This is a genomic window from Mesorhizobium sp. WSM4844 (genome assembly GCF_055811775.1).
In genome coordinates this window covers 1-56,138 of sequence record NZ_JBVVQB010000017.1, presented here as the reverse complement: position 1 = coordinate 56,138, position 56,138 = coordinate 1, and the positions used below count along the sequence as shown (strand labels likewise).

53 protein-coding genes and 5 pseudogenes (1 of these 58 running past the window's edge) are annotated in these 56,138 nt (G+C 59.9%); 35 read left to right on the top strand and 23 right to left on the bottom strand.

Annotated elements, in window-relative coordinates:
• The 3 genes from AC0L2A_RS15965 to AC0L2A_RS15955 all read right to left on the bottom strand — a co-directional run.
• On the bottom strand, window positions 1-619 hold the 5' portion of the coding sequence (locus tag AC0L2A_RS15965; RefSeq protein WP_128168946.1) for an MBL fold metallo-hydrolase. It extends 236 nt beyond the left edge of the window; only the first 619 of its 855 coding nucleotides appear in the window; its start codon is at window positions 617-619; its stop codon lies beyond the left edge, outside the window.
• Window positions 620-754: 135 nt separating this feature from the next.
• On the bottom strand, window positions 755-1,204 hold the full coding sequence (locus AC0L2A_RS15960; protein ID WP_091594718.1) for a cyclic nucleotide-binding domain-containing protein: 450 nt from the start codon (window positions 1,202-1,204) through the stop codon (window positions 755-757).
• A gap of 302 nt (window positions 1,205-1,506) precedes the next feature.
• The gene (locus tag AC0L2A_RS15955) at window positions 1,507-4,221 is read right to left on the bottom strand and encodes an ABC transporter transmembrane domain-containing protein (RefSeq protein WP_473609563.1); all 2,715 of its coding nucleotides are present in this window, start codon (window positions 4,219-4,221) and stop codon (window positions 1,507-1,509) included.
• Between the two features lie 29 nt (window positions 4,222-4,250).
• Here AC0L2A_RS15955 and AC0L2A_RS15950 point away from each other — a divergent pair, with 29 nt between their 5' ends.
• Both AC0L2A_RS15950 and AC0L2A_RS15945 read left to right on the top strand, forming a co-directional pair.
• Window positions 4,251-4,730, top strand: coding sequence for a hypothetical protein (locus AC0L2A_RS15950; protein WP_236389281.1), 480 nt, complete (start codon window positions 4,251-4,253; stop codon window positions 4,728-4,730).
• Window positions 4,687-5,358: a class I SAM-dependent methyltransferase gene (locus tag AC0L2A_RS15945; RefSeq protein ID WP_236389516.1), complete on the top strand. Its 672-nt coding sequence runs from the start codon at window positions 4,687-4,689 to the stop codon at window positions 5,356-5,358. The genes AC0L2A_RS15950 and AC0L2A_RS15945 overlap by 44 nt, the downstream gene beginning before the upstream one ends.
• Window positions 5,359-5,449: 91 nt before the next feature.
• On the opposite strand, the gene AC0L2A_RS15940 is transcribed toward AC0L2A_RS15945, so the two are convergent.
• From AC0L2A_RS15940 to AC0L2A_RS15925, 4 genes are all read right to left on the bottom strand, one after another.
• Window positions 5,450-6,640, bottom strand: a complete 1,191-nt coding sequence (locus AC0L2A_RS15940; RefSeq protein ID WP_236389273.1) for a glycosyltransferase family protein — start codon at window positions 6,638-6,640, stop codon at window positions 5,450-5,452.
• Window positions 6,637-7,881 carry a glycosyltransferase gene (locus AC0L2A_RS15935; protein ID WP_236389271.1) on the bottom strand — a complete coding sequence of 415 codons (1,245 nt, stop codon included), beginning with the start codon at window positions 7,879-7,881 and terminating at the stop codon, window positions 6,637-6,639. The genes AC0L2A_RS15940 and AC0L2A_RS15935 overlap by 4 nt, the downstream gene beginning before the upstream one ends.
• Window position 7,882: 1 nt before the next feature.
• The gene (locus tag AC0L2A_RS15930; protein ID WP_236389270.1) at window positions 7,883-9,097 is read right to left on the bottom strand and encodes a glycosyltransferase family protein; all 1,215 of its coding nucleotides are present in this window, start codon (window positions 9,095-9,097) and stop codon (window positions 7,883-7,885) included.
• A 466-nt stretch (window positions 9,098-9,563) separates the two neighbouring features.
• Complete coding sequence (locus AC0L2A_RS15925) at window positions 9,564-10,430, bottom strand: AraC family transcriptional regulator (protein ID WP_236389514.1); 867 nt, start codon at window positions 10,428-10,430, stop codon at window positions 9,564-9,566.
• Window positions 10,431-10,660: 230 nt separating this feature from the next.
• On the opposite strand from AC0L2A_RS15925, the gene melA (AC0L2A_RS15920) reads away from it, so the two are divergent.
• The 6 genes from melA (AC0L2A_RS15920) to melA (AC0L2A_RS15895) all read left to right on the top strand — a co-directional run bounded on the left by melA (AC0L2A_RS15920) (window position 10,661) and on the right by melA (AC0L2A_RS15895) (window position 19,762).
• Window positions 10,661-12,133: an alpha-galactosidase gene (gene melA / locus AC0L2A_RS15920; protein ID WP_473609561.1), complete on the top strand. Its 1,473-nt coding sequence runs from the start codon at window positions 10,661-10,663 to the stop codon at window positions 12,131-12,133.
• A gap of 203 nt (window positions 12,134-12,336) precedes the next feature.
• Window positions 12,337-14,421, top strand: a complete 2,085-nt coding sequence (locus AC0L2A_RS15915; RefSeq protein WP_473609560.1) for an ABC transporter substrate-binding protein — start codon at window positions 12,337-12,339, stop codon at window positions 14,419-14,421.
• 122 nt (window positions 14,422-14,543) lie between these two features.
• Window positions 14,544-15,557 carry an ABC transporter permease gene (locus AC0L2A_RS15910; protein ID WP_091594700.1) on the top strand — a complete coding sequence of 338 codons (1,014 nt, stop codon included), beginning with the start codon at window positions 14,544-14,546 and terminating at the stop codon, window positions 15,555-15,557.
• Entirely contained in the window at window positions 15,554-16,681 is a 1,128-nt protein-coding gene (locus AC0L2A_RS15905; RefSeq protein ID WP_051505699.1) for an ABC transporter permease, read from the top strand. The genes AC0L2A_RS15910 and AC0L2A_RS15905 overlap by 4 nt, the downstream gene beginning before the upstream one ends.
• Window positions 16,682-16,694: 13 nt before the next feature.
• Entirely contained in the window at window positions 16,695-18,365 is a 1,671-nt protein-coding gene (locus AC0L2A_RS15900; RefSeq protein ID WP_473609558.1) for an ABC transporter ATP-binding protein, read from the top strand.
• 23 nt (window positions 18,366-18,388) lie between these two features.
• Complete coding sequence (melA, locus tag AC0L2A_RS15895; protein WP_473609557.1) at window positions 18,389-19,762, top strand: alpha-galactosidase; 1,374 nt, start codon at window positions 18,389-18,391, stop codon at window positions 19,760-19,762.
• A gap of 100 nt (window positions 19,763-19,862) precedes the next feature.
• Here melA (AC0L2A_RS15895) and AC0L2A_RS15890 read toward each other — a convergent pair whose 3' ends face one another.
• From AC0L2A_RS15890 to AC0L2A_RS15850, 9 genes are all read right to left on the bottom strand, one after another.
• Window positions 19,863-20,201, bottom strand: coding sequence for a slr1659 superfamily regulator (locus AC0L2A_RS15890; protein ID WP_023797948.1), 339 nt, complete (start codon window positions 20,199-20,201; stop codon window positions 19,863-19,865).
• Between the two features lie 20 nt (window positions 20,202-20,221).
• Window positions 20,222-20,785 (bottom strand): slr1658 superfamily regulator, encoded by a 564-nt coding sequence (locus AC0L2A_RS15885; RefSeq protein WP_167366451.1) that lies wholly within the window; start codon window positions 20,783-20,785, stop codon window positions 20,222-20,224.
• Between the two features lie 2 nt (window positions 20,786-20,787).
• A complete protein-coding gene (locus AC0L2A_RS15880) occupies window positions 20,788-23,157 on the bottom strand; it encodes a SpoIIE family protein phosphatase (RefSeq protein ID WP_473609617.1) in 2,370 nt (789 codons plus the stop codon).
• A 14-nt stretch (window positions 23,158-23,171) separates the two neighbouring features.
• A complete protein-coding gene (locus AC0L2A_RS15875; RefSeq protein ID WP_473609556.1) occupies window positions 23,172-24,350 on the bottom strand; it encodes a methyltransferase domain-containing protein in 1,179 nt (392 codons plus the stop codon).
• Complete coding sequence (locus AC0L2A_RS15870) at window positions 24,347-24,868, bottom strand: ubiquinone biosynthesis methyltransferase UbiE (protein WP_236389247.1); 522 nt, start codon at window positions 24,866-24,868, stop codon at window positions 24,347-24,349. The genes AC0L2A_RS15875 and AC0L2A_RS15870 overlap by 4 nt, the downstream gene beginning before the upstream one ends.
• 129 nt (window positions 24,869-24,997) lie before the next feature.
• Complete coding sequence (locus tag AC0L2A_RS15865) at window positions 24,998-26,692, bottom strand: putative bifunctional diguanylate cyclase/phosphodiesterase (RefSeq protein WP_473609615.1); 1,695 nt, start codon at window positions 26,690-26,692, stop codon at window positions 24,998-25,000.
• Between the two features lie 501 nt (window positions 26,693-27,193).
• On the bottom strand, window positions 27,194-28,249 hold the full coding sequence (locus AC0L2A_RS15860) for a lipocalin-like domain-containing protein (RefSeq protein WP_473609614.1): 1,056 nt from the start codon (window positions 28,247-28,249) through the stop codon (window positions 27,194-27,196).
• On the bottom strand, window positions 28,239-30,647 hold the full coding sequence (locus AC0L2A_RS15855) for an ABC transporter permease (RefSeq protein ID WP_473609613.1): 2,409 nt from the start codon (window positions 30,645-30,647) through the stop codon (window positions 28,239-28,241). The genes AC0L2A_RS15860 and AC0L2A_RS15855 overlap by 11 nt, the downstream gene beginning before the upstream one ends.
• Entirely contained in the window at window positions 30,647-31,303 is a 657-nt protein-coding gene (locus tag AC0L2A_RS15850) for an ABC transporter ATP-binding protein (RefSeq protein ID WP_473609554.1), read from the bottom strand. Before AC0L2A_RS15850 ends, AC0L2A_RS15855 begins: the two co-directional genes overlap by 1 nt.
• Window positions 31,304-31,454: 151 nt before the next feature.
• Between AC0L2A_RS15850 and AC0L2A_RS15845 the strand changes: the two are divergent.
• Window positions 31,455-31,655: pseudogene (locus AC0L2A_RS15845) on the top strand (protein-L-isoaspartate(D-aspartate) O-methyltransferase); the annotation flags it as partial.
• A gap of 224 nt (window positions 31,656-31,879) precedes the next feature.
• Window positions 31,880-32,776, top strand: a complete 897-nt coding sequence (locus tag AC0L2A_RS15840) for a hypothetical protein (protein ID WP_473609553.1) — start codon at window positions 31,880-31,882, stop codon at window positions 32,774-32,776.
• A 155-nt stretch (window positions 32,777-32,931) separates the two neighbouring features.
• Here the strand turns inward: AC0L2A_RS15840 and AC0L2A_RS15835 are convergent, their stop codons facing one another.
• Window positions 32,932-33,300 (bottom strand): DUF2934 domain-containing protein, encoded by a 369-nt coding sequence (locus AC0L2A_RS15835; RefSeq protein ID WP_236369215.1) that lies wholly within the window; start codon window positions 33,298-33,300, stop codon window positions 32,932-32,934.
• On the opposite strand from AC0L2A_RS15835, the gene AC0L2A_RS15830 reads away from it, so the two are divergent.
• Both AC0L2A_RS15830 and AC0L2A_RS15825 read left to right on the top strand, forming a co-directional pair.
• Entirely contained in the window at window positions 33,275-33,757 is a 483-nt protein-coding gene (locus AC0L2A_RS15830) for a KTSC domain-containing protein (RefSeq protein ID WP_473609552.1), read from the top strand. The genes AC0L2A_RS15835 and AC0L2A_RS15830 overlap by 26 nt on opposite strands.
• A 766-nt stretch (window positions 33,758-34,523) precedes the next feature.
• Entirely contained in the window at window positions 34,524-34,805 is a 282-nt protein-coding gene (locus tag AC0L2A_RS15825) for a hypothetical protein (protein WP_473609625.1), read from the top strand.
• 181 nt (window positions 34,806-34,986) lie between these two features.
• Here the strand turns inward: AC0L2A_RS15825 and AC0L2A_RS15820 are convergent.
• Together AC0L2A_RS15820 and AC0L2A_RS15815 are read right to left on the bottom strand one after the other, a co-directional pair.
• A pseudogene (locus AC0L2A_RS15820) lies at window positions 34,987-35,112 on the bottom strand (DUF4336 domain-containing protein); the annotation flags it as partial.
• Window positions 35,113-35,484: 372 nt separating this feature from the next.
• Complete coding sequence (locus tag AC0L2A_RS15815; protein WP_236369231.1) at window positions 35,485-35,805, bottom strand: hypothetical protein; 321 nt, start codon at window positions 35,803-35,805, stop codon at window positions 35,485-35,487.
• On the opposite strand from AC0L2A_RS15815, the gene AC0L2A_RS15810 reads away from it, so the two are divergent.
• Window positions 35,699-39,349 carry a tetratricopeptide repeat protein gene (locus AC0L2A_RS15810; protein ID WP_473609550.1) on the top strand — a complete coding sequence of 1,217 codons (3,651 nt, stop codon included), beginning with the start codon at window positions 35,699-35,701 and terminating at the stop codon, window positions 39,347-39,349. The genes AC0L2A_RS15815 and AC0L2A_RS15810 overlap by 107 nt on opposite strands.
• Complete coding sequence (locus AC0L2A_RS15805) at window positions 39,349-41,193, top strand: CHASE2 domain-containing protein (RefSeq protein WP_473609549.1); 1,845 nt, start codon at window positions 39,349-39,351, stop codon at window positions 41,191-41,193. Before AC0L2A_RS15810 ends, AC0L2A_RS15805 begins: the two co-directional genes overlap by 1 nt.
• On the opposite strand, the pseudogene AC0L2A_RS15800 reads toward AC0L2A_RS15805, so the two are convergent.
• Window positions 41,190-41,746: pseudogene (locus tag AC0L2A_RS15800) on the bottom strand (GNAT family N-acetyltransferase). The gene AC0L2A_RS15805 and the pseudogene AC0L2A_RS15800 sit on opposite strands and share 4 nt — an antisense overlap.
• 745 nt (window positions 41,747-42,491) lie before the next feature.
• Window positions 42,492-42,644, bottom strand: a complete 153-nt coding sequence (locus AC0L2A_RS15795; RefSeq protein ID WP_473609548.1) for a hypothetical protein — start codon at window positions 42,642-42,644, stop codon at window positions 42,492-42,494.
• A gap of 115 nt (window positions 42,645-42,759) precedes the next feature.
• Between AC0L2A_RS15795 and AC0L2A_RS15790 the strand changes: the two genes are divergently transcribed.
• The 12 genes and pseudogenes from AC0L2A_RS15790 to AC0L2A_RS15735 all read left to right on the top strand — a co-directional run bounded on the left by AC0L2A_RS15790 (window position 42,760) and on the right by AC0L2A_RS15735 (window position 48,149).
• On the top strand, window positions 42,760-42,939 hold the full coding sequence (locus AC0L2A_RS15790) for a DUF3606 domain-containing protein (RefSeq protein ID WP_473609546.1): 180 nt from the start codon (window positions 42,760-42,762) through the stop codon (window positions 42,937-42,939).
• 44 nt (window positions 42,940-42,983) lie between these two features.
• Complete coding sequence (locus tag AC0L2A_RS15785) at window positions 42,984-43,193, top strand: hypothetical protein (RefSeq protein WP_473609545.1); 210 nt, start codon at window positions 42,984-42,986, stop codon at window positions 43,191-43,193.
• A 338-nt stretch (window positions 43,194-43,531) separates the two neighbouring features.
• Complete coding sequence (locus tag AC0L2A_RS15780; protein WP_473609544.1) at window positions 43,532-43,816, top strand: DUF982 domain-containing protein; 285 nt, start codon at window positions 43,532-43,534, stop codon at window positions 43,814-43,816.
• A gap of 471 nt (window positions 43,817-44,287) precedes the next feature.
• Window positions 44,288-44,587, top strand: coding sequence for a DUF1236 domain-containing protein (locus AC0L2A_RS15775; protein WP_287076924.1), 300 nt, complete (start codon window positions 44,288-44,290; stop codon window positions 44,585-44,587).
• Window positions 44,588-44,811: 224 nt separating this feature from the next.
• On the top strand, window positions 44,812-45,045 hold the full coding sequence (locus AC0L2A_RS15770) for a hypothetical protein (protein WP_128248517.1): 234 nt from the start codon (window positions 44,812-44,814) through the stop codon (window positions 45,043-45,045).
• Between the two features lie 134 nt (window positions 45,046-45,179).
• Window positions 45,180-45,260: pseudogene (locus AC0L2A_RS15765) on the top strand (hypothetical protein); the annotation flags it as partial.
• A gap of 95 nt (window positions 45,261-45,355) precedes the next feature.
• Window positions 45,356-45,961, top strand: coding sequence for an SDR family oxidoreductase (locus tag AC0L2A_RS15760; protein WP_473609542.1), 606 nt, complete (start codon window positions 45,356-45,358; stop codon window positions 45,959-45,961).
• A gap of 199 nt (window positions 45,962-46,160) precedes the next feature.
• Window positions 46,161-46,346: a hypothetical protein gene (locus AC0L2A_RS15755; protein WP_473609541.1), complete on the top strand. Its 186-nt coding sequence runs from the start codon at window positions 46,161-46,163 to the stop codon at window positions 46,344-46,346.
• A 9-nt stretch (window positions 46,347-46,355) separates the two neighbouring features.
• Window positions 46,356-46,583, top strand: coding sequence for a DUF982 domain-containing protein (locus tag AC0L2A_RS15750; RefSeq protein ID WP_473609540.1), 228 nt, complete (start codon window positions 46,356-46,358; stop codon window positions 46,581-46,583).
• 8 nt (window positions 46,584-46,591) lie between these two features.
• Window positions 46,592-46,840 carry a DUF982 domain-containing protein gene (locus AC0L2A_RS15745; protein WP_353682288.1) on the top strand — a complete coding sequence of 83 codons (249 nt, stop codon included), beginning with the start codon at window positions 46,592-46,594 and terminating at the stop codon, window positions 46,838-46,840.
• A gap of 273 nt (window positions 46,841-47,113) precedes the next feature.
• On the top strand, window positions 47,114-47,716 hold the full coding sequence (locus AC0L2A_RS15740; protein WP_473609539.1) for a sulfotransferase family protein: 603 nt from the start codon (window positions 47,114-47,116) through the stop codon (window positions 47,714-47,716).
• Between the two features lie 214 nt (window positions 47,717-47,930).
• On the top strand, window positions 47,931-48,149 hold the full coding sequence (locus AC0L2A_RS15735; protein ID WP_473609537.1) for a KTSC domain-containing protein: 219 nt from the start codon (window positions 47,931-47,933) through the stop codon (window positions 48,147-48,149).
• 607 nt (window positions 48,150-48,756) lie between these two features.
• On the opposite strand, the gene AC0L2A_RS15730 is transcribed toward AC0L2A_RS15735, so the two are convergent.
• A complete protein-coding gene (locus tag AC0L2A_RS15730; RefSeq protein WP_473609535.1) occupies window positions 48,757-49,032 on the bottom strand; it encodes a hypothetical protein in 276 nt (91 codons plus the stop codon).
• A gap of 548 nt (window positions 49,033-49,580) precedes the next feature.
• Here AC0L2A_RS15730 and AC0L2A_RS15725 point away from each other — a divergent pair.
• The 5 genes from AC0L2A_RS15725 (at window position 49,581) to AC0L2A_RS15705 (ending at window position 51,796) form a co-directional block, all read left to right on the top strand.
• Window positions 49,581-50,261, top strand: a complete 681-nt coding sequence (locus AC0L2A_RS15725) for an HNH endonuclease (protein ID WP_473609534.1) — start codon at window positions 49,581-49,583, stop codon at window positions 50,259-50,261.
• Window positions 50,262-50,341: 80 nt separating this feature from the next.
• The gene (locus AC0L2A_RS15720; protein ID WP_473609532.1) at window positions 50,342-50,617 is read left to right on the top strand and encodes a hypothetical protein; all 276 of its coding nucleotides are present in this window, start codon (window positions 50,342-50,344) and stop codon (window positions 50,615-50,617) included.
• A complete protein-coding gene (locus tag AC0L2A_RS15715) occupies window positions 50,553-51,002 on the top strand; it encodes a recombinase family protein (protein WP_473609531.1) in 450 nt (149 codons plus the stop codon). Before AC0L2A_RS15720 ends, AC0L2A_RS15715 begins: the two co-directional genes overlap by 65 nt.
• A 12-nt stretch (window positions 51,003-51,014) precedes the next feature.
• Window positions 51,015-51,374: a hypothetical protein gene (locus AC0L2A_RS15710; RefSeq protein ID WP_473609530.1), complete on the top strand. Its 360-nt coding sequence runs from the start codon at window positions 51,015-51,017 to the stop codon at window positions 51,372-51,374.
• Window positions 51,371-51,796, top strand: coding sequence for a hypothetical protein (locus AC0L2A_RS15705; RefSeq protein WP_236389195.1), 426 nt, complete (start codon window positions 51,371-51,373; stop codon window positions 51,794-51,796). Before AC0L2A_RS15710 ends, AC0L2A_RS15705 begins: the two co-directional genes overlap by 4 nt.
• Before the next feature lie 21 nt (window positions 51,797-51,817).
• Here AC0L2A_RS15705 and AC0L2A_RS15700 read toward each other — a convergent pair whose 3' ends face one another.
• Complete coding sequence (locus AC0L2A_RS15700) at window positions 51,818-52,555, bottom strand: DUF4336 domain-containing protein (RefSeq protein WP_473609528.1); 738 nt, start codon at window positions 52,553-52,555, stop codon at window positions 51,818-51,820.
• A 349-nt stretch (window positions 52,556-52,904) separates the two neighbouring features.
• On the opposite strand from AC0L2A_RS15700, the pseudogene AC0L2A_RS15695 reads away from it, so the two are divergent.
• The 4 genes and pseudogenes from AC0L2A_RS15695 to AC0L2A_RS15680 form a co-directional block, all read left to right on the top strand.
• Window positions 52,905-53,497, top strand: a pseudogene (locus AC0L2A_RS15695) (divalent metal cation transporter); the annotation flags it as partial.
• Window positions 53,498-54,055: 558 nt separating this feature from the next.
• On the top strand, window positions 54,056-54,232 hold the full coding sequence (locus tag AC0L2A_RS15690) for a hypothetical protein (protein ID WP_023799002.1): 177 nt from the start codon (window positions 54,056-54,058) through the stop codon (window positions 54,230-54,232).
• 520 nt (window positions 54,233-54,752) lie between these two features.
• A complete protein-coding gene (locus AC0L2A_RS15685) occupies window positions 54,753-55,109 on the top strand; it encodes a hypothetical protein (RefSeq protein WP_473609527.1) in 357 nt (118 codons plus the stop codon).
• A gap of 160 nt (window positions 55,110-55,269) precedes the next feature.
• The gene (locus AC0L2A_RS15680; RefSeq protein ID WP_023799003.1) at window positions 55,270-55,644 is read left to right on the top strand and encodes a PRC-barrel domain-containing protein; all 375 of its coding nucleotides are present in this window, start codon (window positions 55,270-55,272) and stop codon (window positions 55,642-55,644) included.
• The last annotated feature ends 494 nt before the right edge of the window (window positions 55,645-56,138 follow it).

Sequence of the window (56,138 nt, the reverse complement as noted above, 5' to 3'; positions counted from 1 at the left end):
TGTAGGTGCAATCGTAAATGACGAGGTCGGCATCTTCGATCAGGGCGAGCACCGCCTGATCGAGTTTGTCCGGCTCGTGCTCAGTGTCTGTGATCACCGCCACGACCCGGCCGCCCCATTCGACCCGGTAGCCTATGCAGCCGCCCGGATGGATAAGACTGCCGGTTCGGACCACCACCCCTTCGCGCGGGCGAAGCACGTCTCCGGATACGAAATCGCGGCAGTCGAGGCTTGCCTTGCAGATCTCCAGTTTCACCGGAAACCACGGCGGCCGCATGAACTCATCGACCATCTGCCGGGTCGTCATACGTCCTGCAAGATGCCCGGACCAAAGCGTAAGCTTGACGCTCCGGTCATAGATCGGCGCAAAAAACGGCAGCCCGATGATGTGATCGTAATGGCAATGGGTGAAAAACAGGTCGAAATCGGTCACGCCTGACGCCCGAAGTGCGGCGCCGGCAGGCCGTAGGCCAGAGCCCGCGTCGAATAGAAGCGTATGTTTACCGCATCGCATCTCAATGCAGCTCGTGTTGCCGCCATAGCGAGAGAATTCTGGCCCTGATACCGGAGTGCTGCCGCGCACGCCCCAAAACCTGACCAGGAAAACTTCGTAGTCCATGCTACCCCTTCCCAGTCCCCGTCGCCCATCGTAGCCAAACAACTGCTGCTAGGCGAGACAGGTTTTCTCCGGGGTGACCTTCTCAGCAAGAGGCCAGTGCCATCGCGACGGCGAGGATCGAGCGCACGTCATCCGTTATTTGGTGCTTCGTGCGTCGATCAGATCCGCGGTCGTATGGCTTAGGCGATCGGCAAGAACCCGCAATATCTCGATGGTCATTTCCGGGAACTCCCTCATAAGCCTCAGGAAATGATCCTTGCGGATCCTCAAGACTTCCAGCGGACTTGCCGCTCTGACGGTGGCGGTGCGAGAGCTGTTGCACAATATGGCGATCTCGCCAACAATCGAATTTGGCTCCAGTTCGGCAACTTTTATCGGTCCGCTGTCGGAATCGACCAGAATATCCGCCCTGCCTGAAAGGATGACGTAGGCGGCGTCTCCCTCGTCGCCCTGCCGGAAAAGGATCTGGCCGGCGCTGTAGCTCACACGATCGGATGTGAACGCAAGCAGCTTGAGCTTTGTCGGGTCGATGGCAGAGAACAAGGGAACGCGTTGCAGCATTGCAACTTCATCCTTGAGCAGCATTGTCGCAAACCTTCCCAAAATTCGCGTTTGCCAGACTAGAGCAATGGACGCCCAGATGGAATGAATTCTGTTTCCGGGATGGCGAGACGAACCGCGCGAAAGGTGGCGAGCCCGATGTCGTGCGATCGGGCGATGCCACCTGGCAATGGCGTCCGCCAACCGGAAACTCGAAGAGCCGGATGAATCTGCGGCAAACCGTTCGGGTTTCGGCGGGAAGTGGCCTCGCTACGCCCGTCGGCGAATCCCTTGACCTTGCAGTAAATTCCCACCGGCAGAATGATCCCATCTGAATGTCCGCTGCTCTATGACAACAGTCCCTTGAATGTACCGTTCCCTGCCAAAAGTGTCTCGGGTGTTCCGTCTTCCACCAATTTACCCGAATCGAAGACGATAACGCGATCGAACATCATCGCCATCGCCGGGTTCGTCACGACCCACACAATTGCCGGCGAATGGCCGTCGCGCCTGGCTTCCTCGAGCACGTTCCGCAGCACCTTGTCCTGCATGCGCTGGTCGAGCGCCGACAGCGGCCGGTTGAGAATGAGAAAATCAGGACGCTTGAGCAGGGCCCGGGCAACATCGAGTTTCTGTCGCTGCCCGCTGGTCAGCCGCCTGCCGCTGGAGCCGACGTTGAAGTCCAGGCCGACATCCAGAAGTTCGGCATAAAGCCCAAGTTCGTCAAGAATGTCATAGACGATGGAGCGTATGCGATCCGGCGCGTCGGGATGGTTGTTGCCCACACGCCCGAACAGGACATTATCCATGACGGTGGCCGCGGCAATGTATTTGGCGGGATCATACCGTTCGATGGCATTCTGCAGCTCGGGCGGCAGGTTCTCATGGAACAGGTTGCGTGCAGCGACGATCTTGCTCATCAGTTCGTCGCTCAGCAGGCCGAAGCGGTGCCGGGGCTCGATATAGGCAAAGCTCAAGGTGACGATCATGGCGCGGTCGCTCTCCGAAACCGCCTCGTGGGGACGGTTCTTGAGCCGTTGCAGCAAGGTTTCGTAGGTGGGTATCTCCTCGGCGCTCATGAAGGCAAGTTGCTGGAAGAACGGGTGATCGGGCGGCAGGTCGGCAAACAGCTCGATCGCCTGTTCGGCGATCTCCATGCCCATTTCGTAGAGCGTGCGGTCGAGGCCGGCTTGCCTCAGGACAGAAGCAAAATAGGGATTGGCCGCCAGAGCCCTGTCGGCCAGTTCGGGGCCGGCGGCAGCGCCGAAGAGCAGGTTTTGGCCGATCGTTGCTTCCTTGTTGTAGGCGCCCGGTTCGAAAGGAACCACCAGTCCGCTCAGCCCTTCGTGTTCCAGCCGGGTTCGCAGCGCCGCACGCAGTTCGACGATCCGCCGGGCAAGCTCGCTGTGACGCGTGAGATCGGCCGAAGAGCGCAAGCCAAGATCCAGGATATCGCGCGATAGAACAACCGCGTCGAGTACCCGGCGCACGGCTTCAAAGAGGTCGTGCGGGCCGGTAGCGCCGGCGGAAACATAGTTGATCCAGTCGCTGTGGATATCAAGATCCGGATTGCCCGACAGGCGCGCCTCATGCATGTTCCAGCGGTGCTGGTCTGCCGCAGCATCGTCATAAGGCACCGATGTCAGCGGCGCATGCTTCAGCCCGTAGAGCAGGTTATCGCGCAGGCTTGCCTGGAACAGGAAAACATCCGACGAGGCATAGGACATGCGCCGGCCGGTCACTGCTTCGGGGAGTTCAAGCAAGTCGTCGGCGCCCGAAGCGACCCTTCCGCTGTCGGGCCAGTTCAGCCTTGCGAAGGCTTCTGCAAGCGCCTCGGCTCCACCCGTTGCGGTACTGAGCAGCGCCACCGTCTCACCCGGCTTGATCTTGAGGGAGACACGGTCGAGGAGCATTGCACCGCCATCATCTGCTATCGACAGACCGATCGCCGACAGGGGCTTGGTCATCGGATCGGGATCGTCGATCGTCAATGCCCCGATCCTCGGCGCAATGAGCCGATCGACGGTGAATTGTTCAACGACCTGCTGATATTTGACCTGGACATCCTGCCGCGCCTGATCCCAGTCGATCAGTTCCTTCATCGGTCCGGGCAGGTCCTTGTAGGCGCCGATCACGGCCACGAGCTGACCGACGTCCAGCCGCCCCTGGATGACCAGATACCCGCCGATCATGTAAAACAGAAAGGGCGTGAGCTGCGCGAGAAAATTGTTCAGAAACTTCACCATGAATTTCCATTGGTAAAGATCGAAGCGGATCTTGAAGATGAGCCCGAGCCGGGCAGCTATGTCGGCGCGCTCGTAGTTTGATGTGTCGTGGACGTGAACCGCGCCGATGCCGTCGACGATTTCGCCAACCCGGCCCGAAAGCGCGCGCGCCGTCAACTGCCGTTCGCGCCCGAGCACGATCAGCCGCCGCCGCATTCGCGGGATGAGCACGATCTGGACCGCCACGATCCCGGCCGCGATCATTCCGAGCCAGAAATTCTGGACCACGATGAACAGCATGGCCGTCAGCGCCTGGCCGCCGAGCAGCACCGGCTGCACGAAGGCATCGCCGATGAAGCCGCCCAGCGGCTCCACCTCGTCCTTCACCATGGTCGCCACTTCGGCGGATTTCACCCGCTTGAAGTAAAACGGCGGAAACCGCAGCACACGATCGACCAGATCGAAGCGGATACGCCGCAGCATGCGTTCGCCGAGGCGGCCCTTGTAGGTGTTGATATAGAATTTGAACAGGCCGTTGATGACGACCAGCAAGAGGAACACAAGGCTCAGCGCAAACAGCGTCGCCACGCGGTCGAGCTGAAAACCGGAGAAGAACTGGACCTCTCCGATGAACGGCAGGTTATAGTGCAGCCTCATGAATGGCTGGGTCGCGCCCGGTTGCTCGAACCCGCTACCTTGGATCGGGCCGTTGATGATCAGCTTCGGCAGGTCGAAGGACATGAAATACGGGATCATCGAAAGCACGACGATCATCAATATCCAGAGCTGCTGCTTCTTGGTGTGCGTCCAGATATAGCGGGCTAGGCTGGGTTCCATATGCGGCTGTGGACCCTTCAGTTGGAACGATGCAGGATGTAAAAGCACCTGCTGGCGAATGGCTTATCGGCAATTTCTTCGTCGCCAAAGACAAGCTCGAAGCTGCAGCGCACGGAGATTGTCCTGCGCTCAACGATGGAAGGAACATGCGAGGCGGCGCGATCCAGTTCCGGCGCATGATCGATTACAACGACATCGGCATTGCTGATCATCGAAGAATGCGGCTGGCCAAACGGTTCGCGGCTTCGGTAGGGTTTCGGCGAATAGCCGAGCAGCACGAGGCAGCAGCTGCGCGGCTGGTGCTGGCGAATGGACGCCGCTGGTCCGGACAGATGCAACAGGCTCTCTCCGGCACCGGGCAATGGCGAAGCGGCTTGCAGCATAGTCACGTCCGCGAATCAACAGCCTTCCGGGAGGCAAGATTGCGTTGTGTCGCCCGAAATCCCAACTTACAAGACGAATATGATGGATGTCACGCAACCACGCAATGCCGGCATGGACTGGCATGAGCAAGCCTTTGACCTGACGCGGGGAATTGCTGCCTATGTCAACTGCCCCCTGGTGGCAGGGCTGGCGCGCGTCATCACCAGGCATCCGAACGCCGATATCGCCAACGCCTTCAACCACAAGCAGGTCGCCTGCAAGATGTGGGCGCTCGACAGGCTGTTCGAAAGCTGCGGCGGCCGGTTCGGGCGCATATGGGTTCTGGGTGGATGGTACGGCGTATTGCCGGCTATGCTTTTCAACGACGCCCGCTTCGACATCGCGGCGGTCGATAGCATCGACATCGATCCCGAAGTTGCGCCGGTCGCCCGGACCCTCAACCGGGAAGCCGGCGACCGTTTCCGGGCGCTGACGGCAGATATGTACGCACTCGACTATGCGGCCGGGCGGCCCGACCTGATGGTCAATACGAGCTGCGAACACATAGCCGATCTGCGCGCCTGGCTTGCTCTGCTTCCGCGGGGCACGACTGTACTGCTGCAATCGAACGATTATTTCAGCGAGCCGACGCACATCAACTGCGTGGCTTCGCTTGCAGCCTTCGAAGCAATGGCGGCGCTACGGGAGGTGCGGTTCTCCGGCGAACTGCCGACAAAAAATTATACGCGCTTCATGCTGATTGGAACTGTTTGACGCATTTCGCCCGGTTTGGGACAACGACATGCATAAACGAGGAGTTGAAGCGCGTCGCACGAACCTCGCCAGACGCGACGCGCGTTAGCATCTATCGTCTGTTTTGATCATGAACTTCTCCGAAACCGGGCCCCACTTTTGGGGACCATGTTCGATACCGCTGGCGCAGAATTTGCGCCGAGCGATGCGCGCCTTCCAGATCGAGACGATGCGCGGCTGGCGTCGGTCCCGCAAGCGCCTGTTCGATCGCTTGCGCCAAACCTTCAGGCGTTAGGTCCTTCTCCCTCAGCACCGTTGCAAGGCCGAGTTCTTCGAGCCTCAGGGTGCGAACCGTCTGTTCGGTTTCCCCGCCGGCTGCAAACGGAACGAGCAGAGAGCGACAACCCGCGCGCAGGACATCGCAGACCGTGTTGTAACCCGCCTGCGAGACCGACAGGCGGGCGCCGGTCAGCAGGCTGGCGAAATCCTCGCGGAACCGGAAGATGGACAGGACCGGCGAGGCATCGCGTGTGATCGCGTCAAACTCGTCTTTCGGCAGGTTGGGGCCGGTGATCAAACACCATTTCCAAGTGTTGTTGGCATGCCGCGCCGCTGCGATCGTGGAGCTGACAAGGCTCTTTCCGGCAGCCCCGCCGCCAACCGACACCAGAACGTCGAAGTGCGCGGAGGCCGCGGGCGATGGCGGCGCGGCAACGAGCCCGGTGTAGGTGACCTCGGCCTTGATCGCCCCAGCCAGTGGAAATGTCTTGTCGATGGTTGCGAAAGCCGGATCGCCGTGGACCATGACAAGGTCGAAATGCCTGTTGATCAGATCGACCGTTTCCTCGTTTCGGCCCGGCTTGACGCGCTCCTGAAGGATATCACGGACGGACGTCGCCAGCAGCGGTCTGGGCCACGTCGCGTCGATGGCCTCGATCAGCGGCAGGAGTTCGAAACGCATCTGCCGGCGTCCAAATGGAAACGCCTCGACAATGACGATATCAGGCCTGCAATCCCGGAACGCCTGCAGCAGCATCTCTGAACGCCATCTCTTGAAATCATCGTCGATGGGTTTGCCCTGCAGGTCGACAAGTCCGGAAAATCCTTCATCACCGGAGGTGACAGGTGGCAGGGTTACAGATTTCACACCCACTCCCGGAAACCCCGCGATCGGCGCTCCGCCGGTCACGACGGTTACGTCAAACCCGTCATCGACCAGAGCCGCCGCAATGCGGCTGGCGCGCGCGAGATGGCCGATGCCGAGCAGGTGCTGGACATAGAAGAAAGCCCGCAGCCGCTTCATTCGGCGGCCCGCCACTCCCGCTCGAACAGTTCCTTGAGCTGTCCAATGCTTGCCAAATGATCGAAATTACCGCGCACGCGCCGCTCTGCGGCGTCGCCGAGGCGGGCGCGCAGCACGGGATCACGGATCAGGCGCTCCAGCGCCTGCGCCAGGGCAATCGGGTTTTCCGTCGGGACCAGCAGCCCGGTTTCATCCGGCGATAGAAGCTCCGGCACGCCGGAAATATCGGTCGACACGCAGGCAAGCCGCTGGCTAGCCGCCTCCACCAGAACATTCGGCAGACCGTCCCGGTCGCCATTTGCGGTGATCCTGCAGGCCAGGGCGAAGATGTCGGCGCAGCGGTAGTGATCAAGCACCTCCTCCTGCGCCAGCGCGCCTTTCCAAAAGACGCGGCCATCCAGGCCGAGCTTTTGCGCCAGCGCCTTGAACCGTTCCAGTTCCTCGCCGCCGCCGATATGCTCGAAACGCCACGCCAAATCACCAGGCAAGAGGGCAAGGGCCTCCAGCAATGTATCGTAACCTTTCTTTTCAACGGCGCGCCCGACACTCAGAATGATAACCGGTTGGTCCGGCGCCGAGCCGTTATGCTGTTTTCGCGCCTCACTGATACTGCCGAAGCGATCAAGGTCGAGCCCATGATAGCTCAGATGCACAGACGCGTTGCCGTTAGCGAGTTTTTTCAGACGGTCGAAGCCGGTTTTCGTGCAAGTGACTGTCCAGCGGGCCGAGGAAAGCTTGCCAGCCAGATCCCAGTCCGCCGAAGTCCAGATGTCCTTGGCATGGGCCGAGCAGCTCCAGGGCAGGCCACGAAGCTGGCTGGCATAGCGCGTCACCGATGCCGGTGTGTGCGCGAAATGTGCGTGCAGCCAGCCCGCGTCTTCCGGCCATTCGGCCGCCAGCACGAGCGCTTGTCCGAAGCGGCGCGCGCGATTGCGCGTAAAGTCGCGGCCGAGGTCGATAGCCAGCGATCCGAGCGCCCGCCAGAAGCCCGGCCGAAGCAGATAAGCAAACAGCGAGCGAACCACGCGCAGCGGCTCTTCATGCAGATATTCCGGCAGATAATGGACGGGCGCTTTGATCTCGTCATGCACGGGGTGGCGTTTTGCGTCGGTCGGCCGCCTGAGCGCGAAGAGTATCAGGTCGAACCCCGCACGCTCCAGACCGAGCAGTTCCTGCGCGATGAAGGTTTCCGACAGCCGCGGATAGCCCTTCAGAACCACGACGATCTTGCGATGTTGCAACTCAGATCATGCCTTCAATGACCGAAAGGTGATGGCCGCCCCGCCGGTCGAGCAGTTCCGAGACGATTTCAGAAATGTGAGGAAGCCCTTCCAGCGTCAGATGCGGATGGCTCTGCGATGGGCCGGGCCGGGCCGGCAGCACCTCCAGCGCATTGGCAAACCGCTGGGAATCCTCGGCTTCTTCCGGCAAAAGCATCTCGATGAGGCCGAGTTCGGCTGCGCGCCGTGCTCGGATCAGTTGTTCCTCGCGGGGCTTGACGCGCGGCACGATCAGCGCCGGCTTGTCGAAAGACAGTATCTCGCAATAGGTGTTGTAACCGCCCATCGCCACGACCGCCTTGGCGCCGGCAATGAGATCTTCCATGCGGTTGTCGAACTCGATGATCTTGATATAGGGGATCTTGGCCCCCTTCCTGAGCAGCTTGTTGCGCTTGCGCGCCGGCATGTAAGGCCCAAGCACGATCAGCGCCCTATGCTGCAATTGCGGATCCTGCTGATAGGCATCGATGACACTGTGGATCAGGTCGCCGCCGTCACCGCCGCCACCGGTGGTAACAAGGATATAATCGCCCTCGGGCCGGTGGCCGGGCAACTCGTTCTTCTGCAGGCTCCGTTGCAGGAAACCGACGAACTTCATCTTTGCCCTGACAGCCGGCGGCACGTCCAAACCGATCAGCGGATCGTAGAAATCCGGCGGACCATAGACCCAGACCTTGTCGTAGAACAGGCCTATCTTGCGCATCACATCCCTGTGTGCCCACTCTGCTTCGAGCAGATGCGGCGCGTCCATCACCTCGCGCAGGCCTAGCACGAGCGTGGTGCCCCGCGTCTTGAGGTAGGACAGCGTGTCCTCGATCTCACCGCGCAGGCCGAGCGGTTCCTTGTCGACGATGAAGATATCCGGCCGGAAGGTCTCGGCTGTGTGGCGGATGATCGACTGGCGCATCCTTAGCGTCTCATGCAGATCGATATCCTTTTCCAGCGAGGTGTATTCGCCGTTGCGCAACTTGATGACGCTGGGGATCTTCACGAAGTCGACACGGGCGCGGTAGTCGAAGGCGCCAGCGATAGTCGCACCCGAAATGATAAGCACCTGAAGTCCGCGGAAATCCTCGACCAGCGAATGCGCGATCGTCCGGCAGCGCTGCAAGTGGCCGAGCCCGAACGTGTCGTGGCTGTACATGAGAATTCGAGCATTTTGTACGTGCTGGGTCATTGTTGAACGTCTTTTGGAATTCTCGCCTGAGGACCGTGGACGACCCCGCACGAAACCATCCTCGCGGGTCTGCCGACCTGTTTTGGAACATGACGGCGCAATTATCAATTACCCAAGAGGGTCCATATGCAGAAGCCAGGAAGCTGCGTCTGCTCAGCAGCCACGCTGGTCCAGAGAACCTGCATCATTTTCTGGTCTTGATCATCTCGGATTGGCAGCGAAGATTCGGACAAGGCGGCGTTGGCAGAAATAGACGTTTCCAAGGTTGGAGGTCGAGAGTTCGAAGCGCTTCATCCGCTCCAAGTTCTTTCAAGGGAATCAAGCTATTGAGAGGCGCCTTTCGGGACGCTTTTTGCTTACAAGGCCAGCTTTGCCGCCTCCTGAAAGCCGATGTCCGAGTGACCAGGTTGACGGTCTCTCTCGCGCTAAAAGCAGCCATCAAAGGGTGACAGGTCAGCGCTATTTGTCATCTGTCCAAAATCTGCCCCTGCTGATAACCGGCGCTTGCATACATGCCAGTGGTTCTGAATTCTGTCGGACTGACGCCGAAGCCACGTCGGAATACCTTGGCGAAGTAGTTGGGATCTTCGAAGCCGCACATGCCGGAAATATCCTTCACCGGAAGGTCGGCGGACATGGTCAGCAGCTTTGCGGCGCGGTCGAGGCGTCTGTTGAGGACGAACTCAGCCGGAGGAATACCTTCATGCGCCGCGAACACACGTGAGAAATGGGCGCGACTGAGACCGGAAAGCCGCGCCAGCTCATCGACCGGCAACGGCAGATGCAGATGCGCACCGATATAGTCAGTCACCTGACGCACTACCGAATTCTCCGCCACGTCATTTCCGTGTAGTTGGAACACGTCGTCATAGAGTGCCATGGCCGCCTCGTAGGAAATTGCCGAGGCGCGTGCCGGCGTTGAGCCGTCGCCTTTGACCAGCCGGTAGGCGCAGTCGGCCAGATTATCGACGGTGGCTGCCCGAAGGGTGAACACCGGTCCTTTCGTTGCCAGGACTTCTCTATGGATGCGCAACGCTTCCGCCCCATGCATCGATATCCAGAAAAACTCCCAGCGCCCGCCTTTTTCGACCCAGTAGCGGTGCGAATGCGGAACAACCAACAGCATCGTCTCGCCCGGAGCGATGCGGTAGGACCTGGTTCCGTAACGCAGGTTTCCGGTGCCGCTGATGGTGTGCTGCATCACTGTGAACGGCGTCTGCCCGCGCCTGCGGCCATCCCAGCTGTAGCCGGCATCCGTTCTCACGTCGTAGCCGGTGCTCGTCGGCATGGTGTGCAATCGCTGCCGAGCGCGCGGCAGGGAGATCATCTTCATCACCGGTCCAAGGTCGACAAGTTTTTGCAGCACAAAATTACCCTACAAAGCACATCTACGCCCTACCGGAGGGGCGTGATCTTACGCATATTGACCAAAAACAAAAGAGATGAGGATGAAACCCCGGTTGCACGCCGCCTGGTTGCGTGTCTTCCGAATAACACGCCTGGACTGGATTTCCACGAACCGATTTTACCTATCGGTCTAATCCGCTTGCGGAGAAGGTTCGAATGAGCAGATTTAAGATCGCAATCATTGGCGCGGGCAGCGTCGGTTTCACCAAGAAGCTGTTCACGGACATTTTGTGTGTGCCGGAGCTGCGCGACATCGAGTTCGCACTGACCGACATCAGCGAGCACAATCTCAAGATGATCGAGTCAATTCTCCTGCGGATCGTCAAGTCGAGCCAGCTTCCTGCACGGGTGACCGCGACGACGGACCGCCGCAAGGCGATCGAGGGCGCGCGTTACATCATTAGCTGTGTGCGCGTCGGAGGTCTCGCCGCCTATGCCGACGATATCCGCATCCCCTTGAAATATGGCGTCGACCAGTGCGTCGGCGATACGATCTGCGCCGGTGGCATTCTCTACGGCCAGCGCAACATCCCGGTCATTCTGGATTTCTGCAAGGACATTCGCGAACTTGCCGAGCCAGGCGCGAAATTCCTGAACTATGCCAACCCGATGGCGATGAACACCTGGGCGGCGATCGAATTCGGCAAGGTCGATACGGTCGGTCTCTGCCATGGGGTCCAGCATGGGGCCGAGCAGATTGCCGAGATCCTCGGCGCCGGGGAAGGCGAGCTCGACTATGTCTGCTCCGGCATCAACCACCAGACCTGGTTCGTCGACGTTCGCGTCAAGGGCCGCAAGATCGGCAGGGATGAGCTCGTCGCCGCCTTCGAGGCGCATCCGGTCTTCTCGCGGCAGGAGAAACTCAGGATCGACGTGTTGAAGCGCTTCGGCGTCTATTCGACCGAAAGTAACGGCCACCTGTCGGAATATCTGCCCTGGTACCGCAAACGGCCTGAGGAGACCGCCAAGTGGATCGACATGTCGGACTGGATCCACGGCGAAACCGGCGGTTATCTGCGCTATTCGACCGAAACCCGGAACTGGTTCGAAACCGAGTTCCCGCAATTCCTCGAAGATGCGGGAAAGCCCTTCGATCCCGGGCGCCGCTCGAACGAGCACGCCAGCCACATACTGGAGGCGCTCGAGACCGGTCGGGTCTATCGCGGGCACTTCAACGTCAAGAACGAAGGCGTGATCACCAATCTTCCGTCCGATGCAATCATCGAATCGCCTGGTTTCGTCGATCGCTTCAGCATCAACATGGTGGCCGGCATCACGCTTCCGGAGGCCTGCGCCGCGACCTGCATTTCGTCGATTAATGTCCAGCGCATGTCCGTCCACGCGGCAATCTCCGGCGACATCGACCTCCTGAAACTGGCCGTGCTGCACGATCCGCTGGTTGGCGCCATCTGCACGCCGGAAGAGGTCTGGCAGATGGTCGACGAGATGGTTGTGGCGCAAGCGCAATGGCTGCCGCAATTCGCCCATGCGATCGACGGCGCGAAGGAGCGGCTGAGCCGCGCGACGGTAAAAACGCGGGAATGGAAGGGCGTCGCCCGCCGCGAGGTTCGCTCGATCGAAGAGATCAGGGCTGAAAAGGACGCCATGAAAGTGCGCGCGGCCGGCTGAGACATTGGTTGCGATAAGCCAATGTTCCGGAAAACCGGGCGGACAGGATCGTGCCTCGGCGAATGCGCCCGGGCAGCACGGCACTGTCATCCGAGAAGCGGAATACCGCTTCTGAGAAAGCGGAATACCGCTTCGTTCGATGCTTGTAGGAGGAGAGCCATGCCATCGCGGCAGGCCCGAAGCATAAGGGAGAAACCAGGACAATGAACATTTTTGGCCGCATGAAAACCGCCGCCGCGCTCCTGTTTGGCGTATCCGCGTTCGTGATCCAGGCCGTGGCCTCCGAGCCGACGATCGTGCCGGAACAGCCGCCGTTTCCGGCGCAAGGCACGATCAATTACGTGCCGCGCGATTCAATTCTGGAATTCAAAGCGCTATCCGAGTATCGCGAGCCGGAGTGGGTCACCGAAAAATTCGTCAAGACCGGGAAACTGCCTCCGTTGGCCGAGCGGCTGCCGAAGGAGCCGATGGTCTTCAAGACAGGCAACATGCCCGACGGGATAGGCGTCTATGGCGACACGATGCGCCACGTCGTCGGCGGCCGGCCGGAAGGCTGGAACTACAGTGCCGGGCAGACGCAAGGCTGGGGCGGCATTGACATTGCGATGTTCGAATGCCTGACGCGCACCGCGCCGCTCTTCCAGGTCGATGCCAAAGACGTCGAGCCGCTGCCCAATCTTGCCCGGAGCTGGGAGTGGTCGGAAGACGGCCACACACTAACGATGAAGTTGATCGAAGGCGCAAAGTGGTCCGACGGAGATCCCTTCGACGCCGATGACGTGATGTTCTATTGGGACGACAATGTCGTCGATCCGAACGTCTCGCCGCTGAACGGTGCAACACCGGAAACATTCGGAGAAGGCACCACCCTGAAGGCGGTAGACAAATATACGGTCAAATGGACTTTTAAGGACGCGTTCCCGCGCCAGCATCTCTATGCGATGGCCTATGGAACCTTCTGCCCTGGCCCCTCGCACATTTTGAAGACCAAGCATCCGAAATATGCAGGCACCACCTACGACGAGTACAAGAACGGCTTTCCGCCGGAATACTTGAATATGCCCGTCATGGGCGCCTGGGTGCCTATCGAATACCGTTCGGACGACGTCATCGTGCTTCGCCGCAATCCTTACTATTGGAAGGTGGACGAAGAGGGAAATCAGCTGCCCTATCTCAACGAACTGCACTACAAGCTTTCGACCTGGGCCGATCGCGACGTGCAGGCGATCGCCGGGTCCGGCGATATCTCGAACCTGGAGCAACCTGAAAATTTCGTGGAATCGCTGAAGCGCGCCGCACAGGAAACGGCTCCCGCGCGGCTGGCCTTTGGCGCCCGGCTGATCGGCTACAATCTGCGCATGAACTTTTCAGCCAATGGCTGGGGCGAGCCGGACGAGCGGGCGCAGGCCGTACGCGAGCTCAACCGCAACGTCGATTTCCGTAAGGCCGTGACCATGGCCATCGATCGCAAGAAACTCGGCGAATCCCTCGTCAAAGGACCCTTCACCGCGATCTACCCCGGCGGCATTTCCTCTGGCACGAGCTTTTACGACCGCGCCTCGACGGTGTACTACCCGTTCGATCTGGAAGGCGCCAAGGCGCTGCTGGAGAAGGTCGGGTTGAAGGACACGGACGGCAACGGCGCCGTCAACTTTCCGGCCGGTACAGCTGGCGGCTCGGACGTACAGATCGTGCTTCTGGTGAATTCCGACTACAGCACCGATCGCAATCTCGCGGAAGGTCTGGTCGGCCAGATGGAACAGCTTGGCCTCAAGGTCGTGCTCAACACAATCGATGGCGCGAAGCGCGACGCAACCCAGTATGCCGGGCGCTTCGACTGGCTTGTTCGCCGCAACGAGCAGGAACAGACCTCAGTTGTGCAGAACACGACCCAGCTTGCCCCGACCGGTCCGCGCACGAGTTGGCATCACAGGGCAGGAACGGACGGCACGGTCGATCTGATGCCGTTCGAACAGGAACTCGTGGACGTCGTCAACAAGTTCATCTCCAGCAACGACAATGACGAGCGGGCTGATCTGATGAAGCAGTTCCAGAAGGTCTCGACGGCGAATCTCGATACGATCGGCCTGACAGAATATCCGGGTGCGCTCATCATCAACAAGCGCTTCTCCAACATTCCGGAAGGCGTGCCGATCTTCATGTTCAATTGGGCGGAGGACACGATCATCCGTGAACGGGTCTTCGTCGCTGCCGACAAGCAGGGCGACTACGAGCTGTTCCCCGAGCAGCTTCCGGGCAAGCCCGGTGAAGGCGGTCCGATCAACTGACCGCAGTCGATTTCCCCTCCGGCGAGCATCCGCCGGAGGGGAGGTTGCGAATTGAACCGTGGAGATACCGCGCCTCGTGAAGGAGCAGATCGCCACGAGCCACAAGAGAAGCAAACACGATCATGTTCAGATTTCTGCTTGTGCGTATCGCCTCGGCGATTCCTGTCCTCTTCGTCCTGAGCGTCGTGACGTTCGCGATCATCCAGGCCCCGCCGGGCGACTACAGCGACTATGTGCGCTCGCAGCTGATCAACCAGGGTGGCGCATCCTTCGAAAAGGCCGACGCCCAGGCGCAGGCCTACAAGATCGCGCATGGCCTCGATAAGCCCTTGCCCCTCCAGTACGTCAACTGGATCACCGGCATCGTCACCCGCGGCGATTTCGGCCACAGTCTCTTCTACAACAAGCCTGTCGCCGATGTGGTCGGCGAACGTTTGCCCCGTACGCTGGCGCTGGCGCTCGTCTGCCATATCCTGGCTTCGGTGATCGGCATCACCTTCGGCGTTTTGGCGGCAACCCGGCAATATTCCTGGGTGGACAGCGTGCTGTCGGGGATCTCGTTTCTCGGCATGACGGTACCGCGATTCCTGATGGCGCTGATCATCGTCTATATCTTGGTGTTCCACTTCAATGTCACTGAGATCAACAGTTTCCATTCCGCCCGCTACGGCGGGGCGCCCTGGTCGTGGGGCAAGTTCGTCGATCTGGTCAAGCACGTCTGGCCGGTCATCGCGATCGCCACTTTGGGCGGGCTCGCCTACAACATGCGCGTCATGCGGGGCAATCTTCTCGATACGCTGAACGCCCAATATGTCGAAACGGCTCGGGCCAAGGGCTTGAGCGAGCGCACGGTGGTCATGCGCCACGCTGTGCCGAACGCGCTGCATCCGCTCGTCATGTATCAGGGCGTCGTGCTGCCCTACATGCTGACCGGCGAGATCGAAACCGCGATCATCTTCGCCCTGCCGACGGTCGGCCCGGCCATCGTCGGCTCGATGTGGATCGGCGACGTCTATGTCACGGCGACCTTCATGTTGGTTCTGTCGGTGACCCTGATCGTCGGCAACATCATCGCCGACATGCTGCTTGCAGCGCTCGACCCGCGGGTTCGCCTTGGGGGAGGGACCGACGCATGAAAGCCGACGTCCAATCCATAATCTGCGCCTCCGTGCCGCCGGCCAAAGGCAATGGCAACGAAACCTATACCGCGCTTGTCTGGCGCCGTCTGAAGCGATCCTGGACCGGCATGATAGGGCTGATCCTTGTCTGCCTCCTGATGATCATGACGATATTCGCGGAGTTCTTCGCACCCGTCGATCCGAAGCTGACCGGCGTCGGTTTCGCGCCGCCTCAGACAATCAGCATGACGGATCGGGGCGGGAACTTCGTCTTTCCGCCGCGCAGCTATCCGATTCGTGAAACAGATGAATTCGACCCCGTCACGTTCCAGCCGATCGTGGGCCCCGACTACGAAAACCCGCAGACGCTCGGCTTTTTCGTCAAAGGGTTCGGATACAGGCTTTTTGGACTGATCCCGGCGCAGCGGCATTTCTTCGGCGCCACCGACGGAAGCCCGGTCAATTTCCTCGGCACCGACAAATTCGGCCGCGATGTGCTGTCGCGCATCATCTACGGCTCGCGCATTTCGCTGATGATCGCCCTGACCGTGGTGTTCATCATCACGGTCGTCGGCACGACGGTCGGCATGGTGTCCGGATATTTCGGCGGAAGGTTCGATGCGTGGGTGCAGCGCTTCGTCGAGCTGGTGCTCGCCTTTCCGCAACTGCCGCTTTATCTCGCGCTCACCTCGCTGATTCCGGTGACGGCGCCGACCAATGTCTTCCTCGCGTTCGTCATCGTCGTCATGTCGGCGCTCGGCTGGGCACAGCTGTCGCGCGAAGTTCGAGGCAAGACGCTGGCGCTGGCGCGGATCGACTATGTGCGGGCGGCGATGGCGATCGGCGCAACCGACCGCCGGATCATCTTTCAGCATATTTTCCCCAACGTCATGAGCCACGTCATCGTCGCCGTCACGCTGGCGATCCCCAATGTCGTGCTGCTTGAATCCTTCCTCGGCTTCCTCGGTTTCGCGGTGAAGCCGCCGCTGATCTCCTGGGGGCTGATGCTGCAGGATACCGCGACATACTCCGTCATTGGGTCCTATCCCTGGATCCTTGCCCCCGTGGGTTTCGTGCTGGTCACCGTCTTTGCGTTCAATGCGCTGGGCGATGGTCTTCGCGACGCCGTCGATCCCTATTGAGAAGGCCGGCACCATGGCTCTGACGGAAAAGACCTCGATGGCGCCGGACGAACGTCACGATCATGCGGTGAGGACCGGCAGTCCGATCATCGACGCCCGCAATGTCGCGGTGACCTTCAAGGTAGAAGGCGGAACGGTCGACGCGGTCAAGGATGTCTCGTTTCAGCTCTATCGCGGCGAGACCATCGCTGTGGTGGGAGAATCCGGCTCCGGCAAGTCGGTGACGGCGCGCACGGTCATGGGCCTGCTCACCAAGCGCGCCACCGTGGCCGTGCACTCGCGGATCGAATATGATGGGAAGAATGTGCTGAAATTCTCCGACCGGCAGCGCCGGGCGCTGCGCGGCGACCGCATTTCGATGATATTCCAGGAGCCGATGAGCTCGCTCAATCCGGTCTACACCGTCGGCACGCAGATCATCGAGGCGATCCGCGTTCATCAGAAGATGAGCCGCAGGCAAGCAGCGGAGCGTTCGCTGGAGCTGTTGCGGCAGGTGCAGATTCCGGACCCGGAAAGCCGCTTCAACCAATATCCGCACCAGCTTTCAGGCGGTCAGCGCCAGCGCGTCATGATCGCCATGGCGCTCGCCAATAATCCGGACGTACTCATCGCCGACGAACCCACGACGGCACTCGACGTCACCGTGCAGGCGCAGATCCTCAACCTCATCCGTGATCTGCAGCAGAAACTCGGTATGGCGGTAATCCTGATCACTCACGATCTGACGGTCGTTCGCCAGTTTTCCGACTACGTCTATGTCATGAGCCAGGGCGAGGTGAAGGAGCACAACACCACTGAAGCACTCTTCAAGAACCCGCAGCATCCCTATACGCGCCATCTTCTGGCGTCCGAACCAAAGGGCATGGCCAATCCGACGCCGGTGGACTCAGCCGTCATTCTCGAGGGCAGCAATGTGCGAGTGTCGTTCATGCTGAAGCATGGCGGGTTCTTCAAGCCGCGGCTCAAGGAACTCGTCGCCGTCGACAGCCTCAACCTAAAGCTTCACCGGTACGAAACGCTGGGGCTGGTCGGCGAATCCGGGTCCGGCAAGACGACGTTCGGGCAGGCGCTGGTGAAGCTCCTGACGGCCGACGGCGGCGAAATCTTCTTCGACGGCGAACCGATCCACGCAAGGACACGTGACCAGATGCGGCCGCTCAGATCGCGCATGCAGGTCGTCTTTCAGGATCCGTTCTCCTCGCTCAATCCGCGCATGTCGGTCGGCCAGATCATCGAGGAGGGGCTGATCGTCAATCGGCTCGGCGACAACAAAAGTGATCGGTTGCAGCGCGTGGAGCAGGCGCTTGTCAGCGCCGGGCTTCCGCACAACATCCTGTCGCGCTTTCCGCATGAGTTTTCCGGCGGACAGCGCCAGCGCATCGCTATTGCGCGGGCAATCGCTCTCGAACCAGAATTCATCCTGCTCGACGAGCCGACATCGGCGCTCGATCTCTCCGTTCAGGCCCAGATCATCGACCTCTTGCGCAAGCTGCAGGACGAGCGCGGCCTGAGCTATCTCTTCATTTCCCACGATCTCAAGGTCGTACGCGCGCTCTGTCATCGGGTCGTGGTGATGCAGCACGGTAAAATCGTCGAGGAGGGACCCGTCGACGAGGTTCTTTCCCATCCGAGGACCGCCTACACCGAACGGCTCGTCAAGGCCGCGTTCGAGGTAGCCGCATAAATCGCAGACAAGAGGCGCAATTCATGACGAGACAACCCAAAATCACGTTCATCGGGGCCGGTTCCACCGTCTTCATGAAGAATGTCATCGGCGATGTGCTGCAGCGGCCGTCTCTTTCGGGCGCTACCATCGCGCTGATGGACGTCAATCCGCAGCGCCTGGAAGAAAGCGAGATCGTCGCCGGAAAGCTGGTCAAGACGCTTGGCTCTGCGGCGACCATCGAGACGCATTCCAGCCAGCGCAAGGCCCTGGAAGGCGCGGACTTCGTCGTCGTTGCCTTCCAGATCGGCGGCTACGAGCCCTGCACCGTCACTGATTTCGAGGTGCCGAAGAAATACGGCCTGCGCCAGACGATCGCCGATACGCTCGGCGTTGGCGGCATCATGCGGGGTTTGCGCACCGTTCCGCATCTCTGGAAAATCTGCGAAGACATGATGGCAATCTGCCCCGACGCCATCCTCCTGCAATACGTCAACCCGATGGCGATCAACACCTGGGCGATTGCGGAAAAGTATCCGCTCATCAAGCAGGTCGGTCTCTGCCATTCGGTGCAGGGAACGGCTTTCGAACTCGCCCGAGATCTCGAAATCCCGCTCGAGGAAATCCGTTACCGTGCCGCCGGCATCAACCACATGGCCTTCTACCTGAAATTCGAGCATCGGCAGGCCGATGGCAGCTACCGCGACCTTTATCCGGATCTCGTGCGCGGCTACCGCGACGGGCGATTTCCGAAACCCAGCCACTGGAATCCGCGCTGCCCGAACAAGGTGCGTTACGAGATGCTGACCCGCCTCGGCTATTTCGTCACCGAAAGCTCGGAGCATTTCGCCGAATACACGCCCTATTTCATCAAGGACGGCAGGCCCGATCTGATCGAGAAGTTCGGCATTCCGCTCGATGAATATCCCAAACGCTGCATCGAGCAGATCGAGCGATGGAAAGGGCAGGCGGCCGCCTACCGGAGCGCTGAGAACATCGAGATCGAGGAGAGCCATGAATATGCTTCCTCGATCATGAACTCGGTCTGGACCGGCGAGCCCTCGGTTATTTACGGCAATGTCCGCAACAATGGCTGCATCACCTCGCTGCCGGAAAATTGCGCGGCCGAAGTGCCGTGCCTGGTCGATGCGTCCGGCATCCAGCCGACCTTCATCGGAACCTTGCCGCCGCAACTGACGGCGCTCATCCGCACCAATGTCAATGTGCAGGAACTGACTGTCGCGGCCTTGATGACGGAAAACCGCGAGCATCTTTATCACGCGGCGATGATGGATCCACATACCGCCGCCGAGCTCGATCTCGACCAGATCTGGTCGCTGGTCAGCGATCTGCTCGCCGCGCACCGCGACTGGATTCCGGAGTGGGCGCGGATCTCGAAAAACGTGCAGGCAGCGTAAGGACGGAACGGTCCTGGTTTGGAGCCGCGATTCTCATCTCAAAAGGCAGACGTCCGGAAAGTATAGCCGAATGGTCTTTGGCGCCTGGATAAACCGCCTGTCAGCCAACGAAGAGTACCATCGCAGGATGTAGTTTTTTGAGATTTGGCAGCGATTTCGACTGCCAAGGTATTTCCGAGCTTCCCCGGACAATGAGTTGGATCTCTGGATGCTTTCTGACCTCTATGGTAAATTTGGCCAATAAATTGATGCCCGACGAGTTAAGGAACTCCAAGTCTGATACATGTATCGTTATAGTAGTAGGATTGGAGGTAAGGACATTCATCATTAGCTGCAAAATAGGCGCATAGGCCTCAGAACTGGACAACCTCATTACGCCGTCAAAATAAACATCGCTTCCTTCGTTCCACACGCGATAATTTGTCGTTGTTATGTCCACGATTTTGTCTTCATTTCGTTTTAGTTATAAGTTTCTGATGATACCACAATTGAAGCATATGTTTCCAGGCGAACCTGATCCCTTTCGTCGGCGGGGCTGAAGACCCAAGCCAGGCTCGCGCCATAGTCGCTCATCAGCGTCAGCAATCCAAGACCGGAATTTGTTGTTTGAGGGTCCGCGGCATTCTCTTCGATTCGCTGGATCAGGAGCTCACTCGGATCGCCGGCTGTGATCTCCGACAGAAGATTTTGAAATTTAGCGGTCGTTTCGACGTCAACAACATTCGAAACCTTGATCTTAAAACTTTCCGATTCTATGGCCGCCTCGATCGTGATCTCGCCTGGCGCACGAAACTTGACCGCATTTTCAATCAGTTCGTTGACTAGATAGCCAATGCTGTGTCGCACTTCCCTGTAGTCGTTGCGAGAAGACTGGAAGCGCAGGGCAAAAACGTCCGCGATGAAGTCCGAAGTAGTAGCGCAATGATGCCAACTCAGGTCGAGAGGTCCATCGAACAATCGCACGCGGCTGACGCTCTCTCTCATTCCAATTGCAAAGTCGGCTGTTCCGAACAGTGTTGTCATTCCTACTTGTGCCTCATGATCACGAGCGTGATGTCGTCGTGGATTTTCTGTGTTCCGATATGCGCCATCAGGTCCTCAATAATTCCAGTTTTGATCTCCTCGGCGCTCCTGCGATGATAGTGGCGCGCACTGTTAGAGAGGCGTATCAAACCGAACAATTTTCCCTCCGGATCTTCCGCTTCGGTCACACCATCCGTGTGGAGCACGATCACATCGCCGCTGTTGAACGGAATGTCGCGCGTTGCGATAAACGGCAAGATGTTGCGTTCGAGGCCGATCGGCAGACCAAGATTGGCGGTATCGATACGCTCGATCTCTCCATTTGCACGAACGACGAGAACCTCCTCATGCTGCCCTGACAGGGTCACCCTCCCATTCTCAAAGTCAAGAAAGGCCAGCGAGAGATGCTTGTCGGTGTTGGTCCGTTCGATATTTTTATAGATGGCTCTGTTCAGTCGATCGAGAAACTGACGTGGATTGTCCTCGCCAGTCTCCTGCAGTGCGCGTGCAACGGATTGAACCATCAGCATCAGCACACCGCTTTCGAGCCCGTGGCCTGTCACATCGCCGATCCCGATCTTGACCCGCGATCCCTCTTGCAAGACGTCGTAGTAGTCGCCGCCGACCTCGTCGGCCGGCCGCATATAAGCGGCGATTTCGACCCCGTGGATGGCTTCGAGTTCGCTGGCTCTCGGCAGAACCATCATCTGGATATGTTTGGCAACTGCAAGCTCTGCACCAAGGCGCAGGTTCTCATCTCGCAATTTGCTGTTGAGGGCGGAAATCTCCTGATTTGCGTCTTCAAGCTCCTTCGTTCTTTCATCGACGATTTGCTCGAGATTTTCCGTATGGAAGCTGATCTCCTCCGCCATCCGGTTGAACGCGACCCCCACCTCTCCCACTTCGTCATGCGTCGGAATGCTTACTCGAACTGAATAGTCTTGTGCCTGGAGCCGCTTTGCGGCTGCTGCAAGCGCGCTGAGGCCTGCGGTGATCCGCTTTGAGATTCCGAAGACAGCCGCAAAGACAATCAGGAGCGAAATGATAATTGCGATGATCTGGGAGACCAGGATCCGGTTGGTCGCGCTGGAAATGCTCTGTTGCGCTGCAAGCAGGGAAGCATAGATTTCCCGCTCCGGGACGACGAAGCCGAGCATCTGGTTTTCAGCTGTGATGGAGCCCGTGCTGTTCCAGAGATTGACTGCCTCCAGTCGGCGAAGCGCGACGATGTGAGGTTCGGCTTCGCCATCCTCCTCCCAAATCGAAATATGCTTGATGACCGTCTTGTCGTCCGCAGGAAGTTCGAGCGCCGCAACGGCCGAATGCGTACTCTTTTTGAGCGAGCGATCGAGTCCGGTAACGCCTTGACCCGCCGCACCGCTTGCAATCTTGAGCCCGAGCGTTTTCTCGCCTTCGGGCTTGATCGCGAGCACATTGCCATTCGACATGGTGAGAAAACCGAAGCCCGTCTCAGCGACCTTCACGCTTTCGACGATTTCAGCGAGCTGATCAAGCGTTACGTCGGAAGCGACCATGCCGGCGACATCCCTGCGGTCCTTCGTCCAGAGCGGATGGAAGAAACTCACTATGAGCTTACCGGTAATCGCATCGATATATGGGGCAGTCGCCGTGATGTCATCGCCTTTTACGGGGCGCGAATTCGGGTCCCTGATCCACCCCTGCCAGCGCTCATAGACGCCAGGAAAGAAGAAATCCCAGAAATTTGCGTTGTTGTGGCCCGGATAGAGCTTGTCGAAGGTTTGCGCCTGATCGGAGTAAGGAGTCGTGCGCATGATAGGTGCTGCCTTCGGTCCAACGTAATAGACCTGCAACTTCCTGGCGCCTGTTGCCATTTGGCTTGGGCCAAAAATGTCGAACGCCGCACTCTCCTGAATTTTGTGGAGAATTTCGGGCTTCGGTCGGCCATCGGGGGAGAGAAGATATCCCCAGATACTCAAGACCGAAGGCGACCCTTGGGGGCTCTGCATCCAGTTTCCCTTGGGGTCATGTATAAGCGGCGCATTGAAATAGGAGTCCGTCGCCAGCGCGTTGCCGATTGCCTCCTTCGCCTCTGGATGATCGATCAGTCTCTGCATAGAGCCTGCAAGTGCGGTAACCTCGGAGTGCATTTGGTCGAAGAGGAGATCGGCGCGCAGAGCAGTCGTCTCGATATAATTCTGGAGGTACTCCTGGCTCGCCTTGGTGAGGCCGCTCTCGATCTGATACGTCGCGTCGCGGGAAAGCCGGTTGACGTTCCACAGGGCGACGCTCCCACCGACCAGGAGGTCGAACAGCACCGCCCCGCCTACAACGATTATGAATTTCGCGCGGAAGCTGTTAGGCCGGAAAACGGACCAGGGTTTGGGGGAAATGGCATGCGACTCGCTCACAGTGGCTTACGTCCCGATGCAACCCAGATTGGCCAGCCGGCATATCCCTTGGGGTGAAGCGCAGCGAAAATGTGATCCTGGAAACCCTGTCGGAACCGTCTGATGAACGCCGGCGGGTCACCTCGCTTTGTCGCCATCTCGCCTGCATAGACGTTCTCCCATGCCGCGACGACATCTGCGAAGTCCTGCGGATCGCCGTCGTGGTTGGTGACCACGAAAGACTCGACTCGAATGTCTTCGAACCCCGCTTCGACCAGGTATCGACGGCTTTTGGGGCCAAGCTCGATATCCATCTGGAAGTGCGCCCAAAGCTTGGCGACTTCATTATAGGTCCACTGGATGCTATCGGCGCGCGGTTCGCCCAGACAGTGCGAGTTCTTTTCATTCGTGATGTAGACGCGTCCGCCCGGCTTGCAGATGCGAAAGAGTTCCTTGAGAATCAGTTCGGGCTTGTTGAACACCTGCAGGGAGTGTCGGCATGTGACCAAGTCAAACTGATCTTGGTCGAGCAGCATTTCTGACGCGTCGCCATAGGTATATTCAATTCCTCCGATATCGAACGCCGCAGCCACGCTTCGCGCATAAGCAAGGCTTGATCTGGAATGGTCGAGAGCGACAATCCGTGACGGCTGAAATTCTTTCTGCACGAGTACGGCGAAATCACCAATTCCGCAACAGATGTCGGCCATGATGATACCGGGTTGCATGCCGTGTCGCGGCAAGATTGTGCGCTCGTGGCGCCAAGTCATCTTCGTCTGTGTGCGGAGGATCGGAATGAACCCGCCTTCTTCGAGGAAGCTCTGCCCCGGATAGAAATCACTGTCATACTCTTGAACCGTGATGTTCGCTTCGATTCCGTTCAGGCGCCCGAATTTTCTGGTGGTCCACCCGACAACACTTGACGTTACGAGTACGAACCTGAGATCTGGTCGAGCGCGACAGGCGTCAATAATGACCCGCGAGAAAGCATGAAATGCGGTGTTGTTCATATGCGTCAATCGTTTGACGTTTACGTACAGGGTGCCGCGCACACGAGCGATTGATTCCTTCAACAGGGCAATGCTGGGCGCAAGCTCATCGATCGACTGCGGCCGCAGTATTCCCGATATCGAGTACTCCTGATCGTTTACATCGTATTGCGCTCTGAAACGCGGGAAAAGGTTGTACGCGCTCAACTTGGCATGCCCTCAAGCGGAAGATCGACGACAAGAGTGATGATATCAGCGCCGACTTGCTCGACTCGAAGGGTCGCGTTGTAGTCGATGGCGAGTTCCAAGAGAACGACTTCACGACTGGGCGCGAGGTCTCCGGACACTGAGTTGAGATAGCGCTCCATTGCCTCGGATCCCGTAATTTGAAACACCGCTTCTTCAAAGAATTGTCGTTCTTCGGGCATGCAAGGGAATGTCAGTTCGATCCTGTCCGTCTCACCCCGGCGGGACACCCTACAGGCTATTTCACCGCCGTAATGCCGCGTACGAAAGGCGACCTCCAATAATTCGTTCAACGCAGAGGAAAAGAGGTTTGAATGCCGTACGGAGTCAGGTCTGTTATGGCTGATCATTCGCGCCGAGTAGGTCGAGAGTTGATCGCAGAGTATCCAATCAGACATAAAAGTTTTGACGTCCAAATCGATCTGGATCATTGTCTCAAAGACTGCTTCGCCATCTTCGTCATGAGAAGCAATATTCATCGGCGTTCCTCACTCGTTTCTGGCTGCATTTTAGTCGAGCGATGCGACGAACCCTTCCCGGACGGCAGTTGACCTGTCTCTGGAAATCCGTATCGCTCTGCCTCGCTTCCCTCAGGTTCGTCGACGCCGCTATGCATGGGGCCGGACGCTGGATCGCCAGATTTCGTCCCCACTTTCGCGTATTAGTTCCTTGGAAGATCGCCTGATGAAATCGCGCGTCGCCTCGGCTCCGAGTGGCCGTCCCAGGAAATCGCCCTGGAGGTAATCACAGTCTTCCCTGATCAGCCACTGTGCCTGTCCCGGCGTTTCAACTCCCTCCGCGGTGACGCTTATCCCCAAGCCGTGCGCCATGCCTATGATCGATCGCACGATCGTCTGACTTTTTCGATCGGTTTCTAAGTCTTTTATGAAGTATCGGTCTATCTTCAATGTGTCGAACGGGAAATTCTTAAGGTAACTCAACGAGGAGTAGTAGGTGCCGAAATCGTCTAGCGCGATCCTTATCCCGAGGACATTCAGGGTATTCAGTGTGTCAATGTTGTCGACGGTTTGCTCGAGAAGAACGGTTTCGGTAATCTCGAGCTCAAGCCGGTCGGCGCGGATTCCGACTGCGTCGACGATCTGAGCAACCGTGTCCGTGAGCGAACCGCTCAGGAACTGCGCCGGCGACAGGTTCACGGCGACCGTCAGTGAAGACGGCCATCTCGTTGCTTGGCGGCAGGCTTCTTCGATCACCCATCGTCCAATCTCGTCCATGAGACCGTCGGCTTCGGCGATCGGTATGAACACGCTCGGAGGAATGGTCCCGACTTCGGGATGCCGCCATCGCAGCAGCGCTTCGAAACCCACGACCGACGCGGGAGCCCGAATGAGCGGTTGATATTCAAGATAAAGCTCGTTCCGGTCCAGCGCCATTCGAAGACTGCGCCTCAGGTTTTCACGCTGTTCGAGCAGAAGCTGCATCGAGCGATTGAAAATTCGCGCACAGCCGCGTCCGTCTCTTTTGGCTGCATAAAGGGCGATATCCGCGGCCTTCATCAACTGCTCGCCCTCGGTCGCGTGTCCCGGTCCGAATGCAATTCCGATGCTCGCGCCGACGAAGACGGGGATGTCGTTGATCATGAACGGCGCCTTGAATGCTTCAATTAACGCCCCCGCGAGGCGTTCCGCTTCGGCGGGCTGTCCCGTACGCGATTGAATGACGGCGAACTCGTCTCCAGCTAACCGGTATGCGAGTTCGCCGTCCTGCAGCGTGTCCCGGATCCGGCCTGCTGCCAGTTGAAGCAACGTATCGCCCGTGCCATGGCCGAGTGTGTCATTGACCGCTTTGAAACCGTCAAGGTCGATTTGCAGCAGGGCAGTGGCATTTGGCTCATCGACCACCGACAGAGCTTGTTGCAGGTTTTCGCTGAACCCCCGCCGGTTCTGCAATCCGGTTAATGCGTCGTGCGTTGCCTGATGAAGGAGCATCATACGCTCTTGCTCTTCCGGTGAGCCCCGCCCGCCCCGCTCCCTTTCTCTGGATTCAATGATTCCAATTCCATTCGCAGCGCCGAAAACGACAGCGGAACGGGGCGCCTCCCCCAGCGATCGCTGGAGATTGACATTTATTGGAGTGCCGCCGCGCAGCACGCGAACAAATTTTTCGATGAGCTCAGTGTCGACGTTCGGATAAATCTCCCACAGAGCGTCGCCCGCAACTGGCGGGCGGCTGTGGATGCTTTTGAGGTTGGTTGCGTAGTGCGTCAGGCGGAAGTCCTGATCATAGAACGACACACCATCAGTCGTGTTCGCCAAAAAGTCCAGGAGACGTGCTTCGCTGATGGAGGACGGATGACTTGGTGAAAGCTCCTCCCTGTTCGCTCCGGCACCCAGTGCTTTCGGACGTAAGAGCCACTTCCAAAGGCGGTACAAGATCCGCATCTCCTCATCCCTACGGTGAAGCTAGCAAACCATAAGGCTAGTTGCAAACCTATAGGTTGCGGCGGTGCTTGCGGGCAAGTCATAGAAACGCCATTGGCGGAACCCTTGGGGAAAACGCAAAGATTGTGCCCGCGGATGGGCCGGACCGAAAATCCAAAAGGCTCCCCAGCTTCGGAGAATGATGGACATTCGGAGAGCAGATTGAACGGGAAGGTTGTTTCCGCTCTCCCCAGCTTTCGGCCGCACATCCCGCAAACGCTGGGCTTCCGGGAGCCATGAAGGGGCCGGAGAATTGTTGGGCAATTTTGAAGGTGGTAGCGGGAAGGGCGCTGGAAACTAACCTTCTCCATTTTCGGCAATTCGCCAACCGTCGCGATCTCGCGATCGAGCAGCGTCCTCCAGTCATTCATAGCCTGTCATCTCGAGATAGCCGCGCCCGGCATGGGTGCCCTCAAATCGGATCGGGCCTTCCCAATAGGGAAAGCGTGTGTCCATCCAGGCTTCTGGGTTTAGCGTCCGGATGGTCACATCCACCCCTTTTTCCGACAATTGCACCCTCCAGCGGATCGGCACGCTACGTCCCGCGACTGCCGCCGTTTCGAGCGGCGTCACCCTTAGCGCGCCGGGGGCCTGCGGCTGCGGCCTGCCGTCGGCCTTGATCCATGTGGCCGATGTAAAGCCCGCGCCTCTGTCGCGCAGGCGAAAGCCCATCATCTTTTCGCCGCTGTCGAAATGCAGCGAGAACCAGTCCCACCCGGTTTGATCCTCAGCCAGCGGCTGCGAGGACCATTCGTGGTCCAACCACGCCTGACCGGTCACCGCAATCACGCCCGCTGGAAGGGTCAGTGTACCGGTCACGTGGTAGAATGGTTGCGAGTAGTAATAGCTCGCCTGCCCCCTCTCGGATTTCACCGAGTAGCCCTGCACTCCCTGCGGCACCAGAGGGCCTTTGGCGTCCAGGGCCAGTTCGTAGGAAAACGCCTGTCCCGCCGCGTGCAGATCGAGCGCCGACAGCGCATCCGCCTCTGGCAGGGCCCGGCCTGCCATCTGCCAGTTGTCAATCCAGGCCGCAAAGGGTGCAGCCGTAACCCCCGCTTGGCCGATGCCGCCCCGTGCCATCCGTTCGGCCACGAATTGGTGCGTTTGCGTCGTCAGCCCCGCATGGCCCATCCAAAGCTGCGGACTGGACCAGCCTGACCGCTCCACCGGGGCCAGGGCGGATCGGAAAAGAGTCCATTGCACGCCATAGTCCGCTCCATCCGCAGCTTGCAGGTTGGCCGTCAAATACCACCATTCGATCCGGTAACCGGGGTGCGGGCCGTGGTCTGCCGGAAAGTTGAATGCAGTCCCCGGCTGCGGCACTGAAAACCCGTCAGCCTCTGTGCCAAGCCCAGCAAAACCCTGGCCAAAGGCAGGTGCGGCCAAGCACATATAGATCAGCAATGCTCTAACGCTCATGTGCAAATACCTTCAGCAAATCCGATGGCGAAAGACGCGCCAGCCGCCAGGCAGGCACGGCGGCTGCAAGTCCGGCCGCCAGCAGCGCGAGCGCCGCCAGCCGCGCCCAGTCACCGGGAAAAAGGTGCATCGGCAGACGCCAGCCAAAAGCCTCCACATTCACCACCGCCAGCAGAACAAAGGCGAGCCCGATACCTACAGGCAGAGCGGCCAGCATGGTCAAGGCTGCCAACAACAAGCCGCGCCAAAGCTCCAGCCATACGAGGTGGCGGCGGGGCAGACCCATGGCCCAGACCGGCGCCAGTTGCGGTAGGCGCATCCCCGACAGGGTCATGAGGCTCGCAAACATCGCCAGCCCCGCGACTCCCAGCGTCAGCACATTCAGCGCGGCTGTCACTCTGAATGTGCGCTCAAACACTTTGAGCGAAAAGACCTTGATCCCGGCCTGGTCAATCACGTTCTGCGCGGGCAGCCCGAATTCCGCCCGCAAACCCGCAGCCAGTGCTTCGACCTTGCCGGGGGCGATCCGAATGGCATAGCGCAGGCGGGAGACGTCAGGATAGTGCTGGAGCAGTGTGTCGATCCCGATGATCACTTGGCCGATCGGGTTGCCATAGTCGGCATAGACGCCGACGATGCTGGCCCGCCAGCCACCAGGCAGCGTGATCTGGTCCCCCAAGCCCAACTCCTGGCGCCGCGCCAGTTGTTCGTTGATCAGGGCGCCGTCGCCTGTGGCGATCCGGTCCCACACCTCCGGCACTGCAGAGAGGATCGGCCAGTTGTCGCGATAGGTGGCATGATCGGCCACGCCGTATATTGCCGCGGGCTGGCCTGCGACCCGGCCCTCAATGCTCCAGATCGGCAGGACCGCGTCGCTGCGCTGGGCCAGCCAGTCGCGTATCGCCGTGGCCTCTGCTTCGGTGCGGGCGGTCACGTAAAGCTCTGAGGCGAGACGCTGATCGAGCCAGCCGGTGAAGGTCAGCCGAAAGCTCGACACCATCGTGCTGACGCCCACATTGACGGCCAGCGCAAGCAGCAGTGCCATTAGCGCCAATGACAGGCCGGGAAGCTGTTGACGCGTGTCGGCCCAAAACCATTGAGCCAATGGTCCACGCGCCAAGCGGCCGCCAAGGTGCAATATCCCCGTCAGCACGAGCGGCAGCGCCAGTGCCGCCCCCAACAGCAGTGCCGCCAGAAGCGCAAAACCCGCCTCGAGGCCGGATCCGAACTGTGCAATTCCCGCCGCCGTCAACAGGAGCACCATCGCAGCCACGCCTTGCGCGCGCAGGGCCCGCTCCGAAGCCCGCGCCCAGGCCCGAGGCTGGGCCGACGCAAGCAGCGGCAGGTGCCATAGCCGCCAGAGGCTCTGTGCGGCCGCTACCAGCGTGCCGATTACCGCGATCGCCAGCCCCGCTGCCCACACTGCGGGGCGGATCGACAGCGTTCCCGGCACATCGGCCCCGTAAAGCCCGCGCAGGGTGGCGGCGACGTCGGGCAAAAGGGCCGAGGCGACTACATAGCCAAGTGCCACGCCCACCAGTCCCGCGAGGAGGGCGAAGATCAGCAACTCGGCGATCAGCAAAAGGACCAGCACGCGGGACGGCAAGCCCAGTGCGCGCAGCGTGCGAAATACCTGGCGGCGCTGTTCAAAAGCCAGACCGATGGCGGAATGCACGATGAAGAGCCCCACCGCAAAGGCAAGAAAACCGAAAGCCGTCAGGTTCAGGTGAAAACTGTCGGTCAGCCTGGCAAGATCCCCCGTTTCGCTCGGCTCGCGCAGGGTCAGGCCGGGGGCTGTCACCTCTAGAGGGGCACGGCCAATCGGTTGGTCCGGCCAGAGCAAAAGACGAGAGATCTTGTCCTTTGCCCCAAGCAAGACCTGCGCCTGCCCGATGTCGGTGAGGACTGTGCCAGGCGGCAAACCCTCGGCCACGCGCACGGGAGGTGTTGCTTGTTCGGTTAGTCGTGCCGCGGTTTCCGGAGCTGCATAGAGCACACCGGGCGCCGTGATGAACGGCAATAGCTCATCACCCACCGCAACATCCACCTGCTGCGCCTGCGGCGGCAAAGTCAGTGGGTCAATGCCGAGGACGCGCAAACGCACATCCCCAAACCGCATTTCACCTTCAATCACCGGCGAAGCCAGCCAGCCTGCTCGCCGCAGTCTCACAAACTCCTGTTGATCCATCCGGGCCCCGTCCTCACGCACCAGTTGCGCGAGCCGGTCCTGCCCAAGGACCGCCGCTGCACGGTCATAGCTCGCCCGCGCCTCACCGTTGATCGCCTGAACCGCTGACCACAACGCCGTTGCCAGCGATAGCCCCAAAAGCAGCATCGCCAGTTGGACAGGCCGCCTGCGCCAATGCGACAAGAGCGCTGACAACCCGGTCCACACCATCAAGCCAGCCGTCCCGCGTGCAGGTGAACGTGGGCGTTCAGCCGGTTTGCCAGACGGTTGGAATGGGTAACCATTAACAGGGCGGCACCCGTTTCAGCCACCAGCGACAGCATAAGATCGAGTACAGCGTCCCCTGTTGCCTCATCGAGATTGCCCGTGGGCTCATCGGCCAAAACCAGCCGGGGCCGAGCGGCTAGGGTCCGCCCAATCGCCACCCGCTGTTGTTGCCCACTCGACAGTTGTTCAGGGTAGCGCGTTAGGACTTTGGCCAGGCCCAGCCGTTCAGCAAGGACCTTCAGCCACGGCGGATCAGGACTGCCGGCAAGTCGAGCCTGAAAGGCAAGGTTGGCTGCCACATCAAGCGAAGGGATCAGGTTGAACTGCTGGAACACAAGTCCGACTGTTCCCCGCCGCAGGGCGGCAAGGGCCGTATCGTTCAGCCCCACAATATTGATACCGCCAAGGTGGATTTCTCCCGCATCAGGGCTGTCGAGCCCTGCAACGAGGTGCAAAAGCGTGCTCTTGCCGCTGCCCGACTCGCCGGTCAGCGCAAGGCTCTTGCCCGCCTCCAGCGAAAGATCGATCCCGTGCAGAACATGCAACGGCCCCTCGCCAGTGGAGTAGAATTTGTCGATCTGGTGCAGCCTCAGCAGCATGTTACTATCTTACTCCCCGGAGGTCCGCGTGCATCTGACACGGCGGGTGGATCGAGTGAGTGGTCGAACCACGGTGTCGGTCGTTACTGTGACAGACGAACAAGGCATAAAGCTATCTGGCAGCAGACTGGTTGAGGAAAGCCCCACCGTCATGAAGCCGATGAAAGAAGAGCACCTCGCGGTTCTACGCAGGCACATGGTCGAGGTGATTGCAATCCATACCGACCTTGCAAGCGAAGAACTCGGCAAGGCGACGCTCGATGAGCGGGTAAGGGCGGCGATGAGGCGGATGCCGCGGCATCTCTTCGTGCCAGCATCGGTTGCTCCTTATGCCTACCAGGGCATGCCGCTGCTCCGTTATGCCGGCGAAGGGAGTGGGGATTCGAGCTAACGCCGAGTTTGCAACCCGTAGGGACGCCTGCGAAGATCGAGCGGCTAGCAGCTGCTACATTGGCGGTTTAGCGGTCCGCCTGGCGACCTTCAGTCGCGAAGGGCAGTTGCGTTCTGGTTCGCGTGTGAACCATTAGGGCCGGCGGGACGTTTCTCCGCGAATCCAACACCATTGACGGCACGACCGTGGAGGAATCCAAGCATCAGCCTGCGCTGCAGAAACAAGACACCCCCGGTGCCTTGGCGAACTTTCCTTACGACCGGATGACGGTCGAACGATTTCGGGAGGAATTTCCGCGAGCGAGATGGAGCGACGAGCGCAGGAGCTGGTTTGTACCAGGCAAGACGGCAGCCCGCCGGATCGACCGCTGGCTGGCGCGTGAGGCCGAATTGCTGGCGATCCACGCCGACAGCAAGGGACGCGACGCCTTCGCTTTTGACCCGATCTCCAGTCGCTATCTCGAGATTGCCGACGACCTGCGCATTCGAACACCCTATTCCAAGACCGTCCTTCGGGAACTACACGAAATTCCCTGGGCAAGTTGGGACGATGACCTCCGCGCGTGGCGCGTGCCGTTTCGGTCCTATGAGGAACTGCGGCGCCGATGGCCGACAATCGAAGAGGCTGCCAAACGTAGCGAACCCGAGGAAAGGAAGCGACGACGAGAGGCGGAGAAGGACTCGGAGGCTCAAAGAGCCACACGGTTGCGATATGCGGAACGCCGCCGCCAACGCTATCCGTTGTCGGCTGAAGACTTGCCTCCGATGGGCCGCCCCGTCGCAACAGAGCAGTACGGTGTCGTCGTCTTTACCGATGTGTCAGGCGAAGTCGCCGAGCCGCCAGTATTGGCCGCCTTCTATCCACATGCGACGCGGACGGACATCGATTACGTGTGGGGAACGTGGTGCTCGGCGACGCTGACGGAACTCATCAGGACATGGCCGGCTCGTCGTGAGGCCGGACCGATGGAGCACGCCCGGGGCTGGTGGCGGCCGACGCTTGGCGAACTTAGAATTGCTCGCCGAAACGAACGCATCATCGAGCGTCGAAGGCGAAACCGCCGTCTCAGTCCAATGTCGTGAAACTCAGACCGCGACCCGACCGGCCCGCTCTCTCCGCCAGGGGCGCGGGCTTTCATTTGTTTGGCCGATGCGGCGGTCCGCTGGCGGGGGGCCGAGGTTGAAAATCTGTGGTGATGTGTCGAGTACAGCGATGGGCTGCCTGAGAAAGCCGGCGGTTACCTTTCGGATGCCCTGAGGCTCCGCGCCGCCTCATCGAGTGCCAGCGGATCGTCACCGAGGCGGTCGATGAGGTCTTGAGCTTGGTCGCCGGTGATGCCTGTTCTCATCGCCAGTGCTTCCGCCGCCTCAACATCTGATTGACCAGCAGCGCGCTTGCCTTTCTTCTCTCGGCTTTGGGTCTGCGCGGGAGCTGGTACATCGGCACCAGATATTGCCGGTGGCCGAGCACCGAGCAAGCGATCTTCGGTCTCGATCTCCAAGATCGCCTGATTCCAATGGCGCTCATGCAAGCCGTGCGTATGGCCTTCTCGTTCCCATATCTCATAAGCGCGGCGCCTAATGCGTTCGTGTTTCTCGTCTGACATGTTCGTTCCTCCCGTTGCGTTTCTCCAACGCGTGGGGCTACGGAACGATCCGACCCTGCACGCCGATTCCGGACAAAAGAGGGACCGAAAGACTGGCTTCCGGAGGACCGTGCCTGCCGCGTTTTGCGACGCCGCGATGCGTGAGGTGGCCTGGAGAAAATCCTCGTGCGCTGCTCGGGAGCGATACCACGAGGGAACGCGACCGCCGCTCCGCTCGTTGATTACTTTTGATCGAGCGGCCGTCATGCCATCCACCTCGATACACAAAACGGAATACGATCCGGAGCGCAAAGTCCTCTCGGTGTGGCTCATGGCCAGCGGTAAATGCTACCAGTTTGAGGACGTGCCGCCGGAGACCTTCGCCGAGTTCCAAGCCGCCTTCGTCAAGGGGCCGCTTCTTCAACGGCCACATCCGCAATCACTTCCGCTACCGTCTGGTTGGCCTGGGGTCGACTGAGCAGCATCAGCGGACGATCTCTCTTTTGGCAGGGATGCGGCTCAGTCGTCGCGGCCGTCCGGCCAGCGTTTGCAAGGCAAGGTCGGACATCGGAACGAAAGGCGGATACGCGAATTTCTACTGCTAGATAATCGGAATCGTCGCCCATGAGGCTCGCGACCCTCCACCTTGAAACTGCCAGATACGGCGATGTATATCGCGCCGAAAGGCTCGCGCGGTTGAGGCAGCAAATGATCCGGCACATCAAGCGCACTGACGCCTCGGCTCAAAAAGTCGAGCAAGCGCTGGCTAGTTTGGCCGAAGCAAACGCACCCATGGACCGGCTCGCGCGGCATCAGTAGGGCCGCGCTCATGCGCGCCCCGCATCGGCACGATGTGCGGCGGTCGCTGCATGTGGCGTCCTCTCCACATCCGTTTCGCGATGCCTGTCCTTTCCCCCCTTGGGGGCGCGGGCTTCATTCGTCCATGGTGGCTAAGACCAGAACGGCCCGAGGACGAACACGGCCATTAGCGCAACAAAAAGCAAAGCGGCGATCACGGCGCCCCACATGAGGACCCTTCCGGTGCCGCGTTTCTCTTCCTCGCGAGATAAGTCTCTCAACATCGCGCGAATCCTTTTGTGAAGTTCGATGACTTAGCAACGTGTTCTTGTCGACGCCGGTTCCCTCACGCGATCCCTCTACCAACGCGCGGCAAAGGTCCGGCTCGCCGCCACAACCTTGCTTGATTTCGATGGCCTCTCGCTCGGACTTGGCTCGGCACTCAAATGCCAAGCACGACGGATGAGCAATTCGGGAAAAAGTTCTCCAGTTATTTTGCCGGTTTGGCAGAGTTCAACGACGTTCTAAATGCAGCCGGCTTTTCGATGTCGGGCGGCGACCACGAAACTGAGATCGCCATTCTCAAAGGCGATGCGGCGCGCCAAAAACCTAATATCGGTGTCTTCGGCTCTAGGCGTTCCGTTGGCGTTCATCGGGTTAGCCGGTTGACAGTCTCGATGATGGCTTTAGCAAAGGCTTCGCCCTCGTGGACGGGCTCTGGGCCGTAGAGCAACACAACGGCTTCCTCACTTGGCAACACGCCAGCCGGGCAGGTCTGTTCAATAGCCATCCGAACCAGCCTAAGACCGGCCCAGGCGTTTTTGGATCGTCTCGGGCGCTTCCACTGCATCCTCGTTGAGATGGTCGGCCCGACAGCCGCTGCGGAGTAGGCAACCGACCGCCGGGCCTAACCGTCATGCGCACCGGGACTGGAACGCCCATCACGCTCAGCGGTTCGCTGTCGACGATCCAGACCCCCGGAGCGACAGGCTTGGCGACATCAAGAGGAGGGTAGGTGGCGTCTTCGGGCTTCATGGTTGTGCTCCAATTTAGCTTGGAGCTGGCGCAACACGCTTCGAGAGGATCTGTTCCGGGGAAATGCGTGACGGCCTAGTTCGTCTGGCCAAAGCAAATCATTATGTTGCAACATACCAACGGCAGCTTTGCGCCCCAATGTCCGCCGCTGAGGCGAACCTTTGCCTCCGCCCAGAAGCAGACATCGGGGTGGCCAGCTGGGAGGTCGCGGTCGCGCCATAACGCGACCTTCAGGGCGCTCCTTCAAAGCTGCCCTTCGCGCATTGGTCGGAGTCACCCAAAGCGGAGTTGCGGAGGACTACGCCCTCAGTCTTTTCACAGTCTGGACGACGCTGTCCAGAAGCAGCTGGCTTCGGCACCGTGAGGGCTTTTTCAGATGATCAAGGTAATCTTTTCCCCTCGCCGAGCCGACCTCCTGGCTGCCAACAACCGCCAGCTTTTTTCGTTGAAGCAGCCATTCTTTTTTTGCTGTGTGTCCGGGCAGCAACGTTTGCCGTATTCGGCGATCTGCTGCAACGGAGTATTTGACAGTTCGATGAATGAATCGTCATAAAGCCGTTCGAAGAGGGGGCGCTTCAGAACTGCGATGCGGGGGCCGGTAAGTTTTTCGCTGTTGTTGACGGCGCTCGTCGGCATCCAGCCGGCGGCGGCCGATGTCGTGCCGCGCAACCAGCCGGCGGCCGGGTCGGTCATTGCCCGAAAATCGGGCGAGGAAGTGCGCTTCCTAGAATTCGCCTCTTGGCAGGTGGTCGATCTCAGGCAGGACGTCGTCCCCGGCGACTATCTGCGCACCAACGCCACCGGCAGCCTAGCAGTGCTGTTTGCCGACCGCACCCAGATGCGGCTTGGCCGCAATACGACGCTCCTGGTCAAAAAGATCGGCGCAGCGTCCGACACCGAGTTCAAGCTGGAGAGCGGCACCATCTGGGCGCGAGCAGAGCGCGGCGGCGAAGGGCTGACCATCGACACGCCCGCCGCCGCCGCCGCCATCCGCGGCACCGACTGGACGATGACCGTCGACGGCAACGGCCGCACCTCGCTGATCGTGCTGGAAGGCACGGTAGAACTCGCCAACGAATTCGGCTCGGTCAGCGTCGCCGAAGGCGAAGCCGCGGCGGCCACCATCGGCTCGGCGCCGACGAGGGTCGTCATCGTCGATTCGGACGACCGCGAGCAGATGCTGTTCTACTACTCCTTGCGCGACGCTTTCACCGTCCTGCCAGCATCGGCATTGTCGAGCCTGGACATGCGCAAGGCGCGCGCCAGGATAAAGGCGATGGAGCCGTCGTCCCGATCCGCCGAGGACTGGGTGACATTGGCCGAGGTTAATCTTGACTTTGAAGGGCGGGAAGCGGCGAGCGACGCGGCCAGGCAGGCGCGACAATTCCCGCTGACGCGCGCGCAGGAAGCCCGGCTCGATCTGATCGACGCGTTGATCGCCGGCGCCGAACAGCGCTATGCCGAGGCGGCGCATCTGTTCGAACGCGCGGCGCCGCATCTCGATCCCAGCCGGCGTGTCATGGCGCGCTATGGCGGCTACTATGCGCGCTCGCTGGCTGACCCCAGCCATGTCGAAGCTCCGCCGGTTCATGCGGATGCCGGCGTCGCCGCGGCCATCGCCGAGGCTCTGACGGCCGGATTTCTGGTCGACCTCAAAGCTGCAATTGCCGTTCTCGAAAGAGCCGAACGGCGCTATCCCGGTGATCCGACGCTGCCCGCCCTCAGGGCACAAATTGCGTTCCTGCTCGACGACCGCGAACAGGTGGAAGCGGCAATCGATCGCGCTTTGTCGCTCGACCCGGATAATATGATCGCGCTCCAAGCACGCGCCGGTTATCGGGCCGGAATCAAGAGCGATCTTGAAGGCGCGCTTGCCGACCTCGAGCGCGCGGTGGAGCTGGCGCCCGGCTCGGCGAGCTGGAACGCTCTCGGCCTCGTTCAGAGCGCGCGCGGCGCCACTCGCGAGGCGGAGGCGGCGCTGAAGCGCGCTATCGAACTCGACCCGAAAGATCCTGTCCCCCACGCCAACCTCGCCATCATCTATCTCGAGCAGGACCGCACGGCCGAAGCGAAGGCCGAAATCGACACGGCGCTCGCAGTCGATCCGGCGTTCGACATCGGGCTGGTTGCGCGCGGCCGCTACTATCTGCAGACCGGCGAACTGGACAAAGCGCGTGACGACCTGCTCGCCGGCACGACCGCCAATCCGGCCTATTCCAATGGATTGCTGCTGCTTGCCGTTGCCTATTACGAAGCCGGCGAGCTGGAACCCGCCGAACAGGCTATCGAAAACGCCGATCGCCTTGATCCGAACGATCCGGTGATTTCATCCTTCCGCACGGCGGTTGCAATCGACGAGTACGAAGCCGACAAGGCGATCGCCAGCGCACAGGAAGCGCTGAAGCGCACCAGAGCGCGCGGCGGCGACTATGCCGCGCTCAGCGCCAACCGCGACACCGGCTCGACGTTGAACGACGCGTTCCGGCTACTCAATCTCAACGCCTGGGGCCGCTACTACGGCGACGCGGTTTTCGATCCCTTCACCGGCTCCGGCTATGTCGACCAGGCGCTTGCCGGTAGCATAAATCCCTTCGTCAACAATCTGCGTTTCGGCGACGTGCCGACGGAACCGGGCACTAATACAACCAGCTTCTCATCGTTTTTCCAAGGCTTGATGCTCGACCCGCAAATGCTGGCCGGCCGCCAGAGGAGCGCCAACATCCTCCGGCGACCTTTCATCGAAACCACCGTCGGCGGGGGTTTTGTCGCCGATGACGGCGATCTGGGTTGGAACAGCGAAATCGAAACCCAAGGGTATCAAGCAGCTCCCTTTCCCTGGAGCTTCTACGGCAGGATCTACGGTTTGGAGACCGACACGCGTCGCGGCGATGATCCAGCGACCGGTCAGTTCGATCTCGAGGACCGGTCGATCACCGGCACAGGCTACATGGCCATGAAGCCGACGCCGAATGACCGGGTGGTGGCGTATATCGATGTCAAGGATTTCGAGTTCGACCTAAGCACAGTGCTGGACCCTACCGTTCTGCCGCTAGGAGGAACGTATGCCGACACCGGCGACACCCGAACCGGCAACGCCGGGGTCGCCTGGAGCCATACATTTGGTTACCAGAACGTTGCCAGCGCGGCGCTGTTTGCGACCGACATTACGGATCGAAGCAACAGAACCCGCTTGGAGGAAATCGGCTTCGGGGAAACAGGATTCATTCTGGAGAGTGAGACCCGCCAGCAATCCTATCTCGCCGCATTCAATCACATCTACGGAACCGGTGACTTGACTCTCCGATACGGTGGTGAGGGCGGACTATTGGAAGTCTCAAAAGACGAAACGTTTTCTTTCGTGTTTCCTTTTATCCCGGACACAATCATATCCGAATCCACTACGGCAGTCGATGTCGCCATTGGGCGCGTCTATTTCGACGCCGTCTACGAGTTCAACCCCAATCTCAAAGTGGAGGGAGCCCTATTCGGCACTTATCTCGACGGTGGCACGATTGATGAACATCGCCTGGAGCCTCGCCTCGGTGTCGCCTGGACGCCTTTCGAAGGCCACTACCTACGCGCCGGGTTCCTGCGCGAAGGCTCGTTCATAACGTCGGCGACCTTGGCGCCGGTCGGAATACTCGGCCTGCAATCCGATCAGAATTCTCTAGCTGTCGACGGCTTTTCGGACACGTTTGCCGCGCGCTGGGACGCCGAGTGGAACAGCCGCCTTTTTACGGCCGTCGATTACCAGCATCAGGAATTCGAGAAACTTTCGATCGGCGTTCCGGCTTCCGCCACCACAATCGATCTCAGCGAGGGCCGGCTCGACCGGATCAGCGCCACGACCAACGTCTGGATCGGCAACGGCTTCGGCGCGTTCGCGACCTTTGCCTACGCCGATTCAGAGAACGAAGATCCGACAAGTCCAGGCTTCGGCGGCTCGCTGCCCTTTGCCCCCGAAACGTCCGTGCGGTTTGGCCTGACCTGGGTTCACCCGTCCTACATCAAGGTCACGCTGGCCGAAACCTATGTCGGCTCACGCACCGGCGATGCGGCGGGGACTGAGCTCGAATCCTACTGGTCGACGGATGCCTTCCTGACCTGGGAACCTTTCGACAAACGATTTGAACTCGAAATTGCCGCGTACAATCTGTTCGACGAGGATTTTCAGGTCGCATCGTTCACCCCCGGCTGGGGCCGCAGCATCGTCGGTTCGCTGAAGGTCCGGTTCTGATGTTTGCAGGCGGGCCGTGGTGGAAGGGCCTTGGCGCTTCCGCGCCCGGAACCCCCTCCCGCCGCAACGGCATTCTTGCGATCGCGGTCCTCGCCGTGCTGCTGGTTGCTGGTCTGTCCCTGCTCACGCCATGGAAGCTCGTCGAGGCGCGCGCTTTCGATTATCTCTCGACCATTTCGCCGCCGCCCCCGCCCGATGACGGGCCGGTCATTGTCGCCATCGACGAGCCCTCGCTTGCCGAGATCGGCCTGCAATGGCCATGGCCGCGCGATCTTCACGGGCGGCTCGTCGAGGCTCTGCGCCGCGCTGGAGCGAAAGCCGTCGGGCTCGACATCATCTTTGCCGAGCCGTCGACGCCGGCCGCGGACGAAGCGTTGGTCAAGAGCCTTGGCCCGGACGTGGTTCTGGCCGGCGACGAGACGTTCATCGAGACCGAGCAGGCCGCCCAGCATGTCCGGGTCGAGCCGCTGGCCATTTTCACCGCGACGGGCGCCGCAGCCGGCATCGCCTCAATCGCGCCCGACGGCGACGGCATCCTGCGGCGCGTGCCGGGCTATGGCGACGGCTTTGCGGCAGAGCTTCTGAACGCCGCCGGCCGGCTGGCCACTGTACCGCGAAACGCGCTGCTGCAGGCCTTCGGCCCGTCTCGCACATATCCGACCGTCTCCTACTATCAGGCGCTCGATCCCGACAGTTTCCTGCCGGAGAATTTTTTCCGCGGCCGCATCGTCATGGTCGGGCTCAGCCTGCAGAACGCGCCGACGCTGTCGCAAGGCGGCGCCGACGTCCACGCCTCGCCGTTCACCATCCGCACCGGCAGGCTCGTTTCCGGCGTCGAGATCCAGGCGACGGTCTTCGACAATCTGGCGCATCAGCTGTTCATCGCGCGCCCCCCGGCATGGGCGGCAATTCTCTCGATCCTGCTTGGCGCGGGCATTGGCGTTCTTGCCGTCTGGAAGTCGACCGGATGGAAGACCCTGGCCGGCGCTGTGGTTGCCGTGCTGGCGCTCCTCGCCGGCAGCTATATGGCGCTGCGCTACGGCCGTGTCTTCGTCGCGCCGCTGGCGCCAGCGCTTGCCTTTACTCTTGTCGCAAGCGCGCAGGCGGCGCGCGATTTCGCGGCGGAGCGGAAGCTTAGACGCGGCATAACGCGCGCCTTCTCGCAATATCTGTCGCCGGCCCTGGTGGAACGCCTGGCGCGCGACCCGACGCAGCTTCGCCTTGGCGGCGAGGTCCGCACGCTGACCATTCTCTTTTGCGACATTCGCGGCTTCACCACCCTCGCGGAGGCGATGAAGGGCGATCCCGAGCGGCTGACAACGCTGATCAACCGGCTGCTGACGCCGCTTTCCGACGTCGTGATGGCGCATGGCGGCACCATCGACAAATATATCGGGGACTGCCTGATGGCGTTCTGGAACGCGCCGCTGGACGATCCAGACCACGCCATCCATGCGGTGGAGGCCAGCCTCGAAATGCTCGCCGCGCTAGATCGGCTGAACGCGCAATTGCAGGCGGAGGCCGAAACGCGCGGCGAAACGCCGATTGCGCTGCGCATCGGCATCGGCGTCAACACCGGGCAATGCGTCGTCGGCAATGTCGGATCGGAGCAGCGCTTCGACTATTCGGCGCTCGGCGACGCGGTCAATCTGGCATCGCGGCTGGAGGGCGCCTCGAAGGATCTCGGCGTTCCGCTGGTGATCGGCCGGGCGACCGCCGAACTGGTGTCAGACAGGATTCCGCTGACCCCGCTGCGCGAGATCACCGTAAAGGGGCGCGGCGAGGCTACCATGGTCTATGCCCCCGCGGCGGTAAGCGCACCGGTTTCGACAGCCGCAAGTTAGGCGGTTGTCCGTTCGCGTTCGAACAGGATTGTCGGCGACCCCTTGTAGCTCGTTCTGGTTCTCTCGCGATAACCGCATTTCAGGGCGACGTTTACGGAGCCGGTATTGTCCGGATCGGCGATGCACACCGTCTTCGCTCCATTGAACCGGGCGTCGCCCCAGCCATGCACCGCCTTGACGATCTCGGTCGCGAATCCCTGGCCATGCCTGGCCGCGATCAGCCCCCAGCCGGCACGCCTTCGATGGACGGCTTCATGTCGCGTTTCAGATCGTGAAAACCGGCCTCGCCGATGAAGCGGCCGGTGGCTTTTTCCTCGACCGCCCAGAAGCCGAAGCCCAGCATGGCCCACATGCCGCCATGGCGCAGAAAACGTATCCAGCTATCTTCGCGAAGTCGCGGCTCCCCGCCGATGAAGCGGATCACGGCCGGATCGGCACACATGGCGGCATAATCGTCGAAATCGTCAAGCCGGTGCCCGCGCAATATGGCGCGCGGCGGGGAACGCAGCGCTAGCACCTTCGGTGACGCGAACAGATGGAGGTTTTGGGTCATGATCGCTGGTCCGCGGAATGTCGGCTATCAAGACGCTGTTTCGCCGCCGGAATGACCGGATAGGGTCAGATCGCGTCGATGCTCCCCAAGGTCCTGAATGTCGGCTTCCGCCCCTTTAACGGCTGAAAGCTGACTGTCCGCTTCTTCGGCCCCATTCCAGACATTTGAAGTGCGGCACCGGAGCCCCGCTCCTAGGCCGAAGCGACTGACCAATTTGGTGACCGGTTGGTTTGCTTTGTGTGTTCTCCGCATAGCGGCAGTGCACCAAACGACCCCCAGCTTTCGAGCCGGAAAACCCTGTGATTTCAATGGGGGAAAGCTAGGGAGTAAAAAGGCGCACTCCCCAGCATTGGAGAATATGGGCCGACAGTGAGCAAAAAAGGCACCTTCACTACCAGCAACAGTCCCCAGCTTTCGGCCGAAGGGCCTGCTGTTCTGCGGGGGTTTCGGGGCGACCAAGTCCAAGCAGAGAACATTGTGGAAAAAATTAGGTGGTAGAGGGATAGGACCTGAAATCCAACCTTCTCCACGGATCACCTTCGTAGTTGGGGTGTTCGGCTGATGCTGTTCAGGCGCCGGACCTGGATCGACCGGCGGAGCCAGCGTGCAATCTTGCCCCTTGCATTCCTCGACAGGGTTATCGGCTGGTGGAAGGCAGTTTTGGCCATCGCAATGAACTGCCGGCTCCGTTTGCTCGCGCCAATGTCGCGTAGATAGCGCAAGCTTGAGGGAGCTACCAGAACCCCTAGGTGCGCTCGCCGAACTCTGCCCCGTTTTCAGACGTCGGGCGATGATCGTCGGGTGGAGCCTGGATGACCTCCGCCTCGGTGCGGCCGAACTCACGGCCGATTTGAAATGCCGCGTACAGCGTGCCAAGACCGATTAAGAATCGAAGCATTTGGGATCTCCTTCGGCGGTAGAACTACACGGCCGGCAGTTAGTTCCACAGGGACGGGAACCACAAACGTTCAACATTCGTTGCCACTGACCGTGGGCCAAGGAGGACGCAACAGATGACGGTCAAGAGGACGAGCGACACGAGCCGAGTTAAGAAGGGTGCAGAACTTGAAGTTGAGCACCTGGCGGAGGTGACAGACGTGACGCCCAAACAGGCGCGGGCATTGCTTCGCAAGCACGGCGCAGACTGGCAGAGGCTGAAGGACGAAGCTGAAGATTTGAAGAAAGACGACTAGTCGGGTTTTCGATCTCCGGCCGGCGCGATTCAGGAGGGGGTGGTATGCCGATTGATCGAAAGGCTAAAGAATTTGGCATCTTCGGTGCATCCGAAGTAGCTGCGCTGGGCCGTGTGTTCGACCGACTCAAGAAGGAGGGCGACTTCGAACATCTACGTGAGGCTCTCGCGCCCCGGATCCTTGCAAATTATACGGCCGGTATCACTGACGAGGACGAACTTGTCTCAGCGTCGAAACTGCCGTTGAGTCGTTAGATGCAACCCAAATAGGTCCTGCTTTCACCGCATTTTTCGACCTTCGCTGGAACATAGCTTTAGGCCGGGAGTTCGGGGCGTGCAGCATGGTCTGGTCCCCTCTTCAAGATTGCTGCCGGTCGGGCGATGCTCCGATCAGCCCGCGCCCTCCCTCCGTGAGGCGCGGGCTTCCTCGTTCAGGGAATCGAAACGATCAAGGCTCTTCGGACGTCCAGCCTCTGGCGCTGAGCAACGCGGCCTAGGCCGGCTAGATCAGAGCACCATTGCCCCGACGAACGTTCATGCAACCCCCGCCACGTCTTCGCGTTTATCCACTTCAATTTTGGAGAGCGACAAAGATGCCGGCGTTTATTCCGATTACAATCTACCTGAATGACAGATCGATGCTGATTGCGTCGATCGCTGATGCTGAGACGGCGCTTCAGCAACCATGGCCATTCATGGACAAGCCATGCCGACTTGAAGCAATTCGAATCATCGAGGAATGCCTGGCCGGACACTGCACCCAACAAGCCGCGTTCGATGCCTTCAAGGCGGCCGCAAGCGAACAGGGGCTTCTTAAGCGAAAGCCTCCAAGCATAGGCCTCAGGAAATTCGACGGGGTTGCCGAAGACCTGCTGTGAGGTGACGCCGCCTCGAGGGCGGCCTTGGTCAGCCGGATTGCGGACCACCCGCCAAATCGAGGAATGGCGGGTGGCCCTTTATCAGCGCAGGAAGGGACTTAGCTGCGCAGATTCGTCGCTCCGTCCAATCGTCAAGTCCGGTCGGTCCCAGATAACGATCCCTAGCTAACGATTATTCCAATCGCCAGGAATGTGATCGAAACTGCGAAGACCGGAGCGAGTAACCAGCGGGCTTGGTGGACACTATTTTCCATGGGCTCCTTCCCTTTGAACTTGCAGGGAGCAACGACTATGCGCAGCGGCGGTTCCGGGTGGCGCTATGTCCGGCGTATTACGCCAAAACAGGCGAGACTAGGTCCTGTCGCGCATCAGACCAAAGTCCCTCAAGGGGAACAAATGCAGCTGCTTGAGGTTTGGTCTGGCGCTAGGGCGATCCCGTTCAGCGCATCAGCCCTCACGAAGGAGACAGCTATGAGAATGCATCTTTCCACTGCAGCCGCGGGTTTTTTGCTGCTGGCGGGGATCGGCGCCGCTGCCGCTCAGGACGTAGTTATCGAGCCTGAACAGGAGACGGTCATCAGGGAATATGTCAAAAAGCAGCCACTCGCATCGGTGAACCTCCCTGGAGTGGAGCTCAATATCGGCTCAACCCTACCTGAGACGGTCGAGCTCCATGAAGTCCCTGACACCAAATACCGCACCGTTGTCGTCGACAACCGGACCGTTGTCGTTGATCCGGGCACGCGCAAGATCATCAAGATCATCGAATGACGTAAGCGACTGGGAGAGCAGCCCGGCGTGCCGAAAGGTGCGGCGGGCTTTTCTCTTTTCTGAAGGAACGCGATCTGGCGACAATGGCTCGGGTTGCCAACAAGGCGCCGTATCGTCGGATGAGGGACAAGCCCGTGCCTTCGTTGTTGGTCCGATTGCCCCAGCGCTACGACACAGAGAAGACACTAAGACTAAGCCAGCAGCCCATTATTGAGGATCCACTTATGAACCCGACCGAATTGCAGGCGATTGGCGACACGCTGATGCGGGTAGTGACGCCAGAGATGACACCGAAACAGCTCCTAAAGGCTGCAAAGAAGGAGCATCCGGACGCGTCAAAAAAGGACATCGCTCGCGCGGCGTTCTTCTCGATTATTTCCAACGCTGATCAAGACATCGGCAAATCCAGGAATTTGCAAGCCTTCGCGTTGGCGGAGCGAACTCAACAATCTGATTAAGACATGCGTAGCCCTAGTGGTGAAAGTCTGACACTTGGTACAGGTGGACGGCAAGAAACTGACCCATATCCGGGGGTGCCAATGGCTTTTCCAGAGTACAAAGGTACAGTGCTCGAAACTGGCGGGGTGGTGTGATGTCGACCATACTTGTGACTGGGGCAACGGGTGGGATTGGGCAAGCAATTTGCGGACGGCTTGCGGCCGGTGGTGCTCGTCTGATTGTAGCGGCCCGAAATCAGGTGCGGCTTGAATCGCTGGTTCGAGCCTGCCTGCACCAGCCGACGGTTCGCATGAAGCTATACCGGTTGATATGGCATCCGATGCCGCGTTGGGCGAGTTTGATCGACACCTCGCCACGTCGGGCCTCAAGCTTGATGGGGTCGTTCTTATGCCGCCCCAACCGCATTCATCCGCTGACCCTATGCCCGAGCCAGAGGTCTGGCGAACGCTGTTTCAGACAAGCTTCGTTGGGCCGCTGTCCCTGTTGAAGTCGGCAGTCGCTCGGATGGAACCGGCCCCTGAAGCAGGCCGTCGCTGCAAGGTCGTAATCATTTCCGGTATTTCTTCGGCTCAGGTTCTTAGCCACTACGCCACCGCAAACGTCATCCGCACCGCTTGGCTTGGAGAAGCGAAGACGCTTGCCTTTGCGCTGGGCGAAAGAGGTATTCATGTGAACACTCTTTCACTCGGTGGCACGCTTTCGCCCTGGTATCGGGATGCAATTGGCAGGCGAGCGCAGGACGCCGGCGTGACGTTTGAAGAAAGGATTGCGGTCGAGACCGACAATATTCCACTCAAAAAGTATGGGACGCCGTCTGAAGTTGCCGTCGTCGTCCAGGGCTTGTTGTCGCCTCTCACTGATCACATGACAGGCTTGAACATTCTACACGATGGCGGATTCACTCGGGCTTATTGAGGAGCCCTGAGCGCGATTGCGGGGCTGACCTTCCATCTTGTCCGTGGTTGCCCGATCGGCGGTCTTTCAGCCATGAGCTGCCCCACGCGTGGGGTACCAAGTGTCAGGCTTTACCACTAGCTGCCAAACATTCGTGACCCCTAACGGAACCATTCCGCGACCTGCGAGTTGCGGCCGGGCGGGGTTGGGACATGCAGACATGGCAAAGCGTGACAGAGCGGGCCATAAGACCCTCGCCGACGCCGTTCGCGAATTGATCGGCACCGAAGACAATCGTCGTCACGTACACAAGCTGATGGGGCTGGAGGTCGAACCAGAACTGCCGCCAACTCTAGCTTCATTGCTTGAGGCGATTGGTAAGGCCGGTCGGGACGAAACCCCCTAGCTGCCCTACATGGCTCTCCATTGGATTAACCCTCCGGTCTACGTCAAGACCGACCAATCGGGCATTCGCCATGGGGTCAGTCAGGAACTCATGGCGTGGGACACAAAGGGGCCGAAGTGGACGAAAGCGGTCCAATCATGCGTTGACGCATTCGAGGGCAGAGTGTCCCCCCAAGAGGCCCGTGAAGCCTTTGAGGCGGCGGCCAAGGAGGCGAGCGTATATCTCTCGCCTGAGTAGGAGATATCATGGCAACCCTTTGGTTCGTCCCTCCGGTGTTCGTGAAGACTGAAACGGACGGTGCCAGGCATGGCTGCAACAATGCGAGGGCAGCCCTTGAGCAGCTCAAGACGTGGACCCGGAGAGGACCTCACTGGCACAAGGCGTGGACCCTCTGCCTGTCAGCACTGGAGGGCGATCCGATTGACCCTCACGTGATCCGAAAGGCTTTCGTGGCTGCCGCTAAAGAGGCGGAGATGTATCTCTCGCCTGAGTAGGAGGTATCATGGCTCTTCATTGGTTTCACCCCTCCCGTCAACATCGAGACCGACCGACCTGGGCTCACCTACGGCTGCAACAATGTCGAGGGAGCCGCTGCTGAACTCATGAAGTGGACCAAGCGGGGACTATGTGGAAGGAGGCGGTCGAGGTCTGCATGGGCCCAATTGAAGGCGAGCGCACGCCCGACGACGTCAAGGAAATTCAAAAATGTAGCGAAATAGAAGGAAGGGCGGTATTTTGAGCGATTGAAGTCACCTTGGAGGATGCTGATGTCTCTAGATGTCATTGGCGCGGGCATGGGTCGCACCGGCACGTACTCGCTGAAACTGGCATTGGGGCATCTTGGGTTCGGGCCTTGCCACCATATGGCAGACGTGAATGCCAACCTCGAACAGAAAGAGCTGTGGCGCGCCGCTGGCCAGGGACAACTCCCGAACTGGGATCTGGCATATGCCGGCTATCGTTCCGCTGTCGATTGGCCAACGGCGCATTTCTGGCGCGAAGTGAGCGATCACTACCCTGATGCAAAAGTTGTTCTCACAGTTCGTGATCCCGAAGCCTGGTATGACAGCGTGGCGCAAACAATAGGACTTATGATGGACCCTGCCAGCAATGACCCACAGTCATTTGGGGCGGCGGTGGTTGGCAATGGTGTCTTTGGAGGTCGCTTTAATGACCGTCATCATGCAATCGCCATCTATCAAGAACATAACGCTACAGTGAGAGCAACGCTGCCGCCCGAGCGCCTTCTTACTTATCAGGTCTCCGAAGGGTGGGGGCCGCTTTGTGCCTTTCTCGGTGTACAATTGCCTTCGGAACCGTTTCCCCGCACCAATTCGACTGCTGAATTTCGTGCTCGCATGGGGCGCTGAACGACCGGTTGCCACCCGGAGCCGCCCTCTGCGCCGGGTACCAAGCGTCAGGTTTTCACCACTAGCTTCATTGCTTGAAGCAATCGGCAAGCCAGTCGTGACGAATAGCTGCCCTACATTCCCCCATGGAATGACCGACCTTCTAAACTGCTGTGGTAGGATCCATCGGTGCGACTAGCTGGCGCTTCCCGGCCGAAACCAAGGCGTGAACGTCATGCCGTCCACCTCGATACGCAAAACGGAATACGATCCGGACAGTAGGACCCTCTCGGTGTGGTTCGTGGCCAGCGGTAAATGCTACCAGTTTGAGGACGTGCCACCGGAGACCTTCGCCGAGTTCCGAGCCGCATTCGCCAAGGGCCGCTACTTCAACGAGCGTATCCGCAATCGATTCCGGTACCGTCTGGTCGGGACCGCCAACAATTCTGGATGACCCCAGCCGTATGCGAAAGCCAACTCATCTATCATTGAGCTTTAACGTCTCATGGTCGGGGAGATAATGATGCAGCACCTCGCCAAGGTTTCGCTTGTCGAACGTCTGGCCACACACGGGGCAGATCTCGAAATGCTCTGCTTCGTCGTTCACAGGTGGCCCGTGGCGCTTGCCCCTGATCCCTGTTGCGGGGTTGTTGGTCCGATCTCGGCTCACGTTGGTCGCTACCGTGCATACCCTGATAGGGACGGCCCGACAGCCTATCGGGGGTGACCATCGGGCCGCAGGGCCTAACCAGCGGGGGGCAATTGGGGTTCGTTCGCCGGCTGAGGCGAATGATAGGCACTTCATGCATCATTTCTAATTTAGTAAAATGGTCATGGTCCGTTCCCCTGACTGAAGTGTCAATCCGCCGACGGCGCGTTCTTTTCGCGTCTGTCAGGTGATTGCGACCGCCCGGGTATACGGTGAGTAGAAATCATTTCTGCGCCGCCGCCCCGGAAGAGGTTTCATTGAAATTCCGCCAAGTTTTACACGTCCATCGCACATTCATCGATGGACTGCGGCAGTTGCAGCCTTGCTGCGGGTGTTTTCGCCTCTTGCGGCTTCACCGTTTGCGGCGCCTGGAAAGTCGGCGGTGATTTAGGCGAACCTGCCGCCCCGCAGGCTCAAGAGCAGCAAGGGCCATTGATCGCCCGATATCGGCCAGCGGCGATGACGCGTCGGCTATGACGAGCGGCAATGTCAATGCGCCCCGCGTCCAAGCCACCTGTGCCGCAAGAATCCCCTGCGCAAGGGCCGAAACTTTTTCGCTCACCGCCTTGACGGTTTCCGGCCGACCTGAAACCAGCGAACTGGTTGCCTCGGCAGCCAGGATCGGCAACCGCAACCCCACAACCCAGGGCGCGAGCATCAGGTTCTGGGCAAGAGCAATCTCAGCGCGGACGCGCCTTCCTCGTTGACTGGCCAACACTCGTTACTCCTTCTGTTTGGATTTTGCGGGCCGGATAGGCGGGCCGGCAATGACCATCAACAACATGCGCCTGTTCAGGGTTCCATAGCCCCAGTCCTTCCGTCTCGGCCCGTTCTCGTCAACGAGCTTGTTGATGCCGCCGATTAACCGCAGTCGAAAGCAGATGGTCGTCCCCACTCGTCTCAAGGTAGCCGAACTTGGCACAAATGCTGACCCGTTTAGGCTTCACTTGTATGCCGCGCTCGCCGAGAAAGACCGGCGGCTGATCGGTCCAGAAGGTTCTCGCTGCGCCGGCATGAAGGCCATCACCCACACCACCAGGGCCACGGCGGGCGTTCATTAGCGAATCATATGGTTGCTTCCCGACTGACGGTCTCACCAAACTTAACACTGGTATGTGGTGGCGCTGGCCCTGGGGCGGCGCACCTTTCACGGTCTCGTGTGAGCTCGATGGGTCAATGGACTGCGGGCGAGGACGCGCCAAACTTCGCTTCTTCGCGAGATTACGACGCCTCACCGACGATGGCGTGCCGCTTGCCCCTAAGAAGGTCTTCGGGCTCGCGCTTGAGGAAGCACTCGGGATCGAGGCTTATCCTGGGCACTTCAGCGCCGGGTGGAGCCAGGTTTGTTTCGAGCTGCTCGAAACAGCGGGACTATGGATCGTGCCCAAGACCGGAGGTGATCCACGGCCGAGACCCAGATCAACCGAAGTCGAGGCGGAGCTGACTGGCGTTGCGCTGACTGAGGAGGAGCTTAGCTGGATCGAGGGCAATCCCAAGATCGTCTCGCACTTGAAACGCGAACGACAGCCCGGTCTGGCGAAGCAGAAGCGCGGCGAGTTCATCGCCCAGCATGGCCGCTTGTTTTGCGAGGAGTGTAAGATAGACCCGGTAGAGCGGTACGGTCCCGAGGCGGGGCACGCATGCATCGAGGTGCACCATCACCGGGTGCATGTCGCGAACATGAAGCCCGGGGACCTCACGGTTACCGACGATTTGAAATGCCTCTGCGCAAATTGTCATCGCGTGCTACATCGCAAGCTGACGCTGGGATTACGCCCTAGCCGCTCAGTACCCCAGCCGGGTGAGGACGTGGGTGGTCATGGACGCGCCGTTGCCGGGTATCGGCCATTGGGATGATCAACTAAGGATCCGAAAACCTGGCACTTCAATTTCCGAGGTCCAGACACCGAGCGACTTGTCGCCGGGGGGAGCGAATCTTGCTCGACCGCTTCTACAATGACTTGTCCGCCAATCCGGACGGGATCGACGAGCAGACGCGCAACCACTATGCCGAAATCTATGCGATGCCAGGCGCAATTCATGATGCCTTCAGCGGGCAGTTCGCCGCGTTCGCGCAGGATGCTCTCGACGACCATGAGCGAGCGCATCAGGGACAAGTTCGCTGCATCCAGGCGAAAGGGCATGTGGATGGGTGGCAACGTTCCATTTGGCTACCGGGTCGAGAACCGCAAGCTTTTGATCCAAGAGGATGAGGCAGCCATTGTGCGCTCGATCTTCGAGCGGTTCCTGCAGATAGGTTCGGCAACCATCCTGGCGCGAACGTTGAATGCGGAGGGTCTTAGGCGCAAGAACGGGAAGGCCTTCGACAAAGGCCTGCTCTACAAGCTCCTCAGCAACCGGGTCTATATGGGCGACGCGGTGCACAAGGGCGCCAGCTATCCCGGCGAGCATCAGCCTATCATCAGCCTGGACCTTTGGGACAAGGTCCGCTCGATGGTGGCGGAAAGCCCGAGCAAGCGAGCCGGACAGAGCCGCAGGCAGACGCCAGCCTTACTGAAGGGTCTGATCTTTGCTCCGAGCGGCTACGCGATGACACCTGTCCATACCCGCAAGAAGGGAAAGCTCTACCGCTACTAAGTCACCACAAGCGTGCAGAAGCTCGGACCGGAGACATGCCCGGTCCGCCGTGTGCAGGCAGGCGAGATCGAGGCTGCGGTCATCGACCAGCTTCGGGCGCTGCTTCGAACGCCCGAAACGATCGTAAACACCTGGATGGCCATGCGAAAGGACGATTCCAGCATCACTGAAACCGAGGTCCGTGAAGCCCTCGTCCAGTTGGATCCACTCTGGGATGAGCTCTTCCCGCCCGAGCAGGCCCGCATCGTCCAGCTTCTGGTCGAGCGGGTGGATGTCGCCGTCGAGAGCATTTCCATCCGGCTTCGCACGGAAGGCATGGCCAGCCTCGCGACGGAGCTGCGACAGCCGCCGGAGCATAGGAGGACTGCATGATGCCGTCGGAGGCCAAATATGCCGAACTCAGCCCTGACGGCAAATCGCTCACAGTCCATCTGCCGCTGACCCTGCGCAAGCGTGGTGGCCGCAAGATCATCATCTCGCCCGCCGGCGCACAGCAATGGACCCCAGCACGGCCACGCATAGACAGCACTCTTATCCGGGCGCTGGCGCGGGCGTTCCGGTGGAAACACATGCTGGAAATAGGCGAGTTCGCCACAGTGATCGAACTTGCCGCGGCCGAAAGGCTTGACCGCTCCTTCGTATCCCATGTGCTCCAGTTGACGCTGCTCGCGCCCGATCTGGTCGAAGCCATACTCGACGGACGGCAGCCCGTGGGGGTTCAACTCCAGGCGCTCGTCAGGGGTTTGCCCGTCGAATGGGAACGGCAACGGGAGTTGATGGCTAGTTCCTGCTGACAATCTTCTCTGCGGCCGCCCTCAGAGAAGCCAGGCCAGCGACTGGTGAAGTAATGTCGTCCCATCCTTGTGGAACCACCGGCCATGGCTGAAGATCACGCGCTTTGGCTGGAAAGCCACGAGGCGCTCCGCGGCCGCCTTCGCCTGCTCATGCTTCCGATTGATGATCATCCGCAGGTAAATGGGGGCCTTCCCCCCAGGTGCCGTGACGCCTAAGAGGCGCGCCGCCGGCCTGATGATGAACGGCAGCTTTTCCGGCTCGAGATTCAGAACTAGATCCGTAAGCACCATAGTTCGGCTGTTCTTGTGATAGAATGCGACTTCGGTGAACCTACCGGCTCCTGGAACGACAACCTGATCGAGATCTTTCGACCAGGCGTCCGGCGCCGCAGCGGCCAGATCGTGATCGATCCTGACGCCGGCTCGGCGGACCTTTGCCCGATGGCGCAAGCCCGGAACGGCCCATGTCGGCGCTCCCTGCACATGGTCCTGCCACTCCTTGACGAAGGTCCAGTGTGCACTGTTTGGCGCAACCAGATGCAGTATCGGGCCAATCTGCTCGAGCTGCTCTCTCAGCTCAAAAGCGAACCGTGTTGGTGAATGCAGCAGGAGACCGCCATTCCCGAGCTGGATAACCGTCATGCGCACCGGGACTGGAATGCCCATCACGCTCAGCGGTCCGCTGTCGACGATCCAGACCCCTGGAGCGACAGGCTTGGCGACATCAAGAGGAGGGTAGGTGGCGTCTTCGGGCTTCATGGTTGTGCTCCAATTTAGCTTGGAGCTGGCGCAACACGCTTCGAGAGGATCTGTTCCGGGGAAATGCGTGACGGCCTAGTTCGTCTGCTGGCCAAAGCAAATCATTATGTTGCAACGGACCAACGGCAGCTTTGCGCTCAAAATCGGACATTGAGATCAGCGTTGCCCCTTCCTGAAAGCCGACATCCCAAGAAGGGTCGTGGTTGCGCCACTACCGGTCATTCGCAGCGCGCCTCGTTAGCTGACCTTCAGCCACCGGCCGGAGTCGACCCCTTTTGCGGACACTGGTTGTCATCCGGATAGGAGAACACAGGATAAAGGTTCATGATGCTGACATCCCGATTATTAGCCCGCCCAAGGCCCGGCTGCTCTTGAACGTATAAGCTTCGACACGATGGCCGGGATGGCAGCCTCGAACATCGTCGGCTTGGCGATTATTCTGACCGCGGCGTCCACGCTGCACCCGGGCGGCATCACCGAGATAGAGACCTCGGCACAGGCGGCGGAAGCGCTGCGCCCTCTTGCCGGCCCCTTGCTTCGACGCTCTTCGCCCTGGGCATCGTCGGCACGGGCCTCCTTGCAGTGCCTGTTCTGGCCGGCTCGGCACAGCTTACGCGATCGGCGAAGCGCTACGCTGGCCCACCGGGCTGACGCGAAAAGCCCATGAAAGCAAAAGCCTTCAACGGAACAATCATGCTCGCGACCGTGATCGGGGCGGTGCTCAACTTCACGCCGATAAATCGGATAAAGGCGCTTGTCTGGACGGCGGTGATCAACGGCATCGTCGCCGTTCCGGTCATGGGGATCATGATGTATTTCGCCACACGCCGGGATGTGCTCGGGCAGTTCGTCGTCACCGGGGTGCTCAAATCGCTTGGATGGCTGACCACCGTCGTGATGGCTGTGGCTGTTGTAACGATGGGGGTGGCCGCCTTCGCCTGACGTGCCGGGCGTAGGAGGGGCCCGATTCCCTGGCAAATCAAATTCGGTCAATCTTCGCGGCCTGCCTGCATGTCCTTCACAGTATTTGGCGATCGGGCGAGCCGTTTCGTTGGTCAGCGTTAGCCATCCCGGCATGATGCCCGATCCAACCGCTCGACTACGCCGTCAGGCGTGAGGGATGCCTGCGGGGCAAAGATGCAGCCGATTGCGCAGCGAGCCGATGGGAAGGCGTCTACCGGCTGTGGAATTCAAATGCCGATTACGCGGGTCGATCCCACGCTGCGGAAACCGGGTTGGACATCACCGCGTCCATCTTGCCCACCTGGACCGGGGCCTGAGCTTGGCGGCATGGCGGAGTTGCTCCCAATTGATCGCATCTTCGACTATCCGGCCATCTTGGCATTCCGTCGAACGCGTTCATCGACGCACCCATTTTCCTTCGTTCACGCGTGAGATGTGCGATCGATTTCATTTCGGAGCCGGCCATGCTTATTTTCCTTGGCTACTGGAACTTTCAGTGAGAGCGCATGTTGGTTTCCCAGCTATGGGAGAGAAACCATGAACAAGGATGAAGTGAAGCGCTCTGCGAAAAGCGGCGAAGTGAAGGCAAAGCCTGGCAAACCGGCTGGTGACAAGAAAATGAGTGCCGGCGGAACTGCCGGCAAGCTTGACGAAAGCACCAAGAAGGGCCTTGGGAAGACCGAGGACAAGATCAAGGATCGTCTCAAGGGTTGATCAGACGTCAGGGCCGCAACCGTATCGCGGCCCTGCTGCCTAGACCCTTACATTCGGATCGTTGACGGTCACCGACCGCAGCACCTACACAGCCTGTCCTCACCCGCATCAGTGACTTCAGGCTTGTCGGTCATTTGCCGCTTGCCAAGTTCACGGAACTCGCGACCTTGTTCGGCGGCGATGCCGGTTTCCCGCACCAAGCCTTGGATATGCATTAAGGTCGGACTTAGAGCGCTAAACAACTCTGCCGGTTGGGACGTCAACGGCCGATTCTGCACAACCGATCTGTCTGAAACTGCCGTTTAGAACTTCACCTGGCGGCATCGATTTCGCGACCTCTTCCGGTCGCGACGTGCAACTCTACCAACCTCCGGCGACAGTGAAAATCGTCTCCTGTGCGGCTACTGAAGAGGCGATTCTTGAAAACGCAACATCCCTACATTGTCGCAGTTTACATTAGTGTAATGTAAACAAGAGAACCGGGCCATGGGGCCGAACCCTGCTGGTTTTCTCGGCGCTAATGCTCTCCTTCGCTCAGGCGGGGGCGCAGGAATGGCAGCAGTTCGGCATCGAAAGGTTTGGGTTTGTTTTCGACGTGCCGCCCGAGTTCGAACTGTTGCATCGTTCAAAGGACGGCGATGGCGCGGCCTTCCAATCCCCCGACGGAGCCCTCCTCGCCGTGTGGGGCACCGACGTCGCCGAAAGCGACTTCCTGCCTCAGGTCAAGAAACAGATCAGTCAGGACGAAAAAGAAGGCTGGAAATTCATCTATCGGCGGCTGACGCGTGAATGGGCAAGTTACTCGGGGATCAAAGACGACCAGATCCGATATGTCAGAGGCATAACGGTTGCGGCGATCGCGCCGCCATGTTTCTGATGGACTACAGCATGGAGCCAAAAGTTGCCTACGATCCGGTCGTTACCCGGATGGTTCGCTCGCTCAAGCCAGAAGATTGCTGACGGCTGGTCCGCACAATCCTTGGAACTTCGAGGGCATGGACCCGTTTTTGCTCCATACCGACGGGAAGGAGCAAATCATGACAAACCAGGACCCCGACATTCGTGAGACCCACGATCTTATCGCCAGCGACATGGTCGTCGGCACCAACGTCTATGACATCCAGGGAAATCACATCGGGCAGGTCGAAAGGCTGATCCTCGAGAAGAGGGGCGGCAGGGTATCCTATGCCGTTCTCAGCTTTGGTGGTTTTCTTGGAATTGGCGACGACTACTATCCGCTGCCGTGGCAGAAGCTCGACTATGACGAGAGCCTTGCAGGCTTCCGCATTGACATCACGAAGGAGCAAGTTGAAGGCGCTCCGCGCTATGCTCGCGACCAGGATTTCGACTGGAATGCCGAGAGTGGCCGCCGCGTTTACGACTACTACGGCGTCCGACCGTATTGGGTGTAGCGAAGCCTCTATTGCGCGTTCGTGCCGGCAAGGCGAGTTGGACCGGCGGGCCCTTCGCAGAGACCAAGGAGCATCTGGGTGGCTTCCTGCTCATCGAGCGAAGAACCTTGCGGAGGCGATGGAGATCGCGGAGCGGGACTCGCTCGCTCGGATGGGGGCGATCGTGGTGCGCGAGACCGCCCGTTTTTTAGCTTCGAAATGCCCCGGCTACTCCACCAGCCGCAAACGTCCGCTTCCGTGACGCCAATAGGCGGCCGGAATGGCCGATTCGGGTCATGCGCGCTGGTTGGGTCCGAATGTCCGGTTTCTGAAAGTAAAATCGGTCCCGGAAGGTCCGGTCAGGGTCAGGTCACGACGCCCACACCAACCTGAATGTCCGATCTTGAATATTCGCAGCCCAAAGCTGCCGGTCTGCTCTCGTGAAGAGTTTCGGGCGCCGGCAGGCGTACGAAAGTCCCCGAGGAAGGAACCCGCGGGCCACGGGCGATGGCTAT

Excerpts from the sequence above, each read along its gene's own strand:
- AC0L2A_RS15960 (WP_091594718.1), bottom strand. The coding sequence starts at position 1,204 with ATGCTGCTCAAGGATGAAGTTGCAATGCTGCAACGCGTTCCCTTGTTC.
- AC0L2A_RS15955 (WP_473609563.1), bottom strand. The coding sequence starts at position 4,221 with ATGGAACCCAGCCTAGCCCGCTATATCTGGACGCACACCAAGAAGCAG.
- AC0L2A_RS15950 (WP_236389281.1), top strand. The coding sequence starts at position 4,251 with ATGCAGGATGTAAAAGCACCTGCTGGCGAATGGCTTATCGGCAATTTC.
- AC0L2A_RS15945 (WP_236389516.1), top strand. The coding sequence starts at position 4,687 with ATGGATGTCACGCAACCACGCAATGCCGGCATGGACTGGCATGAGCAA.
- AC0L2A_RS15940 (WP_236389273.1), bottom strand. The coding sequence starts at position 6,640 with ATGAAGCGGCTGCGGGCTTTCTTCTATGTCCAGCACCTGCTCGGCATC.
- AC0L2A_RS15930 (WP_236389270.1), bottom strand. The coding sequence starts at position 9,097 with ATGACCCAGCACGTACAAAATGCTCGAATTCTCATGTACAGCCACGAC.
- AC0L2A_RS15925 (WP_236389514.1), bottom strand. The coding sequence starts at position 10,430 with ATGAAGATGATCTCCCTGCCGCGCGCTCGGCAGCGATTGCACACCATG.
- melA (WP_473609561.1), top strand. The coding sequence starts at position 10,661 with ATGAGCAGATTTAAGATCGCAATCATTGGCGCGGGCAGCGTCGGTTTC.
- AC0L2A_RS15915 (WP_473609560.1), top strand. The coding sequence starts at position 12,337 with ATGAACATTTTTGGCCGCATGAAAACCGCCGCCGCGCTCCTGTTTGGC.
- AC0L2A_RS15910 (WP_091594700.1), top strand. The coding sequence starts at position 14,544 with ATGTTCAGATTTCTGCTTGTGCGTATCGCCTCGGCGATTCCTGTCCTC.
- AC0L2A_RS15905 (WP_051505699.1), top strand. The coding sequence starts at position 15,554 with ATGAAAGCCGACGTCCAATCCATAATCTGCGCCTCCGTGCCGCCGGCC.
- AC0L2A_RS15900 (WP_473609558.1), top strand. The coding sequence starts at position 16,695 with ATGGCTCTGACGGAAAAGACCTCGATGGCGCCGGACGAACGTCACGAT.
- melA (WP_473609557.1), top strand. The coding sequence starts at position 18,389 with ATGACGAGACAACCCAAAATCACGTTCATCGGGGCCGGTTCCACCGTC.
- AC0L2A_RS15885 (WP_167366451.1), bottom strand. The coding sequence starts at position 20,785 with ATGACAACACTGTTCGGAACAGCCGACTTTGCAATTGGAATGAGAGAG.
- AC0L2A_RS15870 (WP_236389247.1), bottom strand. The coding sequence starts at position 24,868 with ATGAATATTGCTTCTCATGACGAAGATGGCGAAGCAGTCTTTGAGACA.
- AC0L2A_RS15860 (WP_473609614.1), bottom strand. The coding sequence starts at position 28,249 with ATGAGCGTTAGAGCATTGCTGATCTATATGTGCTTGGCCGCACCTGCC.
- AC0L2A_RS15855 (WP_473609613.1), bottom strand. The coding sequence starts at position 30,647 with ATGGTGTGGACCGGGTTGTCAGCGCTCTTGTCGCATTGGCGCAGGCGG.
- AC0L2A_RS15850 (WP_473609554.1), bottom strand. The coding sequence starts at position 31,303 with ATGCTGCTGAGGCTGCACCAGATCGACAAATTCTACTCCACTGGCGAG.
- AC0L2A_RS15830 (WP_473609552.1), top strand. The coding sequence starts at position 33,275 with ATGCGTTCGTGTTTCTCGTCTGACATGTTCGTTCCTCCCGTTGCGTTT.
- AC0L2A_RS15835 (WP_236369215.1), bottom strand. The coding sequence starts at position 33,300 with ATGTCAGACGAGAAACACGAACGCATTAGGCGCCGCGCTTATGAGATA.
- AC0L2A_RS15825 (WP_473609625.1), top strand. The coding sequence starts at position 34,524 with ATGCCAAGCACGACGGATGAGCAATTCGGGAAAAAGTTCTCCAGTTAT.
- AC0L2A_RS15810 (WP_473609550.1), top strand. The coding sequence starts at position 35,699 with ATGCGGGGGCCGGTAAGTTTTTCGCTGTTGTTGACGGCGCTCGTCGGC.
- AC0L2A_RS15815 (WP_236369231.1), bottom strand. The coding sequence starts at position 35,805 with ATGACCGACCCGGCCGCCGGCTGGTTGCGCGGCACGACATCGGCCGCC.
- AC0L2A_RS15805 (WP_473609549.1), top strand. The coding sequence starts at position 39,349 with ATGTTTGCAGGCGGGCCGTGGTGGAAGGGCCTTGGCGCTTCCGCGCCC.
- AC0L2A_RS15795 (WP_473609548.1), bottom strand. The coding sequence starts at position 42,644 with ATGCTTCGATTCTTAATCGGTCTTGGCACGCTGTACGCGGCATTTCAA.
- AC0L2A_RS15790 (WP_473609546.1), top strand. The coding sequence starts at position 42,760 with ATGACGGTCAAGAGGACGAGCGACACGAGCCGAGTTAAGAAGGGTGCA.
- AC0L2A_RS15785 (WP_473609545.1), top strand. The coding sequence starts at position 42,984 with ATGCCGATTGATCGAAAGGCTAAAGAATTTGGCATCTTCGGTGCATCC.
- AC0L2A_RS15780 (WP_473609544.1), top strand. The coding sequence starts at position 43,532 with ATGCCGGCGTTTATTCCGATTACAATCTACCTGAATGACAGATCGATG.
- AC0L2A_RS15775 (WP_287076924.1), top strand. The coding sequence starts at position 44,288 with ATGAGAATGCATCTTTCCACTGCAGCCGCGGGTTTTTTGCTGCTGGCG.
- AC0L2A_RS15770 (WP_128248517.1), top strand. The coding sequence starts at position 44,812 with ATGAACCCGACCGAATTGCAGGCGATTGGCGACACGCTGATGCGGGTA.
- AC0L2A_RS15760 (WP_473609542.1), top strand. The coding sequence starts at position 45,356 with ATGGCATCCGATGCCGCGTTGGGCGAGTTTGATCGACACCTCGCCACG.
- AC0L2A_RS15755 (WP_473609541.1), top strand. The coding sequence starts at position 46,161 with ATGGCAAAGCGTGACAGAGCGGGCCATAAGACCCTCGCCGACGCCGTT.
- AC0L2A_RS15750 (WP_473609540.1), top strand. The coding sequence starts at position 46,356 with ATGGCTCTCCATTGGATTAACCCTCCGGTCTACGTCAAGACCGACCAA.
- AC0L2A_RS15745 (WP_353682288.1), top strand. The coding sequence starts at position 46,592 with ATGGCAACCCTTTGGTTCGTCCCTCCGGTGTTCGTGAAGACTGAAACG.
- AC0L2A_RS15740 (WP_473609539.1), top strand. The coding sequence starts at position 47,114 with ATGTCTCTAGATGTCATTGGCGCGGGCATGGGTCGCACCGGCACGTAC.
- AC0L2A_RS15735 (WP_473609537.1), top strand. The coding sequence starts at position 47,931 with ATGCCGTCCACCTCGATACGCAAAACGGAATACGATCCGGACAGTAGG.
- AC0L2A_RS15725 (WP_473609534.1), top strand. The coding sequence starts at position 49,581 with ATGGACTGCGGGCGAGGACGCGCCAAACTTCGCTTCTTCGCGAGATTA.
- AC0L2A_RS15715 (WP_473609531.1), top strand. The coding sequence starts at position 50,553 with ATGGGTGGCAACGTTCCATTTGGCTACCGGGTCGAGAACCGCAAGCTT.
- AC0L2A_RS15705 (WP_236389195.1), top strand. The coding sequence starts at position 51,371 with ATGATGCCGTCGGAGGCCAAATATGCCGAACTCAGCCCTGACGGCAAA.
- AC0L2A_RS15700 (WP_473609528.1), bottom strand. The coding sequence starts at position 52,555 with ATGAAGCCCGAAGACGCCACCTACCCTCCTCTTGATGTCGCCAAGCCT.
- AC0L2A_RS15690 (WP_023799002.1), top strand. The coding sequence starts at position 54,056 with ATGAACAAGGATGAAGTGAAGCGCTCTGCGAAAAGCGGCGAAGTGAAG.
- AC0L2A_RS15685 (WP_473609527.1), top strand. The coding sequence starts at position 54,753 with ATGCTCTCCTTCGCTCAGGCGGGGGCGCAGGAATGGCAGCAGTTCGGC.
- AC0L2A_RS15680 (WP_023799003.1), top strand. The coding sequence starts at position 55,270 with ATGACAAACCAGGACCCCGACATTCGTGAGACCCACGATCTTATCGCC.